Source organism: Paenibacillus sp. J22FR83, assembly GCF_059691955.1.
Genome location: NZ_JCAUAM010000003.1, coordinates 461,370 through 519,040, shown reverse-complemented (window position 1 = coordinate 519,040; position 57,671 = coordinate 461,370). Strand labels below are relative to the sequence as shown.

59 protein-coding genes (2 of these 59 cut by a window edge) are annotated in these 57,671 nt (G+C 44.3%); 17 read left to right on the top strand and 42 right to left on the bottom strand.

Going from position 1 to position 57,671, the window contains the following annotated elements; translation table 11 throughout:
* From efp to AC58PV_RS08030, 4 genes are all read right to left on the bottom strand, one after another.
* Positions 1-396: the 5' portion of an elongation factor P gene (gene efp / locus AC58PV_RS08045; protein ID WP_068662005.1), read on the bottom strand. The gene continues 168 nt to the left of window position 1, outside the view; 396 of the gene's 564 nt are visible here — the first part of the coding sequence; its start codon is at positions 394-396; its stop codon lies beyond the left edge, outside the window.
* Positions 397-411: 15 nt separating this feature from the next.
* Entirely contained in the window at positions 412-1,485 is a 1,074-nt protein-coding gene (locus AC58PV_RS08040) for a M24 family metallopeptidase (RefSeq protein ID WP_497431743.1), read from the bottom strand.
* Between the two features lie 60 nt (positions 1,486-1,545).
* The gene (aroQ, locus tag AC58PV_RS08035; protein WP_497431742.1) at positions 1,546-1,977 is read right to left on the bottom strand and encodes a type II 3-dehydroquinate dehydratase; all 432 of its coding nucleotides are present in this window, start codon (positions 1,975-1,977) and stop codon (positions 1,546-1,548) included.
* 79 nt (positions 1,978-2,056) lie between these two features.
* Complete coding sequence (locus AC58PV_RS08030; protein ID WP_497431741.1) at positions 2,057-2,548, bottom strand: YqhR family membrane protein; 492 nt, start codon at positions 2,546-2,548, stop codon at positions 2,057-2,059.
* A gap of 199 nt (positions 2,549-2,747) precedes the next feature.
* Between AC58PV_RS08030 and AC58PV_RS08025 the strand changes: the two genes are divergently transcribed.
* Together AC58PV_RS08025 and AC58PV_RS08020 are read left to right on the top strand one after the other, a co-directional pair.
* Positions 2,748-3,638 carry a DUF1385 domain-containing protein gene (locus AC58PV_RS08025; protein WP_497431821.1) on the top strand — a complete coding sequence of 297 codons (891 nt, stop codon included), beginning with the start codon at positions 2,748-2,750 and terminating at the stop codon, positions 3,636-3,638.
* Positions 3,635-3,892 (top strand): hypothetical protein, encoded by a 258-nt coding sequence (locus AC58PV_RS08020; protein WP_497431740.1) that lies wholly within the window; start codon positions 3,635-3,637, stop codon positions 3,890-3,892. Before AC58PV_RS08025 ends, AC58PV_RS08020 begins: the two co-directional genes overlap by 4 nt.
* Here AC58PV_RS08020 and AC58PV_RS08015 read toward each other — a convergent pair.
* On the bottom strand, positions 3,889-4,866 hold the full coding sequence (locus AC58PV_RS08015) for a patatin-like phospholipase family protein (protein WP_497431739.1): 978 nt from the start codon (positions 4,864-4,866) through the stop codon (positions 3,889-3,891). The two genes, AC58PV_RS08020 and AC58PV_RS08015, sit on opposite strands and share 4 nt — an antisense overlap.
* Before the next feature lie 110 nt (positions 4,867-4,976).
* Positions 4,977-5,402: a transcriptional regulator MntR gene (gene mntR, locus AC58PV_RS08010; RefSeq protein WP_056614749.1), complete on the bottom strand. Its 426-nt coding sequence runs from the start codon at positions 5,400-5,402 to the stop codon at positions 4,977-4,979.
* Positions 5,403-5,560: 158 nt separating this feature from the next.
* On the opposite strand from mntR, the gene splB reads away from it, so the two are divergent.
* The gene (gene splB / locus AC58PV_RS08005) at positions 5,561-6,622 is read left to right on the top strand and encodes a spore photoproduct lyase (RefSeq protein WP_497431738.1); all 1,062 of its coding nucleotides are present in this window, start codon (positions 5,561-5,563) and stop codon (positions 6,620-6,622) included.
* Here the strand turns inward: splB and AC58PV_RS08000 are convergent.
* From AC58PV_RS08000 to AC58PV_RS07965, 8 genes are all read right to left on the bottom strand, one after another.
* Entirely contained in the window at positions 6,619-7,332 is a 714-nt protein-coding gene (locus AC58PV_RS08000) for a cytochrome c biogenesis CcdA family protein (RefSeq protein ID WP_497431737.1), read from the bottom strand. The two genes, splB and AC58PV_RS08000, sit on opposite strands and share 4 nt — an antisense overlap.
* 3 nt (positions 7,333-7,335) lie before the next feature.
* Positions 7,336-8,136 carry a metal ABC transporter permease gene (locus AC58PV_RS07995; protein WP_497431736.1) on the bottom strand — a complete coding sequence of 267 codons (801 nt, stop codon included), beginning with the start codon at positions 8,134-8,136 and terminating at the stop codon, positions 7,336-7,338.
* A gap of 12 nt (positions 8,137-8,148) precedes the next feature.
* Complete coding sequence (locus AC58PV_RS07990) at positions 8,149-8,928, bottom strand: metal ABC transporter ATP-binding protein (protein WP_497431735.1); 780 nt, start codon at positions 8,926-8,928, stop codon at positions 8,149-8,151.
* Positions 8,929-8,966: 38 nt separating this feature from the next.
* Positions 8,967-9,881 (bottom strand): metal ABC transporter substrate-binding protein, encoded by a 915-nt coding sequence (locus AC58PV_RS07985; RefSeq protein ID WP_497431734.1) that lies wholly within the window; start codon positions 9,879-9,881, stop codon positions 8,967-8,969.
* A 171-nt stretch (positions 9,882-10,052) separates the two neighbouring features.
* Entirely contained in the window at positions 10,053-10,463 is a 411-nt protein-coding gene (locus AC58PV_RS07980; RefSeq protein ID WP_497431733.1) for a hypothetical protein, read from the bottom strand.
* A gap of 135 nt (positions 10,464-10,598) precedes the next feature.
* The gene (gene metG / locus AC58PV_RS07975; protein ID WP_497431732.1) at positions 10,599-12,599 is read right to left on the bottom strand and encodes a methionine--tRNA ligase; all 2,001 of its coding nucleotides are present in this window, start codon (positions 12,597-12,599) and stop codon (positions 10,599-10,601) included.
* 408 nt (positions 12,600-13,007) lie between these two features.
* Positions 13,008-13,232 carry a membrane protein insertion efficiency factor YidD gene (gene yidD, locus AC58PV_RS07970; protein WP_497431731.1) on the bottom strand — a complete coding sequence of 75 codons (225 nt, stop codon included), beginning with the start codon at positions 13,230-13,232 and terminating at the stop codon, positions 13,008-13,010.
* A 108-nt stretch (positions 13,233-13,340) separates the two neighbouring features.
* Entirely contained in the window at positions 13,341-13,886 is a 546-nt protein-coding gene (locus AC58PV_RS07965) for a transposase (RefSeq protein ID WP_497431730.1), read from the bottom strand.
* Positions 13,887-14,486: 600 nt separating this feature from the next.
* Here AC58PV_RS07965 and AC58PV_RS07960 point away from each other — a divergent pair.
* From AC58PV_RS07960 to AC58PV_RS07950, 3 genes are all read left to right on the top strand, one after another.
* Positions 14,487-15,125 (top strand): DsbA family oxidoreductase, encoded by a 639-nt coding sequence (locus tag AC58PV_RS07960; protein ID WP_497431729.1) that lies wholly within the window; start codon positions 14,487-14,489, stop codon positions 15,123-15,125.
* Between the two features lie 122 nt (positions 15,126-15,247).
* Positions 15,248-17,215, top strand: a complete 1,968-nt coding sequence (locus AC58PV_RS07955; RefSeq protein ID WP_497431728.1) for an LTA synthase family protein — start codon at positions 15,248-15,250, stop codon at positions 17,213-17,215.
* Positions 17,216-17,272: 57 nt separating this feature from the next.
* Positions 17,273-17,653, top strand: coding sequence for a YmaF family protein (locus AC58PV_RS07950; RefSeq protein ID WP_497431820.1), 381 nt, complete (start codon positions 17,273-17,275; stop codon positions 17,651-17,653).
* Position 17,654: 1 nt separating this feature from the next.
* Here the strand turns inward: AC58PV_RS07950 and AC58PV_RS07945 are convergent, their stop codons facing one another.
* Positions 17,655-18,632 carry an aldose 1-epimerase gene (locus AC58PV_RS07945; RefSeq protein ID WP_497431727.1) on the bottom strand — a complete coding sequence of 326 codons (978 nt, stop codon included), beginning with the start codon at positions 18,630-18,632 and terminating at the stop codon, positions 17,655-17,657.
* A 12-nt stretch (positions 18,633-18,644) separates the two neighbouring features.
* Positions 18,645-19,568, bottom strand: coding sequence for a CPBP family intramembrane glutamic endopeptidase (locus AC58PV_RS07940; RefSeq protein ID WP_497431726.1), 924 nt, complete (start codon positions 19,566-19,568; stop codon positions 18,645-18,647).
* Between the two features lie 145 nt (positions 19,569-19,713).
* Here AC58PV_RS07940 and AC58PV_RS07935 point away from each other — a divergent pair, with 145 nt between their 5' ends.
* On the top strand, positions 19,714-21,063 hold the full coding sequence (locus tag AC58PV_RS07935) for a sensor histidine kinase (protein WP_497431725.1): 1,350 nt from the start codon (positions 19,714-19,716) through the stop codon (positions 21,061-21,063).
* 26 nt (positions 21,064-21,089) lie between these two features.
* Complete coding sequence (locus AC58PV_RS07930; protein WP_497431724.1) at positions 21,090-21,800, top strand: response regulator transcription factor; 711 nt, start codon at positions 21,090-21,092, stop codon at positions 21,798-21,800.
* On the opposite strand, the gene AC58PV_RS07925 is transcribed toward AC58PV_RS07930, so the two are convergent.
* Complete coding sequence (locus tag AC58PV_RS07925; protein ID WP_497431819.1) at positions 21,797-22,663, bottom strand: YitT family protein; 867 nt, start codon at positions 22,661-22,663, stop codon at positions 21,797-21,799. The genes AC58PV_RS07930 and AC58PV_RS07925 overlap by 4 nt on opposite strands.
* Positions 22,664-22,868: 205 nt before the next feature.
* On the opposite strand from AC58PV_RS07925, the gene AC58PV_RS07920 reads away from it, so the two are divergent.
* Positions 22,869-24,986, top strand: a complete 2,118-nt coding sequence (locus tag AC58PV_RS07920; protein ID WP_497431723.1) for an LTA synthase family protein — start codon at positions 22,869-22,871, stop codon at positions 24,984-24,986.
* 102 nt (positions 24,987-25,088) lie between these two features.
* Here AC58PV_RS07920 and AC58PV_RS07915 read toward each other — a convergent pair whose 3' ends face one another.
* Both AC58PV_RS07915 and AC58PV_RS07910 read right to left on the bottom strand, forming a co-directional pair.
* Positions 25,089-26,108 carry a Gfo/Idh/MocA family protein gene (locus AC58PV_RS07915; protein ID WP_497431722.1) on the bottom strand — a complete coding sequence of 340 codons (1,020 nt, stop codon included), beginning with the start codon at positions 26,106-26,108 and terminating at the stop codon, positions 25,089-25,091.
* A 32-nt stretch (positions 26,109-26,140) separates the two neighbouring features.
* Positions 26,141-26,911: a sugar phosphate isomerase/epimerase family protein gene (locus AC58PV_RS07910; RefSeq protein ID WP_497431721.1), complete on the bottom strand. Its 771-nt coding sequence runs from the start codon at positions 26,909-26,911 to the stop codon at positions 26,141-26,143.
* A gap of 131 nt (positions 26,912-27,042) precedes the next feature.
* Here AC58PV_RS07910 and AC58PV_RS07905 point away from each other — a divergent pair, with 131 nt between their 5' ends.
* Positions 27,043-27,837, top strand: coding sequence for a helix-turn-helix domain-containing protein (locus AC58PV_RS07905; RefSeq protein WP_497431720.1), 795 nt, complete (start codon positions 27,043-27,045; stop codon positions 27,835-27,837).
* Between the two features lie 202 nt (positions 27,838-28,039).
* Positions 28,040-28,267 (top strand): hypothetical protein, encoded by a 228-nt coding sequence (locus AC58PV_RS07900; protein WP_028554145.1) that lies wholly within the window; start codon positions 28,040-28,042, stop codon positions 28,265-28,267.
* A 154-nt stretch (positions 28,268-28,421) separates the two neighbouring features.
* Here AC58PV_RS07900 and AC58PV_RS07895 read toward each other — a convergent pair whose 3' ends face one another.
* The 18 genes from AC58PV_RS07895 to AC58PV_RS07810 all read right to left on the bottom strand — a co-directional run bounded on the left by AC58PV_RS07895 (position 28,422) and on the right by AC58PV_RS07810 (position 47,569).
* Positions 28,422-28,934: a DinB family protein gene (locus AC58PV_RS07895; RefSeq protein WP_497431719.1), complete on the bottom strand. Its 513-nt coding sequence runs from the start codon at positions 28,932-28,934 to the stop codon at positions 28,422-28,424.
* A 153-nt stretch (positions 28,935-29,087) separates the two neighbouring features.
* Positions 29,088-31,283 carry an alpha-galactosidase gene (locus tag AC58PV_RS07890; RefSeq protein WP_497431718.1) on the bottom strand — a complete coding sequence of 732 codons (2,196 nt, stop codon included), beginning with the start codon at positions 31,281-31,283 and terminating at the stop codon, positions 29,088-29,090.
* 153 nt (positions 31,284-31,436) lie between these two features.
* Positions 31,437-31,724 (bottom strand): ferredoxin family protein, encoded by a 288-nt coding sequence (locus AC58PV_RS07885; RefSeq protein ID WP_497431717.1) that lies wholly within the window; start codon positions 31,722-31,724, stop codon positions 31,437-31,439.
* Positions 31,721-33,031: an FAD-dependent oxidoreductase gene (locus tag AC58PV_RS07880; RefSeq protein ID WP_310223183.1), complete on the bottom strand. Its 1,311-nt coding sequence runs from the start codon at positions 33,029-33,031 to the stop codon at positions 31,721-31,723. The genes AC58PV_RS07885 and AC58PV_RS07880 overlap by 4 nt, the downstream gene beginning before the upstream one ends.
* Complete coding sequence (locus AC58PV_RS07875) at positions 33,028-34,125, bottom strand: electron transfer flavoprotein subunit alpha/FixB family protein (protein WP_497431716.1); 1,098 nt, start codon at positions 34,123-34,125, stop codon at positions 33,028-33,030. The genes AC58PV_RS07880 and AC58PV_RS07875 overlap by 4 nt, the downstream gene beginning before the upstream one ends.
* Positions 34,126-34,149: 24 nt before the next feature.
* On the bottom strand, positions 34,150-34,983 hold the full coding sequence (locus AC58PV_RS07870) for an electron transfer flavoprotein subunit beta/FixA family protein (RefSeq protein WP_497431715.1): 834 nt from the start codon (positions 34,981-34,983) through the stop codon (positions 34,150-34,152).
* A 787-nt stretch (positions 34,984-35,770) separates the two neighbouring features.
* Positions 35,771-37,093, bottom strand: coding sequence for an LLM class flavin-dependent oxidoreductase (locus tag AC58PV_RS07865; protein ID WP_497431714.1), 1,323 nt, complete (start codon positions 37,091-37,093; stop codon positions 35,771-35,773).
* A 16-nt stretch (positions 37,094-37,109) separates the two neighbouring features.
* A complete protein-coding gene (locus AC58PV_RS07860; protein WP_497431713.1) occupies positions 37,110-37,640 on the bottom strand; it encodes a GNAT family N-acetyltransferase in 531 nt (176 codons plus the stop codon).
* 12 nt (positions 37,641-37,652) lie between these two features.
* Positions 37,653-38,129 carry a DinB family protein gene (locus AC58PV_RS07855; protein ID WP_497431712.1) on the bottom strand — a complete coding sequence of 159 codons (477 nt, stop codon included), beginning with the start codon at positions 38,127-38,129 and terminating at the stop codon, positions 37,653-37,655.
* Positions 38,126-39,313 carry a M20 peptidase aminoacylase family protein gene (locus tag AC58PV_RS07850; RefSeq protein WP_497431711.1) on the bottom strand — a complete coding sequence of 396 codons (1,188 nt, stop codon included), beginning with the start codon at positions 39,311-39,313 and terminating at the stop codon, positions 38,126-38,128. The genes AC58PV_RS07855 and AC58PV_RS07850 overlap by 4 nt, the downstream gene beginning before the upstream one ends.
* Positions 39,314-39,333: 20 nt before the next feature.
* Entirely contained in the window at positions 39,334-40,344 is a 1,011-nt protein-coding gene (locus AC58PV_RS07845) for an LLM class flavin-dependent oxidoreductase (RefSeq protein WP_497431710.1), read from the bottom strand.
* 33 nt (positions 40,345-40,377) lie between these two features.
* The gene (locus tag AC58PV_RS07840; RefSeq protein ID WP_497431709.1) at positions 40,378-41,130 is read right to left on the bottom strand and encodes an amino acid ABC transporter ATP-binding protein; all 753 of its coding nucleotides are present in this window, start codon (positions 41,128-41,130) and stop codon (positions 40,378-40,380) included.
* Complete coding sequence (locus tag AC58PV_RS07835; protein ID WP_497431708.1) at positions 41,127-41,837, bottom strand: amino acid ABC transporter permease; 711 nt, start codon at positions 41,835-41,837, stop codon at positions 41,127-41,129. The genes AC58PV_RS07840 and AC58PV_RS07835 overlap by 4 nt, the downstream gene beginning before the upstream one ends.
* Positions 41,834-42,610 (bottom strand): amino acid ABC transporter permease, encoded by a 777-nt coding sequence (locus AC58PV_RS07830; RefSeq protein ID WP_497431707.1) that lies wholly within the window; start codon positions 42,608-42,610, stop codon positions 41,834-41,836. The genes AC58PV_RS07835 and AC58PV_RS07830 overlap by 4 nt, the downstream gene beginning before the upstream one ends.
* Before the next feature lie 40 nt (positions 42,611-42,650).
* Positions 42,651-43,532 (bottom strand): transporter substrate-binding domain-containing protein, encoded by an 882-nt coding sequence (locus AC58PV_RS07825; RefSeq protein ID WP_497431706.1) that lies wholly within the window; start codon positions 43,530-43,532, stop codon positions 42,651-42,653.
* A gap of 137 nt (positions 43,533-43,669) precedes the next feature.
* Positions 43,670-44,566: a LysR substrate-binding domain-containing protein gene (locus AC58PV_RS07820; protein ID WP_497431705.1), complete on the bottom strand. Its 897-nt coding sequence runs from the start codon at positions 44,564-44,566 to the stop codon at positions 43,670-43,672.
* Between the two features lie 159 nt (positions 44,567-44,725).
* Positions 44,726-46,396 (bottom strand): DUF4091 domain-containing protein, encoded by a 1,671-nt coding sequence (locus AC58PV_RS07815; RefSeq protein WP_497431704.1) that lies wholly within the window; start codon positions 46,394-46,396, stop codon positions 44,726-44,728.
* A 39-nt stretch (positions 46,397-46,435) separates the two neighbouring features.
* Complete coding sequence (locus AC58PV_RS07810) at positions 46,436-47,569, bottom strand: Gfo/Idh/MocA family protein (protein WP_497431703.1); 1,134 nt, start codon at positions 47,567-47,569, stop codon at positions 46,436-46,438.
* 146 nt (positions 47,570-47,715) lie between these two features.
* Between AC58PV_RS07810 and AC58PV_RS07805 the strand changes: the two genes are divergently transcribed.
* Positions 47,716-48,612: a helix-turn-helix transcriptional regulator gene (locus tag AC58PV_RS07805; RefSeq protein WP_497431702.1), complete on the top strand. Its 897-nt coding sequence runs from the start codon at positions 47,716-47,718 to the stop codon at positions 48,610-48,612.
* Positions 48,613-48,698: 86 nt separating this feature from the next.
* Here the strand turns inward: AC58PV_RS07805 and AC58PV_RS07800 are convergent, their stop codons facing one another.
* Together AC58PV_RS07800 and AC58PV_RS07795 are read right to left on the bottom strand one after the other, a co-directional pair.
* Positions 48,699-49,133: a GNAT family N-acetyltransferase gene (locus tag AC58PV_RS07800; RefSeq protein ID WP_497431701.1), complete on the bottom strand. Its 435-nt coding sequence runs from the start codon at positions 49,131-49,133 to the stop codon at positions 48,699-48,701.
* Positions 49,134-49,218: 85 nt separating this feature from the next.
* Entirely contained in the window at positions 49,219-50,544 is a 1,326-nt protein-coding gene (locus AC58PV_RS07795; RefSeq protein WP_497431700.1) for an MFS transporter, read from the bottom strand.
* A 184-nt stretch (positions 50,545-50,728) separates the two neighbouring features.
* Here AC58PV_RS07795 and AC58PV_RS07790 point away from each other — a divergent pair, with 184 nt between their 5' ends.
* The 5 genes from AC58PV_RS07790 (at position 50,729) to AC58PV_RS07770 (ending at position 54,275) form a co-directional block, all read left to right on the top strand.
* Complete coding sequence (locus tag AC58PV_RS07790; RefSeq protein ID WP_497431699.1) at positions 50,729-51,493, top strand: sulfite exporter TauE/SafE family protein; 765 nt, start codon at positions 50,729-50,731, stop codon at positions 51,491-51,493.
* 211 nt (positions 51,494-51,704) lie between these two features.
* A complete protein-coding gene (panD, locus tag AC58PV_RS07785) occupies positions 51,705-52,106 on the top strand; it encodes an aspartate 1-decarboxylase (RefSeq protein ID WP_497431698.1) in 402 nt (133 codons plus the stop codon).
* Positions 52,099-52,845, top strand: a complete 747-nt coding sequence (locus tag AC58PV_RS07780) for a YheC/YheD family protein (protein WP_497431697.1) — start codon at positions 52,099-52,101, stop codon at positions 52,843-52,845. Before panD ends, AC58PV_RS07780 begins: the two co-directional genes overlap by 8 nt.
* Positions 52,846-52,879: 34 nt before the next feature.
* Positions 52,880-54,115: a threonine synthase gene (locus AC58PV_RS07775; RefSeq protein WP_497431696.1), complete on the top strand. Its 1,236-nt coding sequence runs from the start codon at positions 52,880-52,882 to the stop codon at positions 54,113-54,115.
* A gap of 4 nt (positions 54,116-54,119) precedes the next feature.
* Entirely contained in the window at positions 54,120-54,275 is a 156-nt protein-coding gene (locus AC58PV_RS07770; protein WP_497431695.1) for a hypothetical protein, read from the top strand.
* A 165-nt stretch (positions 54,276-54,440) separates the two neighbouring features.
* On the opposite strand, the gene AC58PV_RS07765 is transcribed toward AC58PV_RS07770, so the two are convergent.
* From AC58PV_RS07765 to AC58PV_RS07755, 3 genes are all read right to left on the bottom strand, one after another.
* Positions 54,441-55,079, bottom strand: a complete 639-nt coding sequence (locus AC58PV_RS07765; protein ID WP_497431694.1) for a hypothetical protein — start codon at positions 55,077-55,079, stop codon at positions 54,441-54,443.
* A gap of 109 nt (positions 55,080-55,188) precedes the next feature.
* Complete coding sequence (locus AC58PV_RS07760) at positions 55,189-56,055, bottom strand: EamA family transporter (RefSeq protein ID WP_497431693.1); 867 nt, start codon at positions 56,053-56,055, stop codon at positions 55,189-55,191.
* Positions 56,056-56,091: 36 nt separating this feature from the next.
* Positions 56,092-57,671 carry the 3' portion of a GDYXXLXY domain-containing protein gene (locus AC58PV_RS07755; RefSeq protein WP_497431692.1) on the bottom strand. 634 nt of this gene lie beyond the right edge of the window, so 1,580 of the gene's 2,214 nt are visible here — the last part of the coding sequence; the start codon falls outside the window, past its right edge; its stop codon occupies positions 56,092-56,094.

Sequence of the window (57,671 nt, the reverse complement as noted above, 5' to 3'; positions counted from 1 at the left end):
TTTCAAGTCAACGCTCTTCGGAAGGTTAATCCCTAGAATTTCGCCTTGGTAGCTCATGATCTTGATGTTCATGTTTTCTTTCAGGAAATTCAATTCCCATTTCAATTGTTCGTGGGAAAGTGAAATTTGATCATACGTTTCTGTATCCATGAATGTGTAATCGTCGCCAGCTGCGTACAAGTATTGCATTTCACGGTTCTCGATGTGAGCACGTCCAACGTTCTCACCTGCACGGAACGTACGCTCAACAGTGTTGCCGTTACGTAGGTTTTTGAGTTTGGAACGCACGAATGCAGCGCCTTTACCTGGTTTAACGTGTTGGAAATCTAGAACTGTGAAAATATCATGCTCCACTTCAATTGTAAGACCTGTTTTAAAATCGTTTACTGATATCACTTGTAAATCCCTCCGCTAGTCAATGATAAGAAAATCTTTGGTAGAATGTGTAAGTATTTTAATGCCGGTCTCAGTAATTACTACGTCATCCTCAATTCGTACTCCGCCAAAATCAGGGAGATAAATACCAGGCTCAACAGTAACAACCATACCAGGAGTTAAAATCATATCTTCGGTTTTCGACACACGTGGAGATTCGTGTACTTCCATCCCCAGCCCATGTCCGGTTCCGTGACCGAAATAATCGCCATAGCCGCGCTTCACAATCACATCACGTGCGAAAGCATCGCCTTCTCTGCCCGTAATGCCCGGTTTCAGGTTGGCCAAACAATTCAACTGAGCTTCCAACACAATATCATAAATTTCTTTATGTTTAGCTGTTGGCTTCCCTAGCATAACCGTTCTAGTGATGTCAGAGCAATAACCTTTATAATACGCTCCAAAATCCAATTTGACAAATTCGTTTCCTTGGAGAATGCGATCACTTGCTTTCCCGTGTGGTAATGCTGAACGCTCACCAGATGCTACGATCGTCTCGAAGGATGTCGAAGTGCCTCCGTTTTTACGAATAAACACTTCAATTTCTAGTGCGATATCTAACTCTTTGACACCTGGTTTAATGAAGTTAAGAATATGTGAGAAAGTTTGATCGGCCAAATCAGCCGCTTCCTGCATCACTTGTAGTTCTGCTTCATCTTTCACCATTCGAATCAACTCAACAAGTCTTGAAGTGGGTACAAATTCAATCCCTGTCAGTCCCGATTGATAGTTGAGGAAATCACCATAAGTGACGTCACTTTGCTCGAAACCAAGCTTCGTGATCCCTTGCTGCCCCAAGAGTTCTCTTACGGACTCAATCGCCTTGGCTTTATGTTCTACCACTTCAAACAGTTTAGCTTGTTGCGGCGCTTGTGTCATATAACGGAAATCGGTTAATAAAATGGCACGGTCTAGCGTAATAAGTACATAGCCAGATGAACCGGTGAAACCAGATACATATGTACGGTTATATGCGTTCGTGATGAGTAGTGCTGGTAAATCCTGCTGCTGCATAGCCTCGCGAAGACGTTCAATACGTTTCTCCTGCATCCAAATCACCATTCCTTCTTAAAGTTTTGCTGAAGCAAAACGAACTACGTAAGCATTTGCTTACAGATGGGGTAGTAAAGCTCGTAAACCAAGTGCATAGCTATCTGCCCCAAATCCACAGATTTGACCAATTACGACGGGTGCAATGACCGAATGATGACGAAATTCTTCACGTTTATGAATATTCGAAATATGTACCTCTACCGTTGGCAATTGGACCGTAGCAAGCGCATCACGAATCGCATAGCTGTAGTGCGTGAAAGCACCTGGATTCATAAGTATGCCATCTTTTGTACCGTAGGCTTCGTGAATTTTGTCAATAATCTCGCCTTCATGGTTAGATTGAAAGCATTCCAATTCAAGCGAGAACTCGGATCCAAGCTTTTGCAAACCTTCAATTATGGTTGTAAGTGTCATGGTTCCATATACGCCAGGTTCACGTATGCCAAGCATATTCAAATTCGGACCATTCAAAACTAGAACCCTTTTCAATTGGAAATCCTCCCACAACAATCGTCATAGGCAACTAACCCTTTAGGGCTAATTAACCTTTGATATTTTACCATAACTTTCATGTCTTGGGTATAGCCTCTGTCGTTCTTGCGCTTGTATATTCAATGGCGATCGAATACCCAATAAACATCCCCCATACGAGGAACAAACAAGCATCACTGATAATCGTATTCAGTTCTAACTCCGTAATCCAGTACACCATCCCCGTGATCGGCCCGACAATCAGATAAATGATCGCCCACCATAGTGCACCATAGCATATTCCCCAAAAAGGACTGCGCAATTTCGACATGGTGACCATGTAGATGAAGGCAGCGAATATCGAGAATAGCATAAACACGATCCATCCCAAAAAAAGTCCCATCCACGTATTAAAGAAATCATGTTTGAAAAAAGGTTCAACCAGAAAACCAATTCCTATTGTTGTGAACTTAAAGTAATGCTCAGTGATTTTGAGGGCACCCCAGATTAGTCCGGCAAAAAAACCGATATATAGCACAAATACCCAACGATTCGTCTGTTTTTTCTTCGAGCTATGCGCACTTGTCATCTGCGATCTTCCTTTCTCTACCGATACGGCTTGTCTTTCCATCAGCAATCATAGTATGTTCTGTCGCAATCGGTAGCATTCAACAGTTGAATCCGTTACAATAAGAAAGTGAGTAACTGAATTCGAGAAAGATGAGAAGGTGAATCTTGTGGCAGAACAAAACAGTATATACGGAGGACAAGCCGTCATCGAGGGCGTCATGTTCGCAGGAAGAAATGTGCATGTAACTGCTGTGCGCAAAAAAGACGGTTCCCTTGATTTTTTAGAAGTACCCAAGAAAGTGACTCCATGGGTTCAGGGACTTAAGAAAATTCCTTTCGTACGAGGAATTGTTGGTATTATCGAGTCCAGCGCCAAAGGTGCACAGCATCTGAATTTCTCCGCTGAGTCATTCGCGGAGCAAGAAGGCGAAGCTAAAACGGCGAAGAAAGAAGAGAAATCTGGTATTTTCTCTAGCATCTCCATGGTTTTAGGCGTTGCTTTCGTCGGTGTCCTTTCCTTTTTATTCGGAAAATTTATTTTTACTTTAGTTCCCGCTATTGTTGAACAGTTTTTGTTTCAAAATGTATTTAGCAATCAGATTCTTCATAATCTTATAGAAGGTGTTATTAAAATTATTTTGTTGGTGGGATATATTTACTTCATCTCACTTACACCTATGATTCGGAGATTATTTCAATATCATGGCGCAGAACATAAAGTGATCAGCGCTTATGAAGCAGGTATGGAATTAACCGTAAGCAATGTGCAAAAGTTCAACACCCTTCATTACCGTTGTGGAAGCAGCTTTATCGTATTTACCGTTTTGATCGGAGTTGTCATCTACTCTTTCCTTCACTATGACGGCATGGTCGAACGTATTGTGCAGCGTTTAATTTTGTTGCCTTTAGTGATCGGTGTTTCTTATGAGGTACTGCGTTTTACGAACTCCCTACGTGATGTACCTGTTCTTCGTTATCTAGGTTACCCTGGTCTTTGGCTTCAATTATTGACAACCAAAGAACCGGAAGATAGCCAAGTCGAGGTGTCCATTGCATCTTTTAACCGCATGCTAGAAGCGGAAAAACGAATTATGGAGGGACGGGCATGAGAAGAAAGTTTTCTCCGGTTGAAATTGCCATAGGCGTTTTAATTGCAATAGGCTTGCTCGCTAATTTCAGATTTTTTCTCATACCTATATTTGTACTTGGCGTCATTTTCCTTCTGTATAAATTCCCACCTTCCCGTTGGAAGAAACCTTCCGTTCCTCGTGGAGCTGAAAGAGGGAAAACGAAAAACGCGAAATTCCGCGTTATCAACGGCTCCAAAGATTCGGATAAGGATGATTTCCCGAAATATCACTAAACCAAGGATTTATGTGGAGGTCGCATCACATATTTCTCATAATTTTCTTCATAGGTGCTGGCAGACCAACTTTTGAAGTACGCTTTAGCCGCCAAGTAGCCCGACTCATACAGCGACATGCTTAATTCTTTGGAGATGGTGAATTGTGTGTTCCCAACACCTAAGGTAGGAATTTTCACGGTTCGGAAGCGATTCTTCTGTTCAATGTAGCGCTCATCATGCGCACTCAGCATTGTGCTGAAGAGTGCCTCCAGCATCGTAATAGGTCCACGGATCGTATGTGTTGGCGTATCACTCTTTCCAACAAGTTGGAAGCCAATAACAGGAATGAGCTTGGTACGCGGCATTTCATTGTCGAATACCCAAAGTGGAAAGTTGCTTAACAAACCGCCATCCACGATATAATTAAACTGCTCTGAGAACGGCTTAGCCTTCTCGGAGCTTTTTATATTCCGCCGAATTCGAACAGGATCGAAGAAATAGGGTATGCTTGTGCTCATCCGTACGGCTTTGGCAACGGAAAGCTTGCCCGGTTCTATGCCATATTGGGTTATATCATTCGGCAGAACCAATAGTTTGCCCTGTGTGATGTCTGAAGCAATAATGCGAAGCTGATTGGGCTGAAGATCCCCGAACGTGCGAACGCCTTTTGCCGCGAGCTGTTGATTGACCCAATGTTCCAAGGCTTCCCCGGAATATAGTCCTTTTTTAAGCAATAAGCGTGCCGCGGGTCCAACAATCTTCGTATTGAAAATAGGAGAACGTTGCATAAACGACTTGAAGGGCGCTCTAAGGATTAATTCCCTCATCTCTTCCCCAGTATAACCAGCTGCCAACAAAGCCGCTACAATCGATCCAGAGCTTGTACCTGCGACATTATGAAAGGTATATCCTTGTTCAATGGCTGCACTGACACCTCCCGCCAAAGCAATCCCTTTGACTCCCCCACCTTCAAACACGCCGTTAATCTTCATACCCTGCATCCTCCCATAGCTCTATTTCGTAGGGCTTCTTAGGTATGTATGCGAGAGCAGTTTGTTTGTATTCCCACAAAAAAAGACAGAGTACCTTAAAAGGTCTCTGCCTAGTTCTCTGCCTCTAATTCTTTACGAACATTCATAAGTTCATCTGCTCGACTGGGGTCTCTTCGAAAGTATTCCAACAAGGTTTCAATACACGTAATCGAATCCCAGCTTAAATGATGTTCTATGCCTTCGACATCCTTATATATATTATCCTCATGGACACCAATTGTCGTTAGGAAATTTTCCAGCAGCTCATGACGATCCATCAAGCGTTTGCCCATCTTCTTCCCTTTTGGCGTAAGGATGAGACCGCGATATTTTTCATAGATTAAATAATTATCTTTATCTAATTTTTGAATCATTTTAGTCACGGAAGAGGGGTGCACTTCTAGCCCTTCAGCAATGTCGGAAACACGAGCATAACCTTTCTCATCGATAAGCTTGTATATTCTCTCCAAATAATCTTCCATACTTGGCGTAGCCATTGCTATATTTCCCCCTGCTGTGCGAATTTCAAGCGATACTGCCTTCCTATCATAATCCATCTACCTCGATGCGGTCAAATCTCCCATGATTTCAAAGCACGCCACATTGGCACACTAAAATAATAGAGACGCAATCACATTTCTAGAAGGAGGCCCATATGTCGACTGAGTTACTCACAAGGCCGCAACCTAGTACGACGATTTTCGTGCCGGAGCTTGTTTATTTTGAACCAGATGCCCTGAATTATCCCAAAGGCAAGCAAATTTATCAATGGGCTGAGCAAGAAGGCCTTGAAATCCATATGACGACCTCGCATAATCAAATCCGCGATTTGCCAGGCGAAAGCGAATTAGATAAATATCGAATCGCTAAGAGAACCCTTGTCGTTGGAATACGAAAAACACTAAAATTCGAGACATCCAAACCTTCCGCCGAATACGCCATTCCGATTGCAACAGGCTGCATGGGCCATTGCCACTATTGTTATTTACAAACAACAATGGGGGCGAAGCCCTATATTCGCGTCTACGTCAATATTGACGATATCCTCGGCGCAGCCAAAAACTATATTGAAGAGCGCGAGCCCGAAATTACGCGTTTTGAAGCCGCGTGTACCTCTGATCCCGTAGGGCTTGAACATATTTCCGGCTCACTCAAACAGTTAATCGAGTTTATGGGTGAACAAGAACATGGACGTCTGCGATTCGTCACCAAGTACCATCATGTGGAACCGCTGCTAGACGCTAAACATAATAAGCATACCCGTTTCCGTTTTAGCGTGAATGCGGATTACGTGATCAAAAACTTCGAACCTGGTACTTCTCGGTTTCATGAACGCATTGAAGCGGCAGGCAAAGTAGCCAAGGCTGGTTATCCGCTTGGTTTCATTATTGCACCTATTATTTGGCATGAAGGCTGGGAAGAAGGATATGCCGCGTTGATTGATAAACTCTATAACACCCTACCTGCCGAAGCCACTCATGATCTCACTTTCGAGATGATTCAACATCGGTTCACCAAAACGGCCAAGAATATTATTGAGAAGCGATATCCCAAAACAAAACTGGAAATGGACGAAGAAAAGAGAAAGTACAAATGGGGAAAATATGGGAAAGGTAAATATGTATACAAAGATGAGCAAGCAACCGCGTTGAGGGAATTTATCACCGAACAAATCTTCGAAAAATTCCCTCAAGCGAAAATTGAATATTTTACTTAAAACTTCAAAAAATCAGGTGTAATGGAGTTCAACCAAAGGGTGATTTGCGTCATTTTACCTGTATAAAGAAGAATGGCGATAACGATCATCAAGCCTCCACCAATTTTCATAAGCAGGTTGGAATAGCGAAGAATCCATTTGGTTGAACCGATGAAAAAGGATAGGACAAAGAAAGGAATTGCGAATCCAAGTGAATAGGACGTAGTTAATTGAAACCATGTTCCTGGTTCTGTAGCCGCTAATGCTAGAATGGCTGACAGAATTGGACCCACGCACGGTGACCACCCCGCGGCAAAACCCATACCAACAAAGACAGAGCCAATATAACCAGCTGGTCGAAATTTAATGGATAGCTTGCGTTCTCTCATGAGCCACTGCGGTTGAAAAATACCAAGTAAAAATAAACCCATTACAAATATTAAAATGGCGGCGATTTGACGAAGCAAATCACGATAGTCAATAAAGAAGCTCCCGACAAATCCTGCCGTTAACCCTAATGCATAAAAAATAATGGAGAACCCAAGGATGAAACTTAACGTATGAAGCATCGTTTGACGCCTAACTTGTACAGTTGTTCTCCCAGACTTCAGTTCACTGACCGAAATACCTGTTATGTAGGATAAAAACGAAGGATATAAAGGCAAACAACAAGGTGAAATGAAAGATGCTATCCCCGCCCAGAGGGCGATCCAAACATTAACTGAATCCATGACCTATATTCTCAATCCTCTCTTTGCAATAATTCCGATTAGTATAGCGATGAGGCTCAGAACAACCGTTCCGCCTGGTGCCAGATCCCAAATCCCAGCTACAACAAGGCCGACAATGACGGCAATTTCGGAGAATAAAATCGCTAAGAAAACGGAATGTTTGAAGCTTCGGGCAATTAACAAGCTGCATGCTACTGGAATCGTTAGCAACGATGAAACCAACAAGGCGCCTACAATTTTGATAGCCACTGAAATAACAAGTGCCGTCAGCATTGTAATCATCATATTATAAAATTTCAATGGAAGTCCACTTACGCTCGCTGCATCCTCGTCAAAAAACATCAAGAAAAACTCTTTGAAATGAAAAGCTATAACGCCGATAACGAGCACACATACAACCAAGACCACCCATAAATCAGTGGAATCTAACGTATAAATGCTGCCGAAGAGATAGCTCATGACATTCATATTAAACCCTTTGCCCAGGGTAAAAAGTAACGTAGCCAGCGCAACGCCGCCCGACATGATAATCGCAATAGAGAGCTCCGCGTAAGTCTTATATGCCTTGCGCAATCTTTCTATCGCAAATGAAGCCAGCAAAGCAAATACAAGCCCTACGCCTAGCGGGTATACATTGATCAAAAATCCGAGTGCAACCCCAGCAATCGAAACGTGTGCTAGTGTGTCCCCTATCATAGACAGACGTCTTAGAACAAGAAAAACGCCCATTAATGGCGCAGTTAGCCCGATCAATAAACCACCTATTAATGCACGTTGAAAGAAATACTCTGTGAAAATGTCCAAAACGTTCGCTCCTTACTGAACTCCGATCATCTCTCGAATCTGGCCGAGTGAATGTGTTAGATTCGTTTCACGGCAATCCTCGGGATCATGGGTATGTTTCACATAAAACTTAATACCACCGCTTACTTGCTTCGGCTCTGTTCCCAAATAGGACTGAATCATGTCCATATCATGAGAAACCATAATGAAGGTCATATGATGATGCTGATGCATATGTTTGATCATTCGGAAGAAACCGATTTGTGTTTCGGCATCAATCCCTACCGTAGGCTCATCTAGAATGAGCAGCTCCGGATTATTCACAATCGCACGCGCTAAGAACGCGCGTTGCTGCTGTCCTCCAGAGAGTTGACCAATGCGCCGATCAGCTAAATCCTCGATGCGCATCGCCAGCATCGCATCTTCTGCCTTTTGCAAATCCGCTTTGGAAAGGCGGCGATATACATTCTTCTTGGTGTACATGCCAGAAAGAACAACCTCCCTAACTGTCGCAGGGAATAACGGATTGAAAGCATTTTTTTGCGGCACATATCCGATGCGTTCCCAATCTTTGAACTGATTCAACGGCCGATCAAATATCCGAATTTCTCCACTTGATGGTTTCAATAAACCAACTAACATTTTTAGAAGCGTCGTTTTTCCAGCTCCGTTGGAACCAATTACCCCAACAAAATCACGCTCAAATACATCAAACTGTAGATTGTTAACGACTGTCTTATTTTCATATGCAAATGAAATCTGATCGATTGTTACAATTTTCTGATGGCAGAACATCCTATTACTAGTTTCCATCTGATTACTCCTGACTTACTGAGAATTGTCCTACATTCTTATTGTAACGCGAGGACTAGGTTTTTCAAGTTTTTGTCCATAATCGAAATATAATCTTCGCCTGCTTTGATCTGCTCTTCCGTAAGTCCCTCTAGCGGATTCAATACTAGCGTGTCTACCTTAGCATCTTTGGCCAACGTCTTAGCCAGCTTATCCGAAACAAGTTCTTCAAAGAAAATATATTTAAGCTGATGGTCTCTAATAAATGCGTTGATTTGTTTGAGATCTTGCGCCGTTGGCTCTGCATCTGGAGATAACCCCATGATAGACATTTGTGTCAAGCCATAGTCTCTACATAGATATGCAAATGCGTGATGAGATACGGCAATTTCTTTTTTTGTAGTAGCCGCCAGTTCCCTTTTGTATGTAGCGTCTAGCTCCGATAATTTAGCGTTGTATTTCTGATAGTTTTGCTCAAACACATCTTTGTGAGCTGGATCTGCTTCAATGAGAGCCATCTTAATATTATTAGCCATTATTTGTGCATTTAACGGACTTAACCAGGCATGTGGGTCAAATTCTTTCTTATTTTCATCTGTTGTAATCAAATTTGCCCCTTTACTTGCTTCTACGACGCGAACTGTCGATTTACTTGATAGACTTCCAAGGAAATCTTTGACCCAGCCTTCAAAACCAGCACCTTGATACACAAAAACTTCGGCCCCTGACATATTTTTGATATCTCTGCTTTTTGGAGACCAATCATGTGGTTCCACGCCAGCCGGGACAAGATTAATCACGTTGACATAGTCGCCACCAATTTGTTTGGTAAAATCATATAAGGGATAAAAGCTAGTTACGACATTTACTTTCCCTTCAACTAATCCCGCTTTCGAATTGCCACAGCCCGCAATGGAGCAAGCAGCTATTATCAATAAAGCTATGTAGATTAAACACTTTGCATGTCTTGTCATATGAATAAACCCCACTCTAAATCGTAATTTTTTTTATTAACGTTTTGATTATACGAGGTGGGTTTATTGAAGTCAATATATCTGAAGAGGAAAGTTAAAAAAGCCAGCTGCATTGTTCACAGCATGGCCATTTCTATTTCAACTATGTTTTACAGTCAAAATTAGGAGCAATTATTCCTCTTCCGAAGCGTCAGAATCACTTGAATTACTGGCATTTCCAGACTCATCAGAGTTCTCGCCAGTACCTGAATCGTCGGATCCCTCTTTCACAATCTTAGCCTCTCTAGCTTTCTGCTTTTCCTCGCTACTGCCTTTTGTTGGTTTGTCTGCTTCTTCTTTCAGCTTTTTATAACGTTCTTCTGATTCTTTAATCAGCTTGAGGTCTTGTTCTTTTTGGTATTCAATCACTTCATTAAACATTTGATACTGCTTCTTCAGTTCTTGATCTATGACACTTTCCTGATTCTTTGCTTCAGCTTCTTTTTTGGCTTCTTCCTTCTTCTTCTCGCCTCCACCGAACAACGAGCAAGCTGTCAAAGTGATGATTACAATCGCTATAGTTATCCATTTGCCAATACGCATAATTAGCATCTCATTCACTCCGTGGTTAGTTTCCTATAGTTTGCCCTTTATTTTCAAAAATACCCTCAAACATAGCCACAAAAAAACAAAAGACCCTCCCCTAGAACAAGGGAAAGGGTCTTGAGCCTATGGCTATTATTTCACAATCGCGCCGTTCGGCATCAAGTCTGGAACGGTAGCCAGCGTAAGCTGATCGCCATGTGAAGCGGCGAGAATCATACCTTGCGACAGCTCGCCGCGCAGCTTGGCGGGCTTCAAGTTCGTGACGCAAATCACTTTGCGTCCAACAAGATCATCGGGCGTATAGAACTTCGCGATGCCCGAAACAACCTGACGCTGCTCATATCCGAGGTCGAGCTGCAGCTTGAGAAGCTTGTCGGCGCCTTTCACAGGCTCCGCCGAAATTACTTGGGCCACACGCAGCTCCACTTTACCGAAATCGTCGATACCGATTTCTTCTTTGGGCTCCGGCGTTGGCACGGATGCAGCTGCAGCGGACGTTGTCGCTGCTGCCTTTGGCTCCTCGGTGCTCTCCGGGGCACCGCCACCCATGGCCTCGACGATATAGGCGACTTCTGCCGCTACGTCGAGTCTAGGGAACATCGGCTCTCCCTTCTGCACCTTGGTGCCGGTAGGGAGATGGCCGAATGACTGCACGCTTTCCCACGAAGTCAAGCGTGGTAAATCTTCTGCAGCCAAGCCCAACTGCGCCCAGATTAGTTCAGGTGTCTTCGTCAAGAATGGACGAAGAAGAACAGAAGAAATGCGCTGGGACTCCGCCAGCACGTACATGACCGATCCAAGCGTATCTCGCTTGGCTTCATCTTTCACCATCGACCATGGCTGCGTTTCGTCGATATATTTATTCGTGCGGCTGATCAACTGCCACACCGCGGCTAATGCAATAGAGAACTCCATCTTCTCCATGGATTCTTCATACTTAGCAACAGTAATACGAACCGTCTCTAACAGACTTTCATCAAATTCAGTAGCGCCAGGAATGTACGCAGGAATACTTCCAGCAAAATACTTATCGATCATCACAATTGTACGATTCAATAAATTCCCTAGATCATTAGCTAGATCATGATTCACACGTTCAACAAAACTCTCTGGTGTGAACGTGCCATCTGCACCGAATGGCACTTCGCGCATGAGGTAATAACGAAGAGCATCCAAACCATAACGGTCAATTAGCGTAACAGGATCAACGACATTGCCCTTGGACTTTGACATTTTGCCATCCTTCATAAGCAGCCATCCGTGTGCAAAAACCTTTTTCGGTAAAGGCAAATCAAGCGCCATCAACATAATCGGCCAATAAATCGTATGGAAACGCACAATTTCCTTACTCATCAGATGAACATCTGCTGGCCAGTATCTTTTGAAAATCGTTTCATCATCAGAACCGTAGCCAAGTGCTGTAATATAATTGGAAAGCGCATCAATCCAAACATAAATAACATGCTTGGGATCTCCAGGAACTTTGATCCCCCAGTCAAATGTCGTTCTAGATACAGCTAAATCCTCTAAACCTGGTTTAATGAAGTTATTCAACATCTCGTTCTTACGTGATTCGGGCTGAATGAAATCAGGGTTTTCTTCATAGTACTGAACGAGTCTATCCGCATACTTACTCATCCGGAAGAAATACGTTTGCTCCTTCATCTTCTCTACTGGACGCCCACAGTCAGGACATTTCCCATCGACCAACTTGCTCTCAAGGAAGAAGGATTCATCCGGAATACAGTACCAACCTTCATACTCCCCTAAATAAATATCGCCTTGATCAAGTAAACGTTGAAAAATCTTAGCAACCGCGTCCTTATGACGATCTTCTGTCGTTCGAATAAAATCGTCATATGAAATGTCCAGCTTCGCCCAAAGCTCCTTAATCCCAGAAACAATATTATCCACAAATGCTTGTGGCGTCGTTCCTTTTTCTTGCGCTTTGCGCTCAATTTTCTGACCATGTTCATCTGTACCCGTCAAATACCTAACATCATAGCCCTGCAACCTTTTGTAGCGGGCCATCGCATCTCCAGCAACAGTCGAATACGCATGACCAATATGCAGCTTATCACTCGGATAGTAGATCGGTGTTGTAATATAAAATGTTTTTGATTGTTCGGACATCTTTCATTCCTCCAATAACCGTTAGTAGAAAACACAAAAAACCCTCATCCATCTTGGGACGAGAGTTGAACTCACGCGGTACCACCCAGGTTCCCCCGCCTTTCACAAGCTCGGGGCTCAGTAAGTCTGTTACGACTTGCCCATTAACGCTGGGACACGAGACCAGCTTACTCTCTGACAATGCGTGCGTAATCACTTGCTATACACACTTATGCCGAGCAGCTCGAAGGTCTATTCTCCAGGACCATCTTCCAAACATTCTCCTATACCGGCTTTCACCTGCCCCGGCTCTCTGTTCATAGGCATTTGATTGTACTTATCCGTTCATCGAAATAAACAATATTTAGCATCTTTAAGCACAATATATCGAAAAAAACAGCCTCATGTCAAGCCGACAGATTCACTATATTAATTTACTCGCTTTGCAGGCACGTGGTCCACACCACCTGGGTGAAATGGATGGCATTTGCAAATCCGCTTCACCGATAACCAAGAACCTCTCAAAGGTCCGTGTACCTCAATCGCTTCTAACGCATATTGCGAACAAGTTGGATAGAATCGGCATGTCGGTGGCTTTAACGGCGAAATAAATTTCCGATAAAAATGGATGGGAGCTTGAACAACCCTTTTCATCAGTATTCTCCTAATTCTACGTAAAGTTATATCCCTCACTTCCATATTGACTGAAAACAAGAATCACGTCAAATACTGCCTAGACTAGAACAGTAACTTCCAACTCTATCAAAGTTGAAAGCACTTCAGGAATTTGGAATATAAGTGAATCGACACGAACGTTTTCATTAGAGATTGCTGACTAAGTTTAGATAATTTAACTTCTATATATGTTTTGAGATCAAACGGGGCACACCAATTATCGTTGGTTTTCATCTTCATTTTGCGCAGAGCAAGTAAACGACTCTCTTCAACTTTGATTGCCAAACAAATTTTTTCGATCAGCAGCTTAGCACTTCTATAATTAATAGCCAGCATTTCTGATAAAGCGTATGCTGTAACTTCGACACCGTTTTTACATATAAGCTGGATAGCTTTGAACCAGGTTAACAAAGAAAGTTTCGATTTATGCATAATTGTCCCCGCAGTTATCGAAACTTGCATCCTGCACTCTTTACACTCCAACAATCTACGTGTACGAATATGAAAGGCTTCATGATGATCACAACGAGGACAATGAAAACCCATAGACCAACGCAAGTTCATAAGAAAATCTTCGCACGCCTCTTCTGTCGTACAAGCTAACGTATCACTAGCAATCGGTCTAATATTCATGTCCACCCACCCATTACACAAACTTTTGTTCCTATTGATATTATACCAAACAAGCGTTCCTATGTAAATGATTTTTCGATTAAAATTTACCATATTAGTTATACTTTCCAAGTGTTTTCTCTGCTGATATGTTCACATGGAATCAAATTCTGTGATATGTACAAGTCTAAAGATTTGGGGATTACACTAACTGCTGGTATCACTCTGTTCACCCCGGCTTGTATATACCACAGAAATTAGATTGAAGCGCGGTATCAACTCCTCTAGGTTGGAAGTTACACTTATTGTCAGGTACAACACAGTTCACCGCGGCTTGTATATATCACAGAAATTAGTTTGAGGCGTGATATCTCTCCCTTTTGTCATCTAAAATAACCTTGGGTTAATTCAAGGTGCCAATTGATTCAATTAAAGTTTGGCGTCTAGCTATCTCAGTTTCCAGCATAGAAGTAGGTAGGTTTGTTGAGTTTAATTTGGGGTCTATGGAGGTTTAAAGATCTATATAAGCAACAGATGGTGTTTCATGGTGACATTTATCATCTTTGGGTTATAATGTTGAATGGAGAGTTGAAGCGACGATTGAAGGGAAGTTTATTGTAGATGAGAATTGAAATATTCCAAGATTTAGTCTGTCCTTGGTGCCGCATCGGGAAGAAGAATCTGATGGATGCGCTTGAGGAATTTACCGCTGAACCTGTTGAGCTGCATTATTGTGCGTATCAACTTGATCCGTCGACGCCTGCGGAAGGTGTCGATTTTGGGAAGCTTATGCGTGCGAAATTCCGTGCTGACGAAAGTAAGCTACAAGCGATGCTTCAACAGGTAACGCAAGCTGGGCAAGCATCGGGTTTACGTTTTGATTTTGAGAAAGTTACGACAATGCCGAATACGTTAAAGGCGCATCAGCTTATTGCGATCGCACCTAATGATGTCAAACAGCTCCTTGTAGACGATTTGTTCAAAGCTTATTTCGAGGATGGAAAAGACATTGGTGATATAGATTTCCTACTTGAAGCGGCAAGTCAGCTTGGTATGGATCCGCATCAAACACGACACCAACTTCAAGCAAAAGAAGGCTTGGAACAGGTTGAAGATGATCTTGAATTTGCCAGTCAAGCAGGTGTAACAGGAGTTCCTTTTTTCGTGATCAACCAAAAATATGCATTAACGGGTGCTCAACCCGCAGCTACGTTTCTTCAAGCTTTAGAGCAAATTAGTGCAGAAGGAACGGACGAATGACTACTTTTCTTAAGGCACTTAAACAATTACCTACTCGCGTAATGATTGTTATACTTCCATTTGTATTAATGTGTATGGTTGAATACTTGGAGAGGGGAACTTATAAGGAGTTTCATCATTGGATGACAACGTATCCGTTAGCTATGGTACTTGCTTATTTCGTTGTTGGAACTTTGTATTTATTTCTCATCGCCATTTCTGGTCGCTCTAGGCTGTCGTTTTGGCTCCTAAGCGCTATTCTGTTGCCACTTGGTGCGATTAGCGGTAGTAAGTTAAAGGCGATTGGCGCACCTTACTATCCTTGGGATCTTTATTTTAACAACCAACTTATGGAGTATAGGAAGTTTTTGAGCGAATATTTTACGAATCGTATTGTTGCCTATCTCTTGCTGTTTATTGTTATTGTAGCTTGTCTGTTTCATCTTATTCTTCGTAATAGCAAATTGAAGTTTCACTGGATTGAACGTTCAATTTACGGTGTAATTGCTATTGTTATGGCGACTTGTCTGTATGCAGATAAGCCCCTTTCATTTTCAAAACTGTATGGTGTGTACACGGTCCCATGGGATCAAACGATTACCTATGATGAGAATGGCTATTTATATTCATCCGTTCAAATGTTAAATTTTTTAAAAGTTGCAAAACCAAGTGGTTATAGTAAGAAAGCTATTACTGATATTCTAAACCAAATCCCTGATAAACCCGCTACGAATGATAAAAAACCAAATATAATTGTTTTACTTGGCGAGTCTTTTTTCGATCCAACGACGATGAAAAACGTAACTTTTAGTCGCGATCCGATTCCACACTTGCACGAATTACAGAAAAAATTCACCAGTGGTAACATGTTGTCACCTCAATTCGGGGGTAGTACGGCAAATGTTGAATTTGAGGTTTTATCGGGCAACTCGATGCGATTTTTCGGGCGATCACCTGATGAAATCCTCCCTTATATTGCTTATATGAACCATGGTGTCGACTCATTAGCAAGCATTACGACCAGACAAGGTTATACAGCAACTGCGATTAATCCGTTTTTCAGTTATTTCTTTGATAGCAGAAAAGTGTATAAGCACTTTGGTTTTTCCCGCTTCATCTCAAGTGAATATTTCCCAAATGACTTCTCTGGACCGAATTACGCGGATCATGCTGTTGTAAACAAAATTATTGAGGAAACGGAAAAAAGCGCTGGTCCTGATTTCGTCTTTGCGAACACGATGGAAAATCATCATCCTTACCCTCCTGATAAATTCAGTAAGAATACGATTCAGGTTACAGGAGATATTTCGTCAGAATCCAAAAGTATCTTGGAAACTTATGCTCAAGGAATAACAGCGACGGATCAAGCTCTGCAATCTCTCGTTGATTATTATTCACAAAAATCAGAACCAACAATTATTTTGTTTTTCGGGGACCATTTCCCTTTCTTCGAGAAAGATTACAAAGTATATCGCGATGCCAAATATGTGCTGCCTAATGACCCTGATCTTTATACAAAAACTCATTACACGCCTTTTGTCATTTGGAATAACTTCTTGCCTGCTGACCAAGAGAAACTGAATTTATCATCAAGTCCTTCTTTTTTGGGACCGATGCTATTGCATTTGGCAGGTGTAAAAGGAAGTTATTATACCGATTATTTGTACGAATTATCAAAGACAATACCTGTTATTCCTCCACAAGACATGTGGTCGACATATCATATCCAAGAAAGCGATCTCGCAGGTTATGAGAAGATGCAGTATGATAATCTGTTCGGGGGCAGATATGGCTATGAAGCCAAAGGGTATAAAGATACAATTGTACAACCTACCTATACGTTAGGTTACGGTGACCCTATCATTTCAAAGATTACGGTAGCTGACCAAAAAATTAAAGTAACGGGTGCACCTTTTTTCTCCTCCTGCAATGTGTACATTGATGGGCAGGAAGTCAAATCAAATTTCGATGGTAAAGATACGCTTTATGTTGATATCGCTTCTAATCCCGAAATTAAATTAGGCAAGTCCCAGCAAGTTGAGGTACGCGTTTATGATGATAAGAAGATGAAAATCGGTCAATCCAATCTTTATCCCTTACCATCGTCATGACAAAAGCCCCCAGTGAATAGGATGAAGCATATCCTACTCATAGGGGGCTTTCGTGTGATGAGGAGCATTCCACACGCTCATGTACATTTCTTCACAACGGTGACATCGGAAGAACTTGGGCATCATCATTTGTTGCGATTATATACATTCAATGTAAACGGTACTTCTTATGACCAACATGTCCATCAATACCAAGGTATATCAGGAATTAAATATGGACATTATCACTCATATTATGGGATCACCGGTCCGCCAATTGCTGTTGCAAATGGAGCTCATATTCACTTACTCCAAGGCGAATTAGATCTTAATCTGTATAACACCGGAAGACGAGGAGCACTTGCTAAATCCGCTCAAATGGAAGGGATTATTATGCAGCTTCATCAGCATGCTTATCAAGGTTATTCGTCAATCGGTTTTGGTTATGAACCCTGGTAGTTTACTTCGATTCAATATGGATCGACCAATTGAAGGTAAACGTCTCACCTGGCTCCAAGCTGCGTGCACCGGAAATTTCAGCCGGATATGATTCATTGAACACGTTCATGATGCTTGTGTAAGGTTCAAGGGATACGGCATTCGTCCATGGCGCCGTGAATAGAACATGAATCGGGAACTTATCTCCCATTTCAAACATTAGTTTCGTGTTGCGATCCTCGTACTCAATCTCGCATACTTGCGAACCTGAAGCGACGCTAAGCAGCTGTGAGCCACCAGGGTATCCAGGCAGTGATGAAACTTTGGCGCCTTGTTGTAAGGCCTCAGTGAGGACTGACGGCTCAGGTTCCCCTGCTGCAAAGCCACCAGCGGTTAGCGGCCATTCAGCCACCGCGGGAATGGTTACCCGCACGCGGTCGGCTTCGCCCTCCGCGAACGCGAAGTACGGGTGAAAGCCAAGTGAGAGCGGCATGGTATTGCCGCCTCGGTTGGCGATTTCACCGCTGAGCGACAGCGTACCGTCCTGCAGACGGTACGTAAAGCGAAAGCATGCGGCGTGTGGGAAATACGCCAGCATGTCCGGTGTCTCCGCGATATCAAACTCCGCGGAGACATAAGCTCCGCCAGCCGCGTCCGCGCCGCTGGCGACGACCTTCCACGGCCGCTCGCGCAGCTGGCCGTGGGCGTGATCTGGCTCCCTATTCTTCGGGAGCCGGTATTCGCGGCCACCGAAGGTGTAGGCCGCTTCTTTCACACGCCCCGGCGGGAACAGAATGGGCACGCCGTAGCGCGAAGAATTGACGCGAAGCTCCGACAAGTCGTCGGGCTTCGCGATGTAGCTGTGGTTCCGCACATCGAAGCGGAACAGGTGCAGACCGACAGCCGGAATAATTTCGGCTACGGCTTCATTCTGATGGTCGACAAGTTGAAGGGTTGACTCCCCTTCCCATTCACTATGTATGACTTCATACTGGCTCACATGGAATCCCCCTCAATAATTGTTATGATTACTAATCTCGTGTGGCGGTTGTTTAAACCGACTTCGGGTTTGATAATAGTTATAAAACATTATGATGCCAAGCACAAGCACAACGCTCGTAATTAAGCTGCCTTCAGCACCAAAAGCTCCACCAGATACGATGATGGCCCCTTTCGTTTCTGTCGTAATGAGGGATGCCATCGGAATTCCTGACACATCGAAGCCGAATATACATCCTTGCATGAAATTCCACGAAACATGCAGTCCAATTGGCATCCATAGATTACCCGTAAACTCACGACACAAGCCCATTAATAAACCTGCTAGCAGGATATTAATAAAAGGAAGCGCAGTGGTCCACATCCCGGGATTAAAACTATGCAGCAAAGCAAATACGATGGTCGATACCCCAATGGCAATTCTATGGCCATAGCGATTTTTTACAAGGCCTTGCAGGTAACCGCGCGCAAAAAGTTCTTCATTAATCGCCACTCCGATAAAGAGAAGAAAGCTCCCTCCGATGGCAAATCCCTTTGACAAACTCCATTCTATCTGAACAAAATGTATCCCCCCAAATAACCATATCCCTATGCTGCTAAGGGTTATTAATACAAGGCCCCATAGAAAGCCTTCTCCAAATCGATGGCCGGATCCTGTCCAATGAAAACCAAGTTTCCATCCCTTTTTTCGCTCAAGTATATAAAAACCCAAACAAACACCACTAATGAATCCTGCAATCTGCGCCCATAATGACGCTTTAATAAAGAAGGAATTGCTTGTGACAGCCTCCATGCTTACGATGAGATCAGGGTTTAATCTTACGGCAATGATTGCTGCTGCTATGGATAATATGACTGTGATCACGATGATGAAAATGAGAGTTAGCGCTACTTTACCCACAATCTGAAGGATAGGATATGATCTTCTCTTCTTCAATTCAATATCGGTTCACTCCTTTCATATAACAACAATTCGAGCATGTATGCCCAAATCCTCCCATTTCTTAGAAAGGAAACTCTTGTGCAAACGATTACGTCATGCCACAATAAGACTATCTATTGACTTGCTCGAGGGGGAAAACATGCTTTTTGTCCTATTTGCACTTTGGTTTATCGCATCAGGACTACTCATTGTAGATCCTGGTTCACGTACGATGCGTTGGATGAGCGCAGTTGCTTTTACAGGAGGTTGTGGCGCTTTAGCAGCTGTTATATCAGCGGACATCCTCCCCTATTTTCAGCTAACATCACCAAATCCATCACTTCATTCATTCTTTTATCGTGTCATGAGCATTTGTTCTTTGATTTCTTACTATGGTTTACCTTACGCTTACGCAATGTTGTCCTTAGCCTATCATCCCACGTGGCAGAAGCCTCTTCTGCGTACATGGTTACCGCTACTATTGCTAGTACCACCGCTTGCTAGCCTGATTTTATTGCCTGCATATACAGAAGAAATGCCTATTGACTTTCGCATTGTCGTGAGTTGGGCATTCCCATATATTTTGGTAGGTTCCTTACTGATTGCATTCAAAAAAGAACATCTGCCAGCAATGAAACGGACACATTTGTTTACATGCCTTGCTTTGCTCCCACCGGTCCTTTGTGTAGGGGTACTCAATTATGTCATGCCAAGCTTCGGTTTCTATCGATTGTGGATTTATCATGTATGGATATTGTCCTTTGTAGTCCCCTTTTTTGTATTTACATTTTTCAAATACGGGTTTCTGGGTATGCGGCTGCTCATAGAGCGACGTAAATTGGATTCCACGCTCCGCGCCATTACGTCGGGTACCGCTATTCTTAATCATGCGATTAAGAATGATGTAGGTAAAATGCGATTGTTTCTGGAGAAGATGAATCAACACGCATCAGACACGGGACAAACCGAGCTTATTCAAGACATTCAAGTGGTTATGAACGCTTCCAGGCATATTCAGGATATGATTAGCCGTGTACATGAACAGACGCAAGAATTACCTCTGCGCATTTCTCAGGTTGACCTGCGTCAGTTGCTGCAAGATGTAATAGAAACGCTAGAAGTCTACTTGGGTAAAATTCAAGTACATGTAGATCTGCCAGATCATCTAATACTTAAGCTGGATCAGATTCAAGTCGCAGAAACATTAACGAACGTCTTAATGAATGCCATTGAAGCAATGAACAGCGGTGGTGAACTTTCTATTAAAGCTTTTTCAAATAAAAAAAATATGGTACTTGAAATTAAAGACACAGGCATGGGTATGGAGAAATCCGTGCTCAAACAAGCTGTTGAGCCTTTCTACACAACCAAAAGTGGCAGCCGAAATAACTTCGGTCTCGGTCTAGCCTATTGCTATAGTGTCATGAAGAAGCACGGAGGAAGTTTAGAAATTAACAGTGAGCCCGGTAAAGGAACTAGCGTCTTTTTGACATTTCCGGGACAGCGTTAAACATGCAAAGGAGAGGGAATATCAGAATGGATGCAATTCGCGTACTCATCGTAGAAGATGATTTGGATTGGCTGCGCGGTCTGACAAATTATTTGAATCGGCAAGGAGATATGACTGTCGTGGAGAGCAGATCTACAGCGGAAGATGCGCAAGCATTATTTGCACAGGCCACACCTACTGCTGATGTCGTCCTTATGGATATTATGCTTCAAAATGAACCCGCAGGCATAGGTCTTGCGGAGCAAGCCTTCTTATCTTGGGGAGCCAAAGTGATCATGTTAACCTCAATGGAGGAGAAAGATTTCATTTTCCGTTCTTTCCAAGCAGGGGCAATCGATTATCAGATTAAATCGCGCTTCGAGGAACTTCCAGGTATTATTCGGGCGGCACATACGCGCCAGTCAGCTATTAATGCGGCTGTATCCGAACAGATGCGGGAGGAATTCCGTAGGCTCAAGCGACTGGAACAGCAATTCAAGATTAAAGAAGTGAGGGATCTCATTACCCCGACTGAGCTTCAAGTTCTTGACATGATTGATCAAGGTCATACGCAGACGGAAATTGCCAATCGTTTCTTCATTTCGTTACGAACAGTTAAGATTCATGTGGGGCATATTTTGAAAAAACTCGGAAGTCCGAGCAGCAAGGATGCTGCTCAGCAGTTACGAAGTTTAGGTTTTTTTGAGCGAGGTTCTTCCCATAAAGATAACGAAACCAAGAAAGACAAATCCGATTAGTGAATGTCTCTCTTCTTGAATCTTCCGCCTTTAACATCATGGATATTACCAACTGCCAGAAATGCTCTAGGGTCAAGTCCATCGACGATGGATTTCAACTTGGCTTCCTCCAGCCTTGTAATGACACAAAAGATGACTTTCTTATTGTCGCCGGAGAATCCGCCTTCACCTTCTAGATAGGTGACGCCGCGTCCCAACCGATCCATGATGGCTCCGCCAATCTCTCTAAAGTTGTCGCTAATAATCCATACAGCCTTCGACTCATCAAAACCTTCGATGGTGACATCAATCATTTTATAAGCAATAAAATAAGCAATTAACGAGTACATGGCGCGGTCCCATGTATAAACGAAACCCGCACTTCCTAGAATAAATAAGTTGAAAAACATTACGATTTCGCCGACAGAAAAAGGAATTTTTTTCGAGACGAGAATAGCAACGATTTCTGTGCCGTCCAGCGATCCTCCGAAACGAATAACCATCCCAACGCCAATGCCAAGAATAATTCCGCCAAACACCGCGGCTAACAATGGATCGTTCGTAAGCTCCTTCACTGGATGCAGCAGTGCTGTACCTGCTGACATGACTAGAATTGCAAAGAGCGTGGATAAGGCGAAGGTTTTACCAATTAATTTATAACCAATAAAAAGGAAAGGGATATTTAATAATGTCAAGAACACGCCAATTGGACTTTGCGTTAAGTACGATAAAATGATCGAAATTCCCGTAATGCCTCCATCGATAATTCGATTAGGCACCAAAAAAATCTCCAACCCGACAGACATTAAAACGGCACCAATAAATAAGAACAATCCACGACGTAAAAACGCACTCTTTGTCATTTTTCGATGTTGCAGCTGCATAACTGCTTCTCTTTTTAGATGCATTTGTTCTTTTGCCATACGCAAGCCCCCTAATTATCTCCTTTTTATAAGTATTCTTGATAGAGCTACGATTTTCCTTCAAACTATCTATTTTTCATAGAGATACCATCGAATAATGTCGAAATGCATGGTATAATATCAGAAGTTCAAAGGACTTTTAACTTATTTTTGCACAGGAGAATTTATGAAACAAAACATTGAACGATTATTATTCGTAATCCGGCCACGATTGCCACTTTTACTTCTTGCACTGATCCCTGTGCTGATCATGGAAATATTGAGCCGCGGGAATTACACGGAAATGATGACTTGGAGCTTCAAGCATGTTCTAGAGCTACTTTTCAACGAATGGATTGTAGTAAGCCTTGTGTTGCTATTCGTTGCTATCATTGGACGAACCCGGATCGCCTATTGGGTCATCGCCGGTTTCCTCGTTATCTTGGCTCTTATCAGCGGTGTGAAACTCAAAATACTTGGCGTACCTTTGACGCCATGGGATTTAGTCGTAGCTGGCGAAGCCTCAGACATGGTGAAGTATTTATCCAACATTTTGACTTTTAATGTCTTATCTGTCATTCTCCTGTTCCTTGTTGGAAGCTACTTCATCCTCTACCGTACAACCATGTTTATTAAAAAAGTAGCCTTAAAAGAACGGGCAATTCTTGCTGGAATTGGTTTAGCTATGTTTCTAGCTGTCTATACAGATCTGCCACTGCCTGTGCAGAAGTGGTGTGGTATCGAAGCAGCTGTCTGGAATCAAGTACAAAACACCAAAACAAACGGGTATGCACTAGCCACCGTTTTGAACACCAAAGCCATGTTCTCCGATAACCGGGAAGGTTATGATGATAAAGCGGTTGAAGCCATCGTGAATGCTTCCCCGACACCACCGGTCAAAGCTGGTGATGCTAACACAAAACCCATTAAACCGAACGTAATTGTCATCCTGAGTGAAGCATTCTGGGATCCGACCATTATTCCGGGAGCGAAGTTCGACAAAGATCCGATTCCATTCTTCCATAAACTACAGAAGTCTGGCACAAGCGGAACGATGCTTTCACCTCAGTATGGCGGTGGAACGGCCAATGTGGAATTTGAAGTTCTGACAGGCAACTCGATGCGTTTCTTGCCTCAAGGCTCCATTGCTTATAACCAATATATTTCAAATGAAGTCGATTCATTAGCGAGTATTTATGCGCGTCAAGGTTATACGTCGACTGCGATTAGCCCATTTTACAATTGGTATTTTAATAGTAATAAAATCTATCAAGACTTCGGCTTCTCCAAATATATTCCGATAGAGTATTTCAAACCAACGTATTCTGGTCCTTATATCGCGGACAGCGAGGTTGCTGCCAACATTATTCACGCTACCGAGCAAAGTGAAGGTTCTGATTTCGTGTTCGCAAATACGATGGAGAATCATTTCCATTTCTATCCAGGTAAGTTCCCGAAAAACGAGTTTAATGTAACGGGCAACTTCTCCGCTTCTTCTGTGGGGATGCTTGAAACGCTTGCGCAAGGTATCAATGGGTCTGATAAGATGTTGCAGGAACTCGTAGAATACTACGAGAGAAAAGGCGAGCCTACCATTATTGCTTTCTGGGGCGACCATCTGCCAGCACTTGGTGATGATTATGCTACTTACATTGACACGAAGTATATTAGCGGCAAAGATGATCCTGATTTCTTGAAAAAAATGTACAGCGTCCCATTGGTCGTGTGGAATAATTTCGACAATGAACGGAAAGACAATTTAAATATTAGCCCTTCTTTCTTAGGACCTTACTTAATCGAATTATCGAGGCAACAAGGCAATTATTATACTAATTTCTTAACAGAATTGGCTAAAAAGTATCCAGTCATCCCGCCAAAAGATCATTTTGCCCAAATGAATATTAAAGAAGATGATTTGAAAAATTATGAAACATTGCAATATGATATTCTTTTCGGGGAACGACATGCTTACAAAAACTATCTAACACCTATTATTAATCCTAAATATATGCTTGGTTTCGGGCCTATCATTTTGGATAAGGTAGAAGCTGATTCTCAGGATATATCTGGTCGGACCAGTGTAACACTGACGGTTTCCGGTAATAATCTTCCACCATTGGGTTATGTTATGTTGAACGGGAAAGCGATACCTACCACTTGGAAAGATGAGCATACCGTTACCGCATTAGTTGAAGGACCTTTGCTCAAAACAGGACTTTGGGACATCCAGTTACAATTGAAAGATTCCAAAGAAACGATCGTAGGAAAATCGAACTCCGTCTCTATCGATATCGGCGGTCGTTAAACGTGCAACAATCATCCCCTGATTCTCACAATGAGAATTGGGGGTTTTATTTTACAAAAAAAAGCCCATCCCTGATCGGGATGAGCTAGCGATTCCATATACTTAAAGATTAATGATTTTACCCGTCGCTTCGGATTCGAATGCTGCAAGAATGACTTTCAAAGCTTGGTAACCTTCTTCGCCTGAAATACGAGGAGGTTTGTTATCTACAATACTCGTAATGAATTCGCTGATAACGCCGCTAGAAGTTTGTTTCTCGTTTGTTGCAACTTGACCTACTTTGTAACGCTCCACTGTACCGTTACGAAGCTCAACGATTACTTGATCGTTAGGGTCTGTATCGATTTTGATAACACCATTCTCACACCAAAGAACTGTGGAGTTATCTTGGCCTTTATAGTATGTCCAGCTCGCAACTAGGGAACCTGTAGCTCCACTTTTCATACGAAGCAAACATGTAGCATTATCATCAACATCTGTACCCTCTTTATGAAGAGTACCTACGAACGCTGCAACTTGCGCAACTTCATCAGCAAGCAACCAACGGATAAGATCTGATTTGTGTACGCCTAGATCGCCCATAGCACCCATAATCGCTTCTTCCTTACGGAAGAACCAGCTCTCACGGCCATCGACACTCCACCCCTCAGGACCTGGATGTCCGAAGGAAGTACGGAAAGTAAGAACCTTGCCAAGCTTACCTGATTCCAAGATTTCTTTCGCTTTCACGTGTGGAGGCATTAATCGTTGGTTGTGACCAACCATCAAGAACACACCATTTTTCTTTGCAGCTTCGATCATCGCCTCGGATTCAGCAGCTGTTGTAGCCATTGGCTTCTCAACAAGCACATGTGCGCCAGCGTTTGCCGCGGCGATCGAAATTTCAGCGTGAAGGTAGTTTGGCGTACAAACGCTAACTGCATCAACTTTTTCAGCTTTCAACATTTCAACGTAGCTGCTGTAAGCTTTACCACCATGAAGTTGTGCGTAATGTTCTGCTCTCTCGATGATCGGATCAACGAAAGCTACAAGCTCAACGTTCGCATTTGAAGCGTATTCTGGGATATGTCTATGTTTCGAAATGGATCCACAGCCAACAACGGCTACTTTAATTTTACTCATGAGATAAATGCTCCTTCAGAATAATCTATAATTTAGTTATGAACGTTTAAGTAGTGCTCTTTAACCCAGTTAAAGCTGTTTTCAATACTTGTTAAAGGTGCTTTCTGGCAGTTATCTTGTTCTACAACAAGCCACTCGACACCAGCTTGCTCAGCAGCAGTAATAACTTTCTCTAGTGGAACATCGCCTAAACCAAGCTCCAATGTAACCAATTTGCCTTCTGCATCCTTGGAGAAATCTTTGAAATGCACCAAAGGAAGACGGCCTGCATACTTAGCAATGTACGCTAATGGATCTTGACCAGCGAATTGTACCCAACATACGTCCATTTCAACTTTAATCGCGTCGTTATTTGCATACATAGCATCGAAAACGAACTCATCTTCCACTTTGTAGTGGAATTCGAAATCATGGTTATGATATAGGAATTGTAAACCTTGTTTTTGTGTCTCAACCGCAAGGGCTTGGCACTCAGCAATAAGGGATTTCCATTGTTCAACATTCTCACGCTCTTCTGCACCAACATAGGGACAGATGGCATAAGTTGCACCGATAGTTTTCAAGTAGTCGATTTCACCTTGGAAATTATCACGGAATCTTTGCAAGCTAATGTGGCTTCCGAAAGCTTTCAATCCAAGCTCATTGAGCAAACCTTTAAGTTTATCTGCAGGCATATCATAATATCCAGCAAATTCAACACCTTCATATCCTAACTTCGCAACATGGCGAAGAGTACCTTCCATATCACGTGCCATATCATCTCTCAATGTGTACAGTTGAATTCCAATTCCTAAACGTCCCATTTGTTCTCCTCTTTTCTCATAGTGAAATCGATAATAGTAACCTTGGCCTTAGTATAAGCGAGATTAGCCTATTATGACCATTCACGATATAATTAAAACATCTCTTATTTGGCTACGAAAGGCGATACGACATGAACGCAGAATTATTAACTTGTGGGTATTCTTTTCATATGGATCCGTTTTATAGCAGTAATAAATCGGGTCTGCTTTATTATCTTTTTCGACTACAGACAGAAGGCAGTTGTGAGGCTCTTGTAGATGGGCGAATGATCCCGATTGAAGCTGGTCATCTGCTTTTGTTTAAGCCAGGTGATCCTTACGAGCTGCGAATTGAGCAGACACAGACTCAACCTGATCAAAAAATTGCCAGCGGCGACTACTATTTATTTTGCAAAGGTGACTGGATTGATGCTTGGTGGAACAGTACCAGTAGACCTACTTGCATGCGGATCGACCTTGATCCCAGAATGATTTCGCTGTGGCGGCAATTAAGTCTAGAGAAACGCAGAATGGAAGATGAGAATCCTGAACTCAGCGGTTATCTTCTCCAAGCACTCTGCCTTTATCTTGAACGTGCGGCAACAGAGACGGTGCAAGGTCGTCCTTTTACAGGCACACGCATGAAACGGTTCATAGAGGCACATGCTACGGCAGCTTTCAAAATTGAAGATGTCGCAGACCATGTAGGACTTAGTATCTCCCGGGCAGTTCATTTGTTCAAAGAATATTTTGGTAAAACAATGATCCAATACGCGACAGAAGTTCGTCTCTCTAGCGCAGTTGAGCGAATGCATGACAGCTCTATGTCTTTGGAACAAATCGCACTTAGCTGCGGTTTCGGCTCTTACCCTTACTTTCATCGTGCTTTCAAGCAACGCTTCGGCACCTCACCTAAAGCTTATCGACTTAATATGCAGCATACCTAACCGTATTCTTAGAGAAATTCACACAATATTCAATATTCCTAACCATTGTATGAAACATTTTCAGCCGCTAAATCGTATTATCTATATACGAAAATACATAGCAATCTCTTATTTGTCTTAAAATTGTAAAACTATTTTAAGGTTCTATTAATAATAATCCGATATGCTAGTACTATATCCAATTCTTAGGATGGTGGAACTCATGAAAATGTTTATTACGATTCATAACAAACCTGTACCCGTATACTCCGATGAGAAAAATAAAAAGAAGTTCAACTTATTGAAGTCAGCACTTGAGGCCAAAGTCACCAAAGGTAGAGCAACACTCAAGAAATGTCTGGATTCAATTATCAGCATCGAGATTGTCGGGTGTGAAGCAATTCTTCATTCCTTGAATGAACGAGATTCATTGGCACTCTCGCTATACTAAATAAAAAAACCTGAAATCCATGATGGATTTCAGGTTTTTTTGCTACCACATAAGAAAGTATAAGTTTTCAGGCCTGAAAACAGCTTTCTTATTGGCGATAAAACCTACATCTAAACGCGGTCGCTATCATTGAATGGCCTCGATAGGGGTTTTCTCATAAGTACTTCTGCTCGATGATGTTAAGATGATGCTGAGCATGCCCAGCGATTACATAGGCCACGGCCCGCGCAGAAATCGAGAATGTATTCGCTGTCCCCACACGCGTCCACGCTGTTTCCGCGATAGTAGGCAACAAGGCTAATGTAGCATGGCGCACAGCTTGGAAATCCTTAACTAAGTCCGTTAGGGATACATCGTCGAACGCAGCATTCGCAATGAAAATATCCTGGTCAAAGCCAGGTAAATCTGTCGTGTCTCCACGGGCGATGCGCAGTAAGCGGTAGCTCATAATTCGCTCTGTATCTGTAATATGAGCCAACACTTCCTTCAGACTCCACTTCCCAGGGGCATAGCGAGATAAAGCTTGTTCGTTTGTTACTTGTGAAAATAAAGATACGAGTGCCTCTTCTTGACTGTTTAAAATGGAATCATAATCTCCCTCGGGCACTAGCCCGATATACCCCGTATAGTAGGATGAATATTCGTCATGACTTGGACGCTGCAGCATGTTAGAATTGTCTCCCTTCACTTATAAGATGGTTTGAATCCATCTATCATATCGCATAATTCTCAAAAAATGAATCTTCTTCTACATTCAACATACGCGTAAAAACCCCCATTTTCCCAAAAAGGGAAATGAGGGTTACTCACTGTCTATAGATTACTGCTGCTTCGCGTTTAGCAGCCAGATTTTACTTTCAAAGTCACCATGCAATCCGGTGACTGGTAAACCGGCATACAACAGATGGTCGCCGGGGAAAAGACCTTCTGAACCTTCGATTTGATAATCGAAGTCAGGGTTGAGTCCCTTTAAGCGTAGCGTTTTTAACGGTGCATACGGCTCAGCAAGCACTCGGATGAACACGACCATAGCTTGTGTCTTGTCTTCGGAGACAATCATCCACGCGGTATCATTCCCCTCGAACGGGCTCAACAGGCGATACATATCGCCAAATTGAACAAGCGGACGAAGTTGTTTGTAGTCGGCAACTTGACGTTTGACGAGCTCCTTTTCTTCTTCCGTAAACTTCGTCAGGTCAAGCTCATAACCGAAGTTGCCAGACATAGCGACATGTCCGCGAGTTTCTAAGGATGTCATGCGATGAACTTGATGATTAGGCACAGCAGATACATGTGATCCCATGGAACTAACAGGGTACACAATGCTCGTGCCATATTGGATTTTCAAACGACAGACAGCGTCTGTATTATCGCTTGTCCACGTTTGCGGCATATAGTATAGGATACCCGGATCGAAACGTCCGCCACCACCCGAACAGCTCTCAAACAAGATATGCGGATATTCGGTCGTGATCGTTTCCATGACCCGATACAAACCAAGCATGTAGCGATGAGCAGTCTCTCTTTGACGTTCAGGCGGCAAGGCCGCGGAGCCAATTTCCGTCATATTCCGGTTCATGTCCCATTTGACATAAGTAATTGGTGCACTGCTTAGAATGTTGCGCAACATGGCCATCACGCCATCACATACCTCTTCGCGTGAAAAATCAAGAATAAGCTGTCCACGGCCTTCCGTACGTCGACGATCTGGCACATGCAGACACCAGTCTGGATGCTTGCGGTATAAATCACTGTCTGGCGATACCATTTCAGGTTCAAACCATAGGCCAAATTCCAAGCCAAGTTTGTTCACTCGTGCTACCAAATCTTCAAGACCATTCGGAAGCTTCGCCTTATCGACAACCCAGTCCCCAAGTGAAGTCGTATCATCATTTCTTTTGCCAAACCAACCATCATCTAAGACAAAAAGCTCAATACCAAGCTCTTTTCCGGCTTGTGCAATGCTTTCAATTTTATCAGCATTAAAATCGAAATACGTCGCTTCCCAATTGTTGACGAGGACAGGGCGTACACGATCACGGAATTCCCCACGACATAGTCTCGTACGATACAAGCGGTGATAGGATCTGGACATCTCACCAATCCCCTGACCTGAGTACACCATAACGGCCTCAGGCGTTTGGAACTGCTGTCCTGGTTCTAGTAACCAACTGAAATCGAAAGGATTAATCCCAATGGAAACACGTGCAGTTGCAAAAGGATCCACTTCGGCATGCGCGGCAAAATTCCCGCTGTATACAAGATTAAACCCATACACATCCCCGTAGTCTTCATTAGCATCCTTGGCAAGCAAAGCAACAAAAGGGTTATGCGAATGACTACTGGATCCACGTCTGCTCTCGACCGTCAATTTCCCAGGAGCCAAAGCTCTTCTTTCAATATGACGCTCACGTGCCCAACTGCCTGAGAGTTGTAACAGATCCCAGTCTGCATGGGAATAATCTACGCTCATACTTAAAGCACGCAGCAATTTAAGATCAGCTGTACCTTCGTTCACGAAACGAACAGAACGAGTGATTGCGGCATGATCAGTGAAAATCGTATAGGTCAGAATTGCTCGCAAACCAGCAACTTGGTCAACCAATTCGATTTCTAGCGTTTCCGCTTCGTGATCGCCTTCTACATAAGTTGAGGGTAAACCCTCTAATGCAGGCTTACCTTGCACGATCCGATGCTTGTCATAGATAAGCTCAGTGATCGTAGAGCCGTTCGGAAGAGCGACTTGATAAGCTGGTTCACGGAAATCGCTTGTCCCGTAAGCAGGGTATTCCTGCGGAAGTGTATCAAAAGAGATCTTTCTATTTTCCTTGACAGGATTCGGGCTAAAAGAAGCTCTTTCCTTATATTGAATCACCGTACCCAGTTGACCAGATCGTATAGAACGGCCCCAGTAGACGTGGGCTGGATAGGAACCATTGATAAGCTGAATCACATAGCTCATGTGTTTATTTTGCAAATGGAATATACCTTGAACAGGTTCAAACGAAATTGACATATAAATCCCTCCTATCTTCTATTATCATGTCCTAAAAGAAACAAAACTATGGAGAAACGACACCTACATATGGAGAAATGTTGTTTTTCGACAAAAAAATAGAGTGGAAACCTTTAATCCGGTCTCCACCCTATCTTCATTTCCACTCTACATTTAACCGTACTTATACGTCATCCCATGCCCGCCCTTCGGATACACCCAATCGATGTTATACGAAGGACACGCTATCCGACATGTGCCACATTCAATGCAATTTTCATATGCAACCGTCGTAATTTTAAGTTTTTTTTCCCATTCATACACATCCGAAGGACAGAAATAATTGCAATCCTTAGTCACACAATTCAAGCAGGTTTGTTTATCTTTAATGACTAGATGGGATTTGTCATCGCATTTGTAACGAATGGTAAACAGTTTGTCTGAAATATCACTTTGGCTCATCCGTTCATCGCCCTCCATCCCTTATAGCCCAGCTTCATCAAATTTACGGTACCGCCTGCCGCATTTTTGATAAGCTTCATAGCCATTTTTTGCTTCTCGGCTTTCGTAATCCCATCAACTAGGAACATGTTATATGCCGCTTCATTAACGGCGCGAGGCAGCCGATCGAACAATAATTCAGGATCCTGCTCTTTCAAAAATTGGTGCATCCCTTTGTACTTCTGAAGATCCTTGTGTACAAAAGACTCTCGGATTTTATTATCGTAGAGATGCATCGTTGGAGCAGTAAAATCCCCGCGTGCCTTCGCTTCGATAATGGCTTCACCGGCTAATCGGCCCGAGGTCATAGCTAGATTCGTCCCCTCCCTGTGGACAAAGTTAATTAACTGCGCGGCATCCCCACAGACACACCAGCCATCCCCAGATAAGGTTGGGATTGAATGAAAGCCCCCTTCTGGAATAAGGTGGCCAGAATACTCTTTGGTCTCGCCGCCTTGAATCAACTTCCGAATCATTGGATGCTGTTTAACCGCATCAAGTACAGCGTATGGTTTCACCTTTTTATCCCGCAAATGATTAACCATCACTCCGACCCCTAACGAGATCGTTTCTTTATTCGTATAAAGAAAACCCATACCCGCCATGCCTAGCGAGGTTTCGCCCATAAATTCGATGGTGACACCTTCGTCCCCCTCAAGGCCAAAACGGTCCTCGATCTTCTCGCGAGGCAGTGCGATCACCTCTTTGACCGCTAAAGACACCTCGTCTGGCATCCATTCCTTATGAATCCCCATTGCTTTGCCGAGCAAGGAGTTTACACCATCTGCAATGACGACAACATCGGCATATAAATCACCATCATCACGGTCGGTTCGTACGCCAACAACCTTGTTACCTTCTCGAATAACATCCAGTGCCACGGTTTCGTAAATGGGGATGGCGCCTGCTGCAACAGCTTTTTCAGCGAACCATTGATCGAATTTGACCCGCAGCCCCGTAAAACAGTTATAAGGCTCCTTATAAGCTTCATTTCGATGGCCGAACGTGACCATGGACTCTTTGCCCATCATCCATATCCTTTGTTCAACAATATAGCGCTCCATTGGAAAGTTCTTCTCAGTCCAAAATTCAGGAACAAGCTCCTCAATTTGTTTGCGATAAAGGACACCGCCAAAAATGTTTTTGGCGCCAGGAAACTCGCCTCTCTCGAGCAATACGACCGATAAACCAGCTCGTGCCATGGTTAGCGCTGCAGCTGCTCCGGCTGGTCCGCCACCCACGACGATAGCGTCAAATTTTTCGTTCATTTTGCTTCACTCCTCTCGCGCGTGAAGGTCGCCTCTGTCTGCGTCTGTGTCGTGAGCGTACGACGTCTCTTGAATTCCTCAGTAATCGCGGGAACTATTTTGAAAAGATCGCCAACAAGACCATAATGAGCAAATTGAAAAATAGGAGCCTTCTCATCTTTGTTAATTGCAACAACCACATCAGCATGACTCATACCGACGGTGTGCTGCACGGCGCCAGAGATGCCGATGGCGAAATAAAGCTTCGGCCGAACCGTCGCGCCTGTCTGCCCCACCTGATGCTCGTGGGAGATCCAGCCCGCATCCACGGCAGCGCGCGAGGCGCCAACGACACCGCCGAGCGCTTCCGCTAGCTCGGCAAGCAGCTTGAAAGCCTCGGGCCCGCCAAGTCCGCGGCCCCCAGCAACGATAATCTCGCATTCCTCGAGATTGAGCTTCCCTGTTTCGCGCAGGAAGTCTAACACCTGCGCATCAATCTCTTCCTCCCGCATCGTTGCGGTGATCGCGATGATCTCGCCTTGGCGCTCCGCGTCCTTCGGCAGCGCCTGGAAAACACCGGCGCGCGCTGTCGCCATCTGCGGGCGGTACTGCTTGCAGAGGATGGTGGCCATCATCTTCTCAGAGAAAGCTGGTCGGCTGGCCAGCAACAGCCGCGATGGCGGCGGCTCCACATCGAGCTGCGTCGTGTCGGCCGTTAGTCCCGTCGGCAGGTGCGTCGCAATCGCACCTGCTAAGTCGCGACCTGTAGCTGTCGCGCCGAATAGCACGATCTCGGGCTTCGCTTCCTCGATCAGCTTCAAGCAGACCCGGCTGTATGGCCGGGTCCTGTAGTTGCGAAGCTCCGCGGCTTCGCAAAGATATACACGATCCGCGCCGTAGGCCACGGCTTCCTCAGCGAGATGTGCGACATTCTCGCCGATGACGAGCGCCATGAGCGGCGCCTCCAGCTTCGCTGCTAGCTTTTTGCCTTCGCCTAGCAGCTGCCAGGACACTTTTTTCGCGATGCCCTCACGCTGCTCAACAACGATCAAAACCCCACGATATGCCGACCAGTCCGGCATCGTCGGATCCATCTGTTCCGTCTCTCTTGCCATCGTGTCATCCTCCGTTCCTATCTATCAGGCCCATTCTAATAACATCTGCATGTCCTTCGTCAACAACTTATCGGCCAGCTGAACTGCGCCATTTTCCGGACTATCGTAAGTGATCATTTGCGTTTTCACCGCTTTGATCTCTGGTACCCAAGTTTTGGCTACAATCGTCGGCGAGCCTTTAAGCCCGATCTTCGCCCGCTCCAGATCTGGGAAATCCGCCGTCGTCCATACCGTTGGCTTATATCTAGCGGCACGAATCATGCCCGGCAGTGAAGCTCGTCGCACTTTGTTCAACTCTTTCAATGCGGTGATCAAGACTGGCATGCTTGTCTCAACCACCTCTATGCCGTCCTCAAGTAATCGGTGCACACGTACTTTACGGCTTTCCTCGTCGACTTTCACTACCTTATTAACGTAAGTCAGCTGCTCCAAATCCAATCGGCAAGCAACACCTGGTCCAACTTGTCCGGTATCACCATCTAGCGTTTGTTTTCCGCAAAAAACGATATCCACAGGCCCCCATGTTTCCGCAATTTTGCGAATAGTTCGAGCAACAACATACGAGGTAGCCAGGGTATCTGCTCCTGCAAAACCACGATCCGTCACCAATACGGCATCATCGGCGCCCAACGAAATACATTCTTTGAGACCTTTCTCGGCTGGTGGCGGTCCCATCGTGACCACAGTAATACGCGCACCTTGCTCATCCTTGATGCGCAGTGCCTCTTCCAAGCCATGCATATCATAGAAATTCACAATACTAGGTACACCTTGACGAATGAGCGTATTATTCTTGGGATCAATGCGAATTTCTCTAGAGTCCGGAACTTGTTTAATACAAACGACAATATGCAGCATCTCTGCACCCTCCTATTTCTGCGAGGAACTGGCTTGCATGTTTGGACAACAGACCTGTGAGGCCTGTCATCATTGTGAATTTTGTCACGTTAATGTCGATACGTAATCGCTTACAGAACATGATCATGACTTTCGCACAAACATAAGATAAGAATCTAACACAGTATATGCGCAAAGGCAGGGAACTTGACTAAAGTATTAAAAAATACAGACACACGGGATAGATCAACTAAATGAACACGAGCACACTTAAGTGACTCTATTACACATAATGACATTTTCTGTGGTATCTACAAGAAAGTGTGTTACTAAGTGTGTGTGTTTTATAAAACATTATGAGCTCCGGGTAATTTTTCAATTTTTGAAATTCTATTTCCCTCTCAATGTTATATGAAATATACAAATTGTTCTTTCCTTAAGAAACTTATTACTAGATTGAGTTATTGTAGATACCTCAGAAAAAAGTTTTTCCTTAGATAAGGGGGCGGCCGGCTACCGTGCAATGAGTCTGCAAAGTTAAGATGCGAATAGGTTTGTAAATGTGAGAATGCTTGAGCTGCTTAAGTGTTTGGGGGTGGGGGTTGGCGTTCAAGGTTCAAAGTTCAGCATTCAGTTTTCGGGGTTCGGCTTTTGAGGGTCGCGTTTGGTGCTCAGGGCGTAGGGTCAATAATGGTACTGTATTTACGCTAGCTAATTGTTCGAGATACATTAGTCGCATCAAAAAACTGCCCACTCACCCTTTCAGGTTTGTGGACAGTTTTATTGATAACGGGAGTTGCTTGTGCGACTAAGCATTCACTTTTGTGTAGCGATTCGCTGGTACAGGTATGCCAAGATTTCCGCGAAGTGTGTCGGCTTCATATTCGGTTCGGTACAATCCGCGTTCCTGCAGGATTGGTACGACGTGGTCGACGAAGTCGTCCAGGCCTTTGGGCAAGGCAGCTGCGATGATGAAACCATCTGCGGCGTTTTCTTCGAACCACGCTTGTACGCGATCAGCCACGTATTCCGGTGTGCCGGTGAATTCGTTGCGAGGCGTAGCTACGTTTAAAGCGACTTGGCGTAGGGTTAGGTTCTTTTCTTTGGCGTTTTGCTTGATTTTGTCAGTTCCACTGCGGAAGCTATTGCTCCCGAAATCACCTAGTTCAGGGAAAGGTTCATCTAACGGATATTGAGAGAAATCGTGATGTTCGAAGAATCTGCCCAAATAATCCAGCGCTTTGTCAATGGTGACGAGGTTCGCGACTTCTTGATATTTGCGCTCGGCTTCTTCTTCTGTGAGTCCGATTATTGGAGCAATGCCCGGTAGGATGACGACTTCATCCGGATTACGACCTTCGGAGGCTACCCTCTTTTTGATATCCGCGTAGTAAGCTTTCGCATCGTCAATTGATTCGTGTCCTGCAAAAATCGCATCTGCCACTTTCGCCGCAAACGCTCGGCCATCCTCAGAAGCGCCTGCTTGGAATATGACCGGCTGTCCTTGTCTTGAACGGGCGATATTCAACGGCCCCTGGACGGAGAAATATTCACCTTTGTGGTTCAATGTATGGAGTTTATCTGGGTCAAAAAACACACCGCTCTCTTTATCACGAACAAAAGCATCATCTTCCCACGAATCCCACAACCCTCGTGTCACTTCCAAATATTCATTGGCGATTCGGTAGCGTTCGGGATGTGAGGGGTGCTCTGATTTACTATAATTTTTGGCGGAACCTTCCAGTGGTGAAGTAACTACGTTCCAACCGGAACGACCGTCGCTGATTAAATCAATGGAAGCAAATTGCCGTGCAACGGTGAAAGGCTCACTATATGACGTGGATAATGTCCCCACTAGGCCGATGTGCGAGGTGACGGACGCTAACGCAGACAGAATGGTAATCGGCTCGAACCGATTAAGGAAGTGAGGGATCGATTTTTCGGTAATATAGAGACCATCCGCGATGAATACAAGATCGAATTTCCCTGCTTCCGCTTTCTGTGCTTGCCCCTTATAAAACCCAAAATTCACACTCGCATCTGTGATCGCTTCAGGATGCCTCCACCCTGACACATGACCACCTACACCATGAATTATGGCACCTAGTTTAATTTGTTTTTGTTTAGCCATGGTTATCTCCGTCCTTTCACAGTATCGCTGCGGTTTGTATATGAAGTCGGTAGCTTTTCACGAGTATTTCACCTTTTTGGATATCCTTGTCATATGCACGTTCGAAACCCAATCGTTCATAAAGCTTCACGGCCGACTCCATCATATCTGAGGTATGCAAATGTAGTGTAGCGGCGCCTAACTCAGCAGCGCGTTTCACATTTTCTTTTATTAAAGCGGTAGCGATACCTTTGCCTCTGGCACTTGGCGATACCGCTAGCAACCGAAGAATAGGTGACTCAATCTCGAGCTCTGGAGCGCCATAAGCAGCTTCAGAAGATTGGAACAATTGAGAGCTGCCAACAATCTCATCGTCAATTAGTGCAATAATCCGGGCGATGGGCTTGCCACTATCTACAGATGCGATAATATTTTCCTTATATTGATCCCAGCCTTCTGGAGGCAGCACATCCTGATATTGACCATAAGCCTCTTCTAGAACTCTTCGAATCGCCTCTCGGTCTCCATCGTTGGCATCTCGAATGTGTACTTCTTGTGCATCGGCCATATCGAATCCCTCCTATACGTGCGCTTCCAACGCATGCTTGATTCGTGCAATTTGTCCCAAATGATGCTGCACATGTGCGATAAAGGACTGAACAACATCTTTTAGTGTGAGTGTTTGCCCTTTGAAATTAACGCCTGTTTTCTCCCAATCCTCGGGTGATAGTCGTCCGAATAGTTCATTGTTATACACTAATAATGACTGAAACAGGGCTAAAATATCGGAAGCTAAGCCTTCATTGGCTTTGGCGCTGCTTACCCATGGATCTTGATCAAATGCTGGCAATACAGCGGATGCGCCAGAAATAATAGCACGAATTCGGAAGGAAACGACGATGTTATGGTCGGCCAAATGAGACAGAACTTCCGTTATACTCCATTTATCTTGAGCTGGCTTCCAAACTAATTGCCCTTCGCTCAGTCCTTGGATCGCTTCCTGGAGTTGTTGGTGTGTATGCAGATAGAGAGATAAGTCGGGAATTATTGTACTCATATGGATACCTCCAATGGGTTGTCGGATGATAGGTCTTCTAAGGCTTTCTGAGCTAAAATAGCAAAATATCGCGCACTAATCGGCAATGCTCGTTCATCAATATCAAAAGCAGGGTGATGCCATTCTTGCGGACCTGAGGTTCCCATAAATACGAATACTCCGGGAATTTTCTTCTGATAAAAAGCAAAATCCTCGCCTGCTGGTGACGGTACAGGTGTAATGACATTCAGACCAGCTTGTTCTGCCGCTTCTTTTGCCAACTGACTTAATTGCTTATCATTGAACACCGAAGGTGGCCCTTTGATCCAACGAACTGAGGCTTTGGTTCCATAAGCGGCAGCAACACCATGAACTACTTGCTCTAATCGCTCGATAACGAGTGAACGAACATTCTCATCAAATGTGCGCAGCGTGCCATCCAGAATGGCTTTGTCAGGAATGACATTCCATGCAGTACCGCTATGGATACGAGTCACACTGATCACAGCACTTTGCAAAGAACTAACATTGCGGCTAACGATCGATTGAAGAGCGGTGATGATATGCGCTCCAGTTACAATAGGATCAATCCCCGCTTCTGGGACAGCTGCATGTGTGCCAAGACCTTCAACTTCAATCACGAATCCATCTGCTGCCGCCATGAGCGGCCCCTCTTTGATCCCGATCGTACCAACTGGAAGATCGGGTTTGTTATGCATGCCATAGATCGCATGAACTCCTTCAAGTGCGCCGCTCACTATCACTTGCTCCGCGCCCTGCGCCTTCTCCTCTGCTGGTTGAAAAATGAAGCGAACGGTTCCTTTTAGCTCACTCTCCTGTTGCTTGAGCAGAATCGCTGCGCCAAGTACGGCAGCCGTATGGAAATCATGTCCGCAAGCATGCATTTTACCTGCTACCTGCGAAGCATAAGGAAGCCCTGTGTCTTCTTGAATCGGAAGCGCATCGATATCAGCTCGTATGGCAACGATTGGCCCTTCCTGCAAGCCGCCAACTTCTGCAATAAGTCCTGTCTTCAACTGATAATCCGCAATACGGATCCCCGCTTCCCTGAGCCAGTTCGTAATCGCAGCTGTTGTTTGGATTTCTTCATGCGACAATTCTGGATGCTGATGTAAATGACGTCGTATATCCACCAGCTTCTGTGCCAAGTCCGGAGACGTCTCTTGAAAAGATGTTGCACTCATTCCTCTTACCTCCTTCGGACTTACACCAACAATTCCGCGAATGCTTCACTCAGCAGTTCAAATGACCGCAGGCGTTTGCTAAAATCTTTCACGGATGTCGTTACGATAAATTCATTGATGTTAAATTTCTGTTGAATATCGAGTAGTTTCTGACGCACGGTCTCTTTCGTACCCTTCGTAATCTCTGCCTGTTTCTCTTCAACTGTAAACTTTGCCTGCGTTTGGCGGCCATATTCCTCTGCTTGCTCAAGGGTTCCGACGGTTAATGTCTTGCCATTTTCCAAATGAATCTTAACATTCTTATACTCCCCTGCAAGCGCGGTTGCTTCTTCTTCCGTATCAGCTACGATAAGTGAGAGCGCCAAGAGAAGCTTGGGTTGTGTGCCTTTTTCCAAATTAAAATGGTTATGATACGCTTCAAAAGCCGCTTCCGCAATCGCATGATCCCCATTAATGAATTGGGCAAATACATAAGGCAAACCAGCCTCAGCGGCCGATTGTGCGCTCGCTGCACTAGCTCCAAGGATATAAATATCCACTGGCACCGTTGGAATTGGCGAGACTTTCAAGCCCTTCAAAGGATGTTCATCACGCAATTGATTTGTCACAAACTGTTGAAGGTCATCCAGTTTATCTGATAAAGATGCTGCTTCTGTGATTCCCTGTTGCAACGCTTTGGTTGAACGAGGTAAACCGCCTGGAGCGCGGCCTATGCCGAGATCCACTCTACCTGGTGCAAGCGAAGCAAGCACATTGAAGTTCTCAGCCACTTTATAGGGGCTGTAATGCTGCAGCATGATGCCGCCGGAGCCGATGCGAATGCGCTCTGTTCTGGCCAATAAATGAGAAATTAATACTTCCGGTGAAGAACCCGCCACTTGTTCGGAATCGTGATGCTCAGATACCCAGAAGCGGTTATACGAAAGCGACTCCGCCTTCTGTACTAGTTCAATCGTATGCTGAAAAGCATCATAAGCCGTTTCACCGGGAAATACGACACTTTGATCCAAAATGCTTAATTTAATCCCCATGTTCATACACTCCATTTCCATAACTGCCTGATGCTAAATGTTGTAGCTCCATTCGGGCGTAATACGCTTCAGGAATTGCTTCGTGCGTTCTTCTTTGGCATTGCCGAAAATGTCCCTCGGGTTGCCCTCTTCAACGATGACGCCTTCGTCCATAAAAACCACATGATTAGCCACTTCTCGGGCAAAACCCATTTCATGGGTAACGATAATCATCGTAATGCCTTCCTTGGCAATCTTCTGAATCACGTCCAGCACTTCACCAACAAGTTCAGGATCGAGTGCGGATGTCGGCTCATCGAATAATATGACTTCAGGATTCAGAGCCAACGCACGAGCGATGCCTACACGTTGTTGCTGTCCGCCAGATAGCTGACTTGGGTAGGCGTCTAACTTGCTTCCTAAGCCCACTTTCTCCAGCACCTTTACACTGGTCGCTCTTGCCACTTCCTTAGATTGTTTCTGGACAATGACAAGACCTTCCATGACGTTCTCGAGAACGGTTTTATGTTTGAATAGGTTGTAATGCTGGAACACCATCGCGGTTTTCTGCCGAAGTGCATGAATCTCACCTTTGCTGGGACGTTTGCAATTCACGGTGAAATCACCGATCGTTACTTCGCCGAGACTCGGCTTCTCCAAATAGTTCAAGCAACGGAGCAGCGTTGTTTTACCCGAACCGCTGGGGCCAAGAATGCAGACAACTTCGCCTTTTTGCACAGTCAGGTTGATACCCTTGAGTACCTCGTTTTTACCAAACGATTTGGTAATATTCGTCAGTTGAATCATGACACGCCACCTCGGTTATACAGATTGATTCGTTTCTCTAGTAAGCCTGTGGCACGTTCGATTAGGAAGGTGATCCCCCAGAATAGCAGGGCCGCTGCGATATAAGCTTCGAAGAATTTCCAATTTGTCGTTGCAACAATTTGTGCTTTGGCATTAATCTCCACCACTGAAACTGTAAAAGCCAATGTTGAGCCATGCAGCATACCAATCAACGTATTGGATAAGTTCGGTAAACTGACTGCAAATGCTTGTGGCAAAATAATACGTCGCAGCGCCTGTGTGGTCGTCATCCCAATGGAATAGGCAGCTTCGATCTGCCCCCGGTTAATCGCTACTATGCCCGATCTGACAACCTCCGAGAGGTAAGCACCCGCGGTGATAGAGAAGGACAGAAAAGCAAATCCGATCATGGGTATGGACACCGAACGGAAGCTCCACCCGAATGTAACGGCAATCGAATCGATAATCATCGGCAATCCGAAATAGATAAGCAGCAGATGCATAAGCATCGGTGTTCCGCGAACAAATGTCACATAAGCTGTTGCGACATAATGAATATAAGGAACGCGGTATAGTCGGATTAATGCTACTGATGCTCCAATTATAAATCCAAAAAAGACGGAGACTATCGTAATAATCAGTGTAGTTGGCAGTGCAGAAAGCAATTGAACGAAGGCCGTCCATATGAATCCTGGATCGATACTCATGCTTGGAAGCCTCCTTTATCCGGTTGTGAGGACCAGACACCCTTGAACCATCTGCGTGATAAAGGCTCACGTTCTTCCGTCACAAGTGGCTGCTCGTGTTGGAGCAAGCGTTTCTCGATGTACATAAACAGCTTCTCCAGTCCAAAGCAAATGACGAAATAGATCATGGATAAGGAAATGTAGGTTTCCATAAAATGTTGTGTAGCCGCTCCGAGCGTCTGTGCTTTTCCCATTAACTCCATTGCCCCTAAAGAGAACGCCAATGAGGTATCCTTCAAGTTAGCAATAAGCAGGTTCGTAAAGTTAGGAAGCGAAATCGCAAGTGCCTGCGGCAATATGATGCGGGTAAAAGCCTGGTAACCCGTCATGCCAACTGAATAGGCGGCTTCTACTTGCCCTTTGTCCACGGCTTTGACCGCTGCGCGGATGACTTCAGAAATGTAAGCACCAGAATGTAAAGCAAATGTGAGAATCACAAAAGATAAAACAGGGGCCCTGGAGATATCCACATGGATCGCCTTCAGCAGCTCAGGTAAACCATAATAGATCAGAAATAACTGGATCAGAATCGGTGTCCCGCGGAAGAAGGAAACATAAATCTGAGATAACCTCTGCACAATTGGTATTTGATACAACCGGGGCAAGGCTATGAGAAATCCGAATACAATCCCGAGCAGCATCGAGCAAGCAACGATGAATAAGGAAATATGAATGTAATTCAGTAGTTTTGGCAGAAAATCAAATACATAGGTGATATCGAATTTGTTTGCCATAATGGCGATCTCACCTTTCTTAGCATTATGGGATGTATAACTATTTCACATCATCTTTGTTTGTAAAGTCTCCGCCCAGCCACTGCGTGCTCAACTTCGAGAGCGTACCATCTGCTTTGACAGCTTTCAGAGCCACATCAATTTTGTCTGCCAATTCTTGCCCGTCTTTATCATTTTTACGGAATAAGAAACGCACTTCAGCTTCTTCAATGATCGGACCGACTGTTTTCAATTTGCTTTGCGGATCTACGAGGGGAAGCAAGAAATCCGCACCAAGCGCTCCATCAACACGCCCCGTTGTGAGCTGCGTAACCAAGTCGTTGGCTGCACCGCTTTGATACACAATTTTGATCGCATTGTCATTGGCTTTGTTATAGTTCTCCAGTAATGTGGCTTCTGCACTTGTGGCTGTCGTTAGTGCTTTCTTGCCTTTCAAATCATCGATCGATTTCACAGTTGTGTTCTCTTTAGCTACGATAACTTTGGTTTTCCAGTACGCATAAGGCTCGTTGTTGAACAAATATTTCTGTTCTCGCTCTTTGTTCTTCTCAATTTCATGTGCAACGAAATCAATTTTGTTCGTTTCCAAGCTAAGCAGCAGGTTAGCGAAGTCCATCGTTTTGAACTCGAACTCATATTCTGGCAACCGCTTGTCGAGTTCTTTTACTAACTCAATATCGTATCCTGTTAGTTTTCCATCCTTATCTAGGAAGGCTACATTGGGGAATTGTGTCCCTGTGCCTACAATAATTTTCTTTACTTTCACAGGTGCAGCCGTTGCAGCCGCAGTGGCAGTTGGCGCTTTCGTTGCTTCAGCAGCCGCTTTCGGAGACGCATTCGTTGTCTCGCTTTTCGATCCGCATCCTACTGCTACCAAAGCTAATGCTAATGTTGTTACCGTAAGTGTTGTAAATTGTTTCATCGTGAACCCCTCCGAATTTTCTATTTTATAAATCCTTATAATTCCTACTTGTTTTGTATGAATTATTTCTATGGATTTAATGTATCATCAAGTTGTTGAACTGGATAATAGAGTTTTTCTATATGCATATCGAGAAGTCAAATCGTTTCTCGAATCGACTGAGCGATTCCTTTACACAAATCTAAAGCACTGTTGAAAAACAAGGCGTTCTCACCGTTCAACACAATCATGTTCGTTTGTAGGGAAATACCTGCTACTTCTGGAAATTGAATCGGGAATAGCTTCCCCTCTTTGACTTCCTGTTCGACACATAGACTCGGAAGAAACGCAATACCTACACGTCCAAGCACTAATTTCTTCGCAGTCTCTAGCGTATCTGTCTGAAATTCAATGTTCGGTGGTTGCTTCATACTGGCAAATAGTCGGTGGATCCGCATCCAGTCGAGGGACCCGCATTCAAAAAAAACAAGCGGATAATCACCTATATCATCGATAGAAATGGTCTCATCCCCTATAAATGGATGGCCTTCATAGACATACAAACGAATAGGATCTTCATAAGCTTTGGCTGAAACGAGATTAGGGTGACTTATATTCCGAACAAAACCGAAATCAAGCTCGCGATTCAGCACCTTCGTAATGATCTCCTCGGAGGATGCCGTAGTCAGCTTATAGTTCACATCGGGGTATTTCGACTTGAGTTTCGGTATAATGGATGGGATGATATAGTTCGAAACGGATACCGTACAACCTACACGCAACTCGTTGGGCAAGGTGCGTTTCTGCTTCAATTGAATTTTACTTTTCTGAAAAGTTTGCAAGAGCTGCTGGGCATATGGCAGAAATTTCTTCCCATCGTCCGTCAATGAAATCTGCTTCCCTATCCGCTCGAAGAGTCGGCAATCCAGCTCACGCTCCAGAGATTGTATTCGTGCCGTGACGGATGGCTGGGACAAAAAAAGAACTTCTGCCGCTTTATTAAAGCTGCCATAATGAATGACATACACGAAGGCTTCGATATTCTCAATGTTCAAGGCAAACACCCCTTTCACCAATTTCGCTCTAAAACATATTATTCCGATTAATTAACTTGGTTTTATGTTAGGATAATATTAGATCACACTCCATCATGTGTCAAGACCAAAAAACTGCCCCCTATTCTAGGGAGCAGCTTTTCCATGTTCCAATCGTATTCAACTGTAGGTTGCAATCGCCTGATTAATTCGCTCGCGCACATCGAGCATCCATTCTGTACTGCGCGGGTAGACTGTAAATGTGAGCGGTTCTGCCAAACCTTCTTCGATCAAGGCGATGGTTCGCTCCTTGCCGATCAGCGTCCCGAGCAATTGTAAAGCTCGTAAATCCTGCAGTGCTTCGTGGAACACTTCCAACCGAATCGACTCAATTGGCCCTGTTTCTCCTGGATATACGACGAAGCTGTCTCCCGATGGGAATGAATTCAAGGCATCTGTTACTTTAAAAGGATCCAATTGTTTCACGGAATACTGGGAGTAATAGAAATTGTAACCCCAATGTAGGAAACCTTGGATATCAAACTTGTACAACTGCAAGCCAATGATCCTATTGCGTGCAGACGGCATGTTAAAGAAACGGTTCGATACTTCTTTGTACTGTACACAGCAGTAATACGTCCATAAGTCCGGAACACCTGCCTGAAGGAAAGGCTCAATATGGTCGTTCGATGGAATCGGCTTCTGAACAATCCCCTGCTCATAGAAACTGATATTCGTCAGTGCATCGATAATCGGATAATCGGGAGGAAGCAGCTTCCGCACGAGATTACTCGCATTTTGATAAGATTCCAAGTGATCCTTGGTAGGCTCATCGGACACATGGAAATAACTGCATGATGCGATACCTAGACGTCGAATAACTTTATCCAGTTCTGGTAAGAACTGACCCAGGAACTGAGCGTAACCTTCCCCTGCTGCATCTGTATCCCAACCGAAAATTCGCTGTTCGATCCCATTCATTGTAGCTACAATTTTCGGCGTATGCTTAGCACCCCATTGGGTGAACAAATGCGCGAATTCAAAATATTCAACACCTTTGCTCAAACAAAGCGCAACCCATCGCTCTAACTTTGCAAAATCAAACGTATATGTCGTACTGGCATCGATCTTACCTTCAACAACACTAACATCAATCAACTGCACAGTTGGACGCTCACCACCAATTGCGGTATCTAGCGGCGGAGTAAATATCGGAGTCAGAATCATATTGATACCGTGCTTAACCGCTGTTTCAAGGAACTGGCCAATGCGTGACCAATGCGCCTCACTAAACACATCTACGTTATAATGCGTCGCTATGCAATCCGTATGAAACCACTCTGTATGGATAAGTTTCTGCTTTGGAAGTGCAGCTGCGAGTACAGTGAGCTCCAACACTTCTTCGCTTAGCTTCTCCCCTTGTGGTGAAAAGAAACTTGCATGCACCTTATATGTGCCCGCAACAACAGAGGCATCCAGTTCAACATGAATCCAGACGGATCGCCATTGACCAGGAAGTGCTGTCACAGTTGATTCTTCAAGTGGATACAACGGGTCTGGATACAACCCAGGCATCGTCCGCAGCACGTGTTCATCATGGTCCGCATAGCAAGGCATTTCGGCAGGAACAAGACCTACAGCGCGAATTGTAAAAGGAAGCCCCAATGTCGATTGAATCTCTACCTTAATGTCTTTCAATTGTTGATTGGAAGTATACGCAATTTGGTAGGCGAAATGCTCTCCTCGCAAGGCAGATACTTGCTTGTACGACGCTTCTTGTGGCGCTTCATCTGCAAAAACTTTGGACAACGAACTCAAGGAAATGGTTTGAAACGTAATCTTTTTGTCCATGTGAATCTTCCCCCTTTAATAGAAAACCAGAATGGGTCATTAATCCCACTTTAAGGCTTGGAATGTCCCGGTTCGTGCAGACTCTTGCGCTTTGATACACATCATAGCACTCATTAAACCATCATCTAACGTTGAGATTGAGCTTGCAGTTCCTTTCATAATTTCCGTGAAATTACGTGCCAGCTTCTCGTCACCGCCAAAATGATTGCTTCCTGCTCCGATTTCGTACGTTTCCACGCGCGCTGTATGATGCATATGCACTTTGACTATGCCTGTGTAGAAATCGAAGTCCACTGTACCTTTGTACCCCATAAACCGCGCTCCACGTGCCGCAGCCCCATTGCGAATAAAGAAATTCTGCGAGTAGGACATATGCATACCGCTTTCATATTGAAACAGTGCGCTTCCGGAATCCTCATTCCCCGTATCTTCTGCATAGCAGCAATATTGCCATGTTGGATCTAGTGGTTCCGAAGCATTCACAGTACTCTCTGGGCAAGTACGATTATCCTCACAATCGACACATTTGAGCCCCGCAGATTTATTCCCTTTGAAAATTTGCTTGGATGTCATCGCACAGACAGTAATCGGTCTTTGACCAAGGATAGCTTGGATGTAATCAAGATCGTGCGTTGCTTTTTGAAGAAATAGCCCGCCTGTTTCCTCCTCATTCCGATACCAACTTTGAAAATAAACACGGCCATACGGTACATTATTTATCGCTTGGACATGCTCAACCGTTCCGATTTTACCCGATTGAATGATGTCCCTAACCAGCTCCACAATTGAAGTTACCCGCAATGGAAAGGATACGACAACCGGCGACTTGGATGCTTCATAACCTTGCTTTAACCGAAGTAGATCCTCATAGTTCGTAGATACTGGCTTTTCGATATACAGGGGTAGATCATGTTGTAGCACTTTCAATCCCATTGTTGTATGCAGATTACAGCGTGTGCCAATCATGGCCCCATCTAGCTGCTCTGTCTCCAGCATTTGTTCCGGTGTATCATAGTACTTAATGTGATCCCAGCCTTGCTCAAGTAACTTGGCCTTAATCTGATCTTTACGTACATCAACAATCGCTTCGATCCGGCAGTCCGCATCTGCCTTCAATACTTCTCTAATCACATGACTAATTCTAAGTCCATATCCAATTACACCTATCTTCATCCTAGCTCCCCCTCGAACTTTGCGATACCTTGATTATAAAAGAAGGTCGGGGGCTTTTCTTTGTCTTGAAAGCCGATTTTTTTGTATTTTCTACTGTGTTATGATAGACCTATACGTATTGCATTGAAAGATCAGGAGTGACACCCATGGCGATAAGCGAAACGAACAGCGCCGCGTATCAGCGCACACATTTGAAAATGAGTCTAGTCATTAATAAAGTGATTACAATGCATTACTTCGAGTTTGGTAAGGACTATTCGTTCAATGGGGAGAAACATGATTTCTGGGAATTCCTCTATGTCGATCGCGGGGAAGTGGAAGTTCATGCAGATGATCAGCGTTATTTACTGAAGCAGGGGTCGATTATTTTTCATAGACCCAATGAATTTCATAGCTTCTATGCGACCAAAGGGAAAGCTCCTAATTTGATCGTCATGACGTTCGACTGTCATTCGAAAGCTATGCAATTTTTTGAGCAAAAAGTGCTGCATTTAGAAGATGAGGAACGAAATCTCCTTGCCCAAATCGTTCGTGAGGGACAACAAGCGTTCGAATTCCCCTTCGGTCATCCTCTTGTGCGCAGGCCAGATGCACCTGTAGGTAGTGAGCAAATGATTCAAAGCTACCTAGAGATTCTCTTTGTCCGTCTATTGCGTAAATCTGCTCATGCGGAAGCTGAAACGCCTCTCTCTACAGGTGCTAAGGAGAAGTCCGTCCATGATTTGACCAACAGGGTCATGAACTACATGGAGCAGCATATCGACGCTCAGCTTACTCTCAATGAAATCAGCCAAGTGTTCTGCGTTGGCAAAACGCAGCTCAAAGACCTTTTCAAAAAGCATACTACCTACACGCTCATGGAGTATTTCGCCAAATTAAAAATCGATCAAGCCAAAATTTTGATACGTGAGGAAACCTATAATTTCACTGAGATCTCCAGGAAACTTGGCTTCAGTTCCGTTCATTATTTCTCCAAAGCGTTTAAGAAAGCGACCTTAATGAGTCCATCCGAATATGCAAGAACGGTCAAATCCCGTATGTAGGCACTTATTCTACTTCATAGCATGCAAAAATCCCGAGAAGCTGCAACAAGCAGTTCCTCGGGATTTGTTTTCTTACACATCGATCCTTATTCATCGTCTTCTTCCTCAATCTCATACGTGCATAGGAACCGCTCTACGCCTGGGTATTTCTCACCAAGACTACGAATCACGAATCCAACGTTGCGATAAAATTGCACGGCATCTTCATCCGTTTCCGCGGTAATGCGCACTGGCTGCATATCATCAATAATTTCAAGCAGCATGCCGCGTCCGAAACCTTCTCCTCTGCTCTCAGGCTCGACAGCGAGGTGACGCAGTGTCATTTCTTGCTTCTCATTCAACTCGAAGCCGATAATTCCGACTGGCAAACCTTCCGATTCATAGGCAAATAACCACATGTTATCATTATTTTCATAGAGACTGGCGGCTTCTTGAAGACTTTCTGGATCTGGAAATACACTATAGCCAAGCAATTGTTGAATATCCCCCTCATGAAGTCGGGATTTCACATTTAACAGCACGTACACTCACTTCTTTCTATATTCGTATATCTCTAATTTTCTACTAATGGGTGCAGGCTGTCAACTGACGTCGTGTGTCATGCTCCTATCCTGACAAACCCTCTTGCTTCGTAGTTCTGATCGCCAACGGCACTGCGAAAGCCACAACACTTGCGATTAACCCATAAACGAACATCCCGTGAATGCCCGTGTAGAAGATGTCCGCTTTGGTAACAATGGAACCCATCACCGTGACACTGACTGCCGTTCCAATATTACGGGCGAATAGCTGCAGTGAAGTTGAAATCCCCTTCTGATGGGCCTCGACTAACTGCTGAGCACCAATTGTTGAGACCGTAAACAGGAGTCCGAACGAGAGGCCTAGCATGGTAAGTGCGCTGAATATGTAACCAAATGAGGTGCCTTCACGGATAAAGAACAGGAGAATGGCGGTGATGACAAGTAACACATTGCCCGTTAACAGTAACGGCTTATAACCGAAGCGAATTACCCATTTCCCGCTCGGAATAGCGACAACCATCCAGCCGAGTGATGTACCGAGAAGCGCAATCCCACTGATGAACAGCGAGTGCCCTTGATTTTGCAAAAATAAAGGAATAAAACTGGACGTCCCGAAAAGGGCCGCACAACTAAGGAATGAGCCAGCTATCATCAAAGCCACAGGCTTATTGCGCATCAACGTCATCGGTACGATTGGGGCAGCATGCCCTTTTTCATAGAGGAAGAATACGATAAGCAAGACAGCACCAACGACGCCATACAGGATGGTATAGGATTCGACCACTGTCGTAAGCAACAAGGATGAGATCCCCGCAGCAAACAAGAGTGCTCCCCAATAGTCAATAACAGATTTCTTCGCTTGATACACTTCTTTGTAAGGGAGCAAGGCAAGTAAGGCAATGAGACATATGGGAACATTCACAAAGAAAATCCAGCGCCAATTCAAATAGGTTACAAAAAACGTTCCTAATGTAGGAGCTAAAATCGCAGCTAATCCCCACATTCCTGTGAAAAAGGCCTGGACTTTCCCCCGCTGTTCCACTGGGTAAATATCTCCTGCAATAATAGATGGAAATGGCATCATCACCCCAGCGCCAATCCCTTGGATTGCTCTGAAAATAATGAGTTGCACCATACTATCAGCTAATCCGCACAGGACTGAGCCTCCTAGAAATAACAGAATACCCGCGGCATAGATCCGTTTGCGCCCAAATAAATCCGATAGTCGCCCTGCCAAAGGGGCAAGCACCGTAGAGAGCACCATATAAGAAGTAAATGCCCAGGCATATAGGCTGTTTCCACCAATGTCATTCACAATGATCGGCATCGTAGTATTGGCAATAGTCGTATCCATTGATGCGACTAGCATGGCCAGCACGATACTGACCATCACGGTAGTTCGATTACGCATGTATTGTCCTCCCTAAGCTGACTTTGACACATCTAACCATTGTACCCCATTCCAGAATTGATGAATAGCAAGCGATTTACTCGGGATAGCGATAAGTTTGGAAAATTTCTCTTTACAAATAGCCTTTGCAGGACTAAAATTAATCCAATATGTTTAGTGGGTAATGAAAAGAGGACATGACAACATGACTTTGAGTATTATTCTAATGGGTTTAATTGTTGGCTTTTTGGTTGGAATGACAGGTGTTGGCGGAGCTTCCTTGCTGACTCCCATATTGATTTTAATTGGTATTCATCCTTCCATAGCTGTAGGAACAGATCTTCTCTATAATTCGATTACGAAGCTATTCGGTACGGTTCAACATTGGCGGCAGAAAACAATTGATTTTAAACTTGTGAAAATGCTTGCCCTAGGCAGTATTCCAGGTGTTATCGTTGCTGTCGTTTTCCTGAAATTATTTGATTCTTTCTTCGATAATCAAGAAGTCATCATCAAACACGCACTCGGGTATGTGTTGATTCTAGTAGCTTTTGCAACACTGTTCAAAGTCTTCTTCGGGCATCGGTTGAAGGAAAATCGCTGGCAGCTTCAAACGTTGGAGGAAAAACGCTGGTTGACGATTGGGATTGGCGCCGTTCTTGGCTTCATTGTTGGACTTACATCCATTGGCTCTGGATCCTTATATGCCATTGCTATGCTATATTTCTTCCGAATGATGCCCGCACAGCTCGTAGGTACGGATATCGCACATGCGTTTCTACTCTCCTCGACAGCTGGAATCCTGCACGCAAGTCTGGGGAATGTCAATTACTCTCTTGTATTTAATCTTCTGATAGGTTCGATTCCCGGTGTTCTTATCGGCAGCATGCTTGCAACGAAAGCACCTACAACTGTACTTCGTACAATTATTGCCACTTTGGTATTAATTAGCGGTCTTAAATTAATTTAAAGTTGATGCAGAGCCCTTGGCTCTGCTTTTTTGTTTGCGAGAACTCGGACTACTTTGTCAGATTCTGCGGTTGCCCGGGAAATGAAATGAATATTTCCTATTGTGCTGCGCCCATTTTTCCATGCAAATAGGCACTTACCTACACCTTGAGACTAGTCCCTCTCATACCTTGTGAAGAACAACATGTGATCATAAAGGAGAGCTACTGCACATGCAGCGACTAATGTGTAAAGGGAAGATACATCGCGCGACTGTAACGGAAGCCGATTTGGATTATGTAGGGAGTATTACGATTGATGGATTACTGATGCGTAAGGCGAATATCCATCCGTATGAAATGGTTCAAGTCACTAGTCTGCGCAATGCCACTCGTTGGAAAACATATGCAATTCCCGCCCCAGATGGCTGCGGTAAAATCGGATTGAACGGCCCTCCTGCGCACCTCTTCTCTCCAGGAGATCTCGTGATTATTCTTAGTATGGGACTTATGAACGAAGAAGAAATTCGCACACTCAAACCGCAGGTTGTCTTTGTAGATGAACATAACCAGCTCCTGCAAGTAGAGGAACACGATTTTGTTATTCAAAGGCAAGAAGAGAAAGCGCATGAGTAATCTATCTACAAGTAAATGGACCAAACATAAAATCCTCCGTAAATCAAAGAGAATGCAAGCTCATCTTCCCGAAACAGAGTGGTTGAGTGAGAGTAGTTTCGTGCGACTACTATCCAAATATGGTCAAGTCATCATTAAACCGACTGGCAGCTATGGGGGCAATGGCGTTATACAGGTCCGAACTTCCGGAAACTCATCCTATGAGGTTCAGGATGGATCTAGAACTCGAACCTATTCAGATTATGAGGCCATTTCCCCATTTATTAAGAGAAAAATGAACAATACCAATATCATCCAACAACGGATCCCTCTTGCAACCAAGAACGGGCGTCCCTTTGATTTACGAGTCATGGTGCAACGGCATACGAAATCTGACTGGCAAGTGACAGGCATGTTGGCCAAAGTAGCAGGCAAAGGCTACATTATTACCAATATTCGTAGAAGTGGCGGTCGAGTTGTCACCGTAGAGAAAGCAATTCAAGGCTCTGAGCTCCAGGGCATGCGGACGTCATCACTTCTTGCAGAGCTTCGCTCGGTAGCCCTACTTGCAGCTAATCAGCTCGGACCTTCCTACCGCTGGGTCAAAACGATGGGGATCGACATGGCTTTCGATAAGCAAGGACATGTTTGGATTATTGAAGTGAACTTCGCCCCAATGCTCGAGCTATTCTTGAAACTGCCTAATAAATCTGCCTACCATACAATCAAATCATTTCATGCTAGTAGGAAACCAACATGATTACTCCTATTAGAGACGCTGAGGAGGTCCAGATATGAAACAATGGGAGCTACAATGCTCACGATGTTCTGCCAGGCTGCCCTTCCGCTATCAAGACATGAAATGCATATGCGGCGGCACTTTATTGGTTAATTATGATCTTGAGCATGTCGCACAAACATTTACGAAATCTTCTCTAGGGCCGCGGTATCCTTCCATGTGGAAATATCACGAACTACTCCCCATTCACGATCCATCCCATATTGTTTCCCTTGGTGAAGGCTGGACGCCGCTGCTACGACTGCCAGACTGGGAGAGCAAGTTATCGCTCAAACGCTTGTGGATCAAACGTGAAGAACAGAATCCAACGGGCAGTTTTAAATCACGTGGATTTTCGGTGGCGGTTTCCTTATTGAAACAAGCCGGCGCAACGAAAGCTGCAGTTCCGTCCAACGGGAATGCAGCAAGTGCGCTAGCTGCCTATGCAGGAAGAGCTGGCATTCAAGCATTTGTGTTCATCCCCATGGACTGTCCCTCGCTAATCGTCGATGAATGCCCGATGTATGGCGCAACGACGGTACTCGTCGATGGCTTTATTCATGATGCCGCGGCGATCATCGAGTCTGGCCGCGCAGATCAAGGCTGGGTGAATGTCGGCACATTGAAAGAGCCCGGCCGTGTTGAAGGCAAAAAAACGATGGGACTTGAGCTCGCTGAGCAGCTAGGCTGGACGTTGCCTGATGTGATTATCTATCCCACGGGCGGCGGTTCGGGCATTATTGGCATGTGGAAAGCCTTCTTGGAATTGAAGACACTAGGCTTCATTGATGGCGACATGCCACGATTCGTTTGTGTACAAGAAGAGGGTTGTCAGCCTATTCTCGATGGTTTGATGCCATCGTTGGGGGGAACGAGTGTAAGCGACACGGCTTCGCCGCCCGTTGAGGACCGAATTATTCCCAATCCAACGGGGATGCGTGTTCCAAATCCACCGGATTTGGAACTGCTCCTGTCCATTATCAAGCAAAGCGGTGGAACTGCCATCGCAGTGTCCAAGGAGCAAATTGCCCAAGCTACTCGCAGCTTAGGCTCGGAAGGGATTTCCTCTTCGCCTGAAGGCGCGGCGACATGGGCAGCGATGCTCGCCCTCAGTGACCGAGGCTGGCTTCGCCCCTCGGACTCTGTGGTCCTGTTCAACACTTCGCATGCGATGAAATATGCGAAGCTTGGGGCGAGCGCAGCCATTCCCATCATTCGGACGTATGATGAGTTCATGCTGTATCGGAGCTGATAGCTTGACTGCGAGTTTTCGCAGCTTTCTCGCTGTAAGCGTGTTTTTCACCGTTACAGCTGGATTCGCGGCGGGTTTCTCGCAGCTTTCACGCTGTAAGCGTGTTTTTCACCGTTACAGCTGGATTCGCGGCGGGTTTCTTGCAGCTTCCATGCTGTAAGCGTGTTTTTCATCGTTACAGCTGGATTCGCGGAGGGTTTCTCGCAGCTTCCATGCTGTAAGCGTGTTTTTCATCGTTACAGCTGGATCCGCGGCGGGTTTCTCGCAGCTTCCACACGTAAAAACAGCCAGGAGGCTAACCTCCTGGCTGTTTTATACTAGTATTTTAATTACTAGCCTGACCTAAATTATTTTCCTCATAAAGTCGGTACATCGCTTGTAACAACGGTTCTGCTGGGTCACGATTCAATAAGTATAATGTCATTAAGTATTGAAGCGGAAGTGCGCATGTATTGTTACCATCTTCGACAGCAACAAATCCAGCTTCAAGAACCGGGCCATGTTCCTCATGCAGCTCAAGATCAACGTAGATCTTCTGATCAGGGAACTCTGCACGAACAGCACCTGCACAATAAGGAACAATATGCTTGTCCAACAGTTCTTTGGCTTCATCTTCGGATTGTGGTGGATTCGGAAGAAGGTGACTCTCTTCGCTTCTCAACAAATCAACGAAGAAGGAGGACATCCATAGTCCTGCATTGGGATTCGTTTGAAAGTTACGCATAATTTCATTTAAGAAAAATCCGCAAGCTGTGGACTTTTCGTCTTTTTTGAGTGTAAAAGCAAACATCGGACCATAAGTTGGATTATTGCCAATTTGTCCATCAACTTCATACTCTGGGAATTGTTCTTTCACAACTTCTTGGATATGTTGGAACCATGTAATAATGATCTGGGCCTGTTCACGTTCTGGATCATTTTCGATCTCTTCGGTTGCTTGTGTTTCGATATCTTTGTCTGTCATTGTCGTTATAGCCTCCTGAATCATTCTTAATGGCACGAATATCTCTATTGTAACGCATTTATGCCAGTTCAGAAAGTATATGTTGTAATTTACATGCCGAGTTCCGATTTCAAGAAGCAACTAACTTCATCATAAGGATGCCAACCATTGCAATTGCAAGGCCAGATTGTTCTAGTTTCGAGAATTTGTCCTTCAAAATAAATCGAGTGTACAACAGGACGATCAGTACATTCAAAGCAACCACCGCTGAAACTAATCCAGTAATTCCGTTCGCAAAACCATGAATAATTAGAATCATTCCCATGACATTCGTAATGCCAACAGCCATACCGAACAGGAACGTCTTACGTTCTGTCCACGTGTTTCGCATTGTTGATTGCGGATCTTTCTTCTTCTTATCTTTCAACCACCATATGGCAAAACAAATCGTGCCTGTTGCAAACATAAAGAACAGTGTCGGGAATAAGGAAGCATGCACAAGGGTTGTCCATTTACTTGACAGATCGTTGGCTGCAAATAAAAGCAGCGCGATGACTCCCCAACCTGCACCCTGCAGGTTTTTCAACGTAATATCATTGGAATACCGTACGAATAAAATGCCAATGACAATAACAACAAAGGCAAACAGCTGAAGCAAGTTCAGCCGTTCACCCCATAGAATATATGCGAATAGTACAACAACAACCGATGGCAATCCTGTCAAAATGGCGACCAAAGAAGCCTTGCCTACTGCGAAGCCTTTGAACATGCTGGCATTGGCTCCGAAGGAGAACAAGCCCATTTGGATCCCAATTAGCGCCGAAACTTCCCATTCCGACTTCCATACCAGCGCACAGGCTAAACTGACAACTGCTCCCATAGCAAAAGTACCGCAAAGTAATACATTTCGATTCAGCGATTGCTGACTTGACCAATGATATAAAATTCCCCGCAGCCCAAAGCATAGCGCCGCGAGGACAGAAAATAACAGCCACATGATGTTCGTTACCTCATTCTTTCTTGTCTGAGAATATTATTTTTCTGTTAATCGGACTAATATGGCATCCCCGCCTGCGGATACTTTGACTTCAGCAAATTTGGCATTTTGTTCATAACTTCTTCCCGTTCCTTCTGGGATAAAGAAATTCTCGATGCCATACTTAATCCCTTCATAGCCCTCTCTTTCACCATTCAACCGAACTTCGTCAGGTGCAAGTTGTTCTCCCTCGCGGTACTCCCTGCGGAACTCATACACATCAGACGTTCCACTAGGTCCAAGAACGACGGTTATTTTACCTTTGAAAGTCATTTTTTCCACGACTTGATAAATCTCAGGCTCAGAAATCGTATATCGCAGACGAACATAATCTCCTTGAATCAAGGAGCGCGGGTCCAATGGCTGCAACTGCAACTTAATCAGCTTCCCATGACTGAGAAGATATTCACTCTTGCCAATTTGCAAAGACATCGCTACGATTTGAAGTCCAACTAATAATGCAATTAGCCAACGATTCGGGCTAATACCCGTTTGTTGAAGCGAGCCATCGTCTTTTTGGAGACCCTTCTTCTTCTCAATCCACACGGTAATTCCAATGATCAGAATACCGATGATTGCGAAACTGATGGATTTATGCAGAAGCTTCCACGCTAAATCGTAATATTTGTAGACGAGGAAAGCTATCCAGAAACCCATCGACCAATCAAATATCCATTTGATATGAAGCTGCCTGCTTATCAGAATTGCCGCTAGAACGATTATGAAGAAGAGTACATTCGTGGCATAGTACCACCCTGATTCCGTCATAAAAGTCAAAGAGAACAGCGCTAACAAGAAAGCAGGGAAACTGCTATACAGGATGGGCTTTCGGAAAGCCACCGGATGAATTCCTTGACCACCTGCGAAGAGCAAGAATAGTAATCCGGCAATCATGCTTATCACGGCAACGCCGCTATAGTTCCATATAAATAACACGAAGGCAAGGATAATTATAGAGGCTAAGAAAAAGAGAATCCGTGTAATCAACCCCTGTAGCAATACAAAAGCCGCAAGCGTTAAGGCAAGATAGATGAGCAGCATCGCAGATTGTTCTGTACCGACCGAAGCGCCGGTGCCCAACATAAGTCCGCTTAACATAATCGTAAAACGAGCTAAGACATTGAACTTACGCGCGGCCAACATGCCTATCACTGCGATAAACCCGTATCCGATCAGTATATTTGCTGGTTCATCAAATCCTAATACAACCGTCACAAGACCAATCAGCGTGAAACTTCCTAACAGGGAACCGATGATAATGACAGAAATCGTAAGCACACGTACGATCCATTTGCTGAAGTCTCCGTCGTTTTTGGTCGGTGCCTCGGCTTCTACCGTTGCTTCTGACTCAATCTTCTCAGTCGATGGCTTCCAAGCACGAACATAGTTCATAAACATCACATTCGCACCGATAAAAACGATAATGAACAACAAACTTACAATAAAGAAGAGTTCATTATGGTACTCAATAATCAATTCCACATACTTCGTGGTAATCGCGGCTGAAATCCACAATCCTGCGAACAGCAGATAGACTTTACTTTGTGTCCGATGTGCATACCAGATAGCCGCTGCCA

What these genes read in the sequence shown, in the direction of transcription:
- AC58PV_RS08040 (WP_497431743.1), bottom strand. Translation starts at nt 1,485, where the DNA reads ATGCAGGAGAAACGTATTGAACGTCTTCGCGAGGCTATGCAGCAGCAG.
- AC58PV_RS08030 (WP_497431741.1), bottom strand. Translation starts at nt 2,548, where the DNA reads ATGACAAGTGCGCATAGCTCGAAGAAAAAACAGACGAATCGTTGGGTA.
- AC58PV_RS08025 (WP_497431821.1), top strand. Translation starts at nt 2,748, where the DNA reads ATGTTCGCAGGAAGAAATGTGCATGTAACTGCTGTGCGCAAAAAAGAC.
- AC58PV_RS08020 (WP_497431740.1), top strand. Translation starts at nt 3,635, where the DNA reads ATGAGAAGAAAGTTTTCTCCGGTTGAAATTGCCATAGGCGTTTTAATT.
- AC58PV_RS08015 (WP_497431739.1), bottom strand. Translation starts at nt 4,866, where the DNA reads ATGAAGATTAACGGCGTGTTTGAAGGTGGGGGAGTCAAAGGGATTGCT.
- mntR (WP_056614749.1), bottom strand. Translation starts at nt 5,402, where the DNA reads ATGGCTACGCCAAGTATGGAAGATTATTTGGAGAGAATATACAAGCTT.
- splB (WP_497431738.1), top strand. Translation starts at nt 5,561, where the DNA reads ATGTCGACTGAGTTACTCACAAGGCCGCAACCTAGTACGACGATTTTC.
- AC58PV_RS08000 (WP_497431737.1), bottom strand. Translation starts at nt 7,332, where the DNA reads ATGGATTCAGTTAATGTTTGGATCGCCCTCTGGGCGGGGATAGCATCT.
- AC58PV_RS07990 (WP_497431735.1), bottom strand. Translation starts at nt 8,928, where the DNA reads ATGGAAACTAGTAATAGGATGTTCTGCCATCAGAAAATTGTAACAATC.
- AC58PV_RS07985 (WP_497431734.1), bottom strand. Translation starts at nt 9,881, where the DNA reads ATGACAAGACATGCAAAGTGTTTAATCTACATAGCTTTATTGATAATA.
- AC58PV_RS07980 (WP_497431733.1), bottom strand. Translation starts at nt 10,463, where the DNA reads ATGCGTATTGGCAAATGGATAACTATAGCGATTGTAATCATCACTTTG.
- metG (WP_497431732.1), bottom strand. Translation starts at nt 12,599, where the DNA reads ATGTCCGAACAATCAAAAACATTTTATATTACAACACCGATCTACTAT.
- yidD (WP_497431731.1), bottom strand. Translation starts at nt 13,232, where the DNA reads ATGAAAAGGGTTGTTCAAGCTCCCATCCATTTTTATCGGAAATTTATT.
- AC58PV_RS07965 (WP_497431730.1), bottom strand. Translation starts at nt 13,886, where the DNA reads ATGAATATTAGACCGATTGCTAGTGATACGTTAGCTTGTACGACAGAA.
- AC58PV_RS07960 (WP_497431729.1), top strand. Translation starts at nt 14,487, where the DNA reads ATGAGAATTGAAATATTCCAAGATTTAGTCTGTCCTTGGTGCCGCATC.
- AC58PV_RS07955 (WP_497431728.1), top strand. Translation starts at nt 15,248, where the DNA reads ATGACAACGTATCCGTTAGCTATGGTACTTGCTTATTTCGTTGTTGGA.
- AC58PV_RS07950 (WP_497431820.1), top strand. Translation starts at nt 17,273, where the DNA reads ATGAGGAGCATTCCACACGCTCATGTACATTTCTTCACAACGGTGACA.
- AC58PV_RS07935 (WP_497431725.1), top strand. Translation starts at nt 19,714, where the DNA reads ATGCTTTTTGTCCTATTTGCACTTTGGTTTATCGCATCAGGACTACTC.
- AC58PV_RS07930 (WP_497431724.1), top strand. Translation starts at nt 21,090, where the DNA reads ATGGATGCAATTCGCGTACTCATCGTAGAAGATGATTTGGATTGGCTG.
- AC58PV_RS07925 (WP_497431819.1), bottom strand. Translation starts at nt 22,663, where the DNA reads ATGCAGCTGCAACATCGAAAAATGACAAAGAGTGCGTTTTTACGTCGT.
- AC58PV_RS07920 (WP_497431723.1), top strand. Translation starts at nt 22,869, where the DNA reads ATGAAACAAAACATTGAACGATTATTATTCGTAATCCGGCCACGATTG.
- AC58PV_RS07915 (WP_497431722.1), bottom strand. Translation starts at nt 26,108, where the DNA reads ATGAGTAAAATTAAAGTAGCCGTTGTTGGCTGTGGATCCATTTCGAAA.
- AC58PV_RS07910 (WP_497431721.1), bottom strand. Translation starts at nt 26,911, where the DNA reads ATGGGACGTTTAGGAATTGGAATTCAACTGTACACATTGAGAGATGAT.
- AC58PV_RS07905 (WP_497431720.1), top strand. Translation starts at nt 27,043, where the DNA reads ATGAACGCAGAATTATTAACTTGTGGGTATTCTTTTCATATGGATCCG.
- AC58PV_RS07900 (WP_028554145.1), top strand. Translation starts at nt 28,040, where the DNA reads ATGAAAATGTTTATTACGATTCATAACAAACCTGTACCCGTATACTCC.
- AC58PV_RS07895 (WP_497431719.1), bottom strand. Translation starts at nt 28,934, where the DNA reads ATGCTGCAGCGTCCAAGTCATGACGAATATTCATCCTACTATACGGGG.
- AC58PV_RS07890 (WP_497431718.1), bottom strand. Translation starts at nt 31,283, where the DNA reads ATGTCAATTTCGTTTGAACCTGTTCAAGGTATATTCCATTTGCAAAAT.
- AC58PV_RS07885 (WP_497431717.1), bottom strand. Translation starts at nt 31,724, where the DNA reads ATGAGCCAAAGTGATATTTCAGACAAACTGTTTACCATTCGTTACAAA.
- AC58PV_RS07880 (WP_310223183.1), bottom strand. Translation starts at nt 33,031, where the DNA reads ATGAACGAAAAATTTGACGCTATCGTCGTGGGTGGCGGACCAGCCGGA.
- AC58PV_RS07875 (WP_497431716.1), bottom strand. Translation starts at nt 34,125, where the DNA reads ATGGCAAGAGAGACGGAACAGATGGATCCGACGATGCCGGACTGGTCG.
- AC58PV_RS07870 (WP_497431715.1), bottom strand. Translation starts at nt 34,983, where the DNA reads ATGCTGCATATTGTCGTTTGTATTAAACAAGTTCCGGACTCTAGAGAA.
- AC58PV_RS07865 (WP_497431714.1), bottom strand. Translation starts at nt 37,093, where the DNA reads ATGGCTAAACAAAAACAAATTAAACTAGGTGCCATAATTCATGGTGTA.
- AC58PV_RS07860 (WP_497431713.1), bottom strand. Translation starts at nt 37,640, where the DNA reads ATGGCCGATGCACAAGAAGTACACATTCGAGATGCCAACGATGGAGAC.
- AC58PV_RS07855 (WP_497431712.1), bottom strand. Translation starts at nt 38,129, where the DNA reads ATGAGTACAATAATTCCCGACTTATCTCTCTATCTGCATACACACCAA.
- AC58PV_RS07850 (WP_497431711.1), bottom strand. Translation starts at nt 39,313, where the DNA reads ATGAGTGCAACATCTTTTCAAGAGACGTCTCCGGACTTGGCACAGAAG.
- AC58PV_RS07845 (WP_497431710.1), bottom strand. Translation starts at nt 40,344, where the DNA reads ATGGGGATTAAATTAAGCATTTTGGATCAAAGTGTCGTATTTCCCGGT.
- AC58PV_RS07840 (WP_497431709.1), bottom strand. Translation starts at nt 41,130, where the DNA reads ATGATTCAACTGACGAATATTACCAAATCGTTTGGTAAAAACGAGGTA.
- AC58PV_RS07835 (WP_497431708.1), bottom strand. Translation starts at nt 41,837, where the DNA reads ATGAGTATCGATCCAGGATTCATATGGACGGCCTTCGTTCAATTGCTT.
- AC58PV_RS07830 (WP_497431707.1), bottom strand. Translation starts at nt 42,610, where the DNA reads ATGGCAAACAAATTCGATATCACCTATGTATTTGATTTTCTGCCAAAA.
- AC58PV_RS07825 (WP_497431706.1), bottom strand. Translation starts at nt 43,532, where the DNA reads ATGAAACAATTTACAACACTTACGGTAACAACATTAGCATTAGCTTTG.
- AC58PV_RS07815 (WP_497431704.1), bottom strand. Translation starts at nt 46,396, where the DNA reads ATGGACAAAAAGATTACGTTTCAAACCATTTCCTTGAGTTCGTTGTCC.
- AC58PV_RS07810 (WP_497431703.1), bottom strand. Translation starts at nt 47,569, where the DNA reads ATGAAGATAGGTGTAATTGGATATGGACTTAGAATTAGTCATGTGATT.
- AC58PV_RS07805 (WP_497431702.1), top strand. Translation starts at nt 47,716, where the DNA reads ATGGCGATAAGCGAAACGAACAGCGCCGCGTATCAGCGCACACATTTG.
- AC58PV_RS07795 (WP_497431700.1), bottom strand. Translation starts at nt 50,544, where the DNA reads ATGCGTAATCGAACTACCGTGATGGTCAGTATCGTGCTGGCCATGCTA.
- AC58PV_RS07790 (WP_497431699.1), top strand. Translation starts at nt 50,729, where the DNA reads ATGACTTTGAGTATTATTCTAATGGGTTTAATTGTTGGCTTTTTGGTT.
- panD (WP_497431698.1), top strand. Translation starts at nt 51,705, where the DNA reads ATGCAGCGACTAATGTGTAAAGGGAAGATACATCGCGCGACTGTAACG.
- AC58PV_RS07780 (WP_497431697.1), top strand. Translation starts at nt 52,099, where the DNA reads ATGAGTAATCTATCTACAAGTAAATGGACCAAACATAAAATCCTCCGT.
- AC58PV_RS07775 (WP_497431696.1), top strand. Translation starts at nt 52,880, where the DNA reads ATGAAACAATGGGAGCTACAATGCTCACGATGTTCTGCCAGGCTGCCC.
- AC58PV_RS07765 (WP_497431694.1), bottom strand. Translation starts at nt 55,079, where the DNA reads ATGACAGACAAAGATATCGAAACACAAGCAACCGAAGAGATCGAAAAT.
- AC58PV_RS07760 (WP_497431693.1), bottom strand. Translation starts at nt 56,055, where the DNA reads ATGTGGCTGTTATTTTCTGTCCTCGCGGCGCTATGCTTTGGGCTGCGG.